The 57,671-nt window shown below is 67.9% G+C and carries 52 protein-coding genes, 1 tRNA gene and 1 pseudogene (1 of these 54 running past the window's edge); 8 read left to right on the forward strand and 46 right to left on the reverse strand.

Translation table 11 applies throughout. From position 1 onward, the window contains the following. Positions 1-1,267: calcium-binding protein (locus QZX62_RS01755; protein ID WP_294171690.1), on the forward strand; the 1,267-nt coding region annotated here is incomplete at its 5' end. Positions 1,268-1,364: 97 nt separating this feature from the next. Here QZX62_RS01755 and QZX62_RS01760 read toward each other — a convergent pair. The 33 genes and pseudogenes from QZX62_RS01760 to QZX62_RS01915 form a co-directional block, all read right to left on the reverse strand. Beyond that, positions 1,365-2,171 (reverse strand): outer membrane beta-barrel protein, encoded by an 807-nt coding sequence (locus QZX62_RS01760; RefSeq protein WP_294171691.1) that lies wholly within the window; start codon positions 2,169-2,171, stop codon positions 1,365-1,367. A gap of 194 nt (positions 2,172-2,365) precedes the next feature. Next, positions 2,366-3,151 carry a hypothetical protein gene (locus QZX62_RS01765; protein WP_294171693.1) on the reverse strand — a complete coding sequence of 262 codons (786 nt, stop codon included), beginning with the start codon at positions 3,149-3,151 and terminating at the stop codon, positions 2,366-2,368. Then, the gene (locus QZX62_RS01770; protein ID WP_294171694.1) at positions 3,144-4,292 is read right to left on the reverse strand and encodes a glycosyltransferase family 4 protein; all 1,149 of its coding nucleotides are present in this window, start codon (positions 4,290-4,292) and stop codon (positions 3,144-3,146) included. The genes QZX62_RS01765 and QZX62_RS01770 overlap by 8 nt, the downstream gene beginning before the upstream one ends. After that, a complete protein-coding gene (locus tag QZX62_RS01775; RefSeq protein WP_294171696.1) occupies positions 4,285-6,273 on the reverse strand; it encodes a tetratricopeptide repeat protein in 1,989 nt (662 codons plus the stop codon). The genes QZX62_RS01770 and QZX62_RS01775 overlap by 8 nt, the downstream gene beginning before the upstream one ends. Beyond that, positions 6,270-7,565, reverse strand: coding sequence for a hypothetical protein (locus QZX62_RS01780; protein WP_294171697.1), 1,296 nt, complete (start codon positions 7,563-7,565; stop codon positions 6,270-6,272). The genes QZX62_RS01775 and QZX62_RS01780 overlap by 4 nt, the downstream gene beginning before the upstream one ends. A 28-nt stretch (positions 7,566-7,593) precedes the next feature. Then, a complete protein-coding gene (locus tag QZX62_RS01785; protein WP_294171698.1) occupies positions 7,594-8,292 on the reverse strand; it encodes an ATP-binding cassette domain-containing protein in 699 nt (232 codons plus the stop codon). Position 8,293: 1 nt separating this feature from the next. Continuing rightward, positions 8,294-9,100 (reverse strand): ABC transporter permease, encoded by an 807-nt coding sequence (locus tag QZX62_RS01790; protein WP_294171699.1) that lies wholly within the window; start codon positions 9,098-9,100, stop codon positions 8,294-8,296. Beyond that, positions 9,097-10,152, reverse strand: coding sequence for a polysaccharide biosynthesis/export family protein (locus QZX62_RS01795; RefSeq protein WP_294171700.1), 1,056 nt, complete (start codon positions 10,150-10,152; stop codon positions 9,097-9,099). The genes QZX62_RS01790 and QZX62_RS01795 overlap by 4 nt, the downstream gene beginning before the upstream one ends. A 10-nt stretch (positions 10,153-10,162) precedes the next feature. Then, the gene (locus QZX62_RS01800; protein WP_294171701.1) at positions 10,163-12,079 is read right to left on the reverse strand and encodes a glycosyltransferase; all 1,917 of its coding nucleotides are present in this window, start codon (positions 12,077-12,079) and stop codon (positions 10,163-10,165) included. Between the two features lie 24 nt (positions 12,080-12,103). Then, on the reverse strand, positions 12,104-14,596 hold the full coding sequence (locus QZX62_RS01805; protein ID WP_294171702.1) for a hypothetical protein: 2,493 nt from the start codon (positions 14,594-14,596) through the stop codon (positions 12,104-12,106). A 34-nt stretch (positions 14,597-14,630) separates the two neighbouring features. Beyond that, on the reverse strand, positions 14,631-15,917 hold the full coding sequence (locus tag QZX62_RS01810) for a nucleotide sugar dehydrogenase (RefSeq protein ID WP_294171704.1): 1,287 nt from the start codon (positions 15,915-15,917) through the stop codon (positions 14,631-14,633). Positions 15,918-16,174: 257 nt separating this feature from the next. Then, a complete protein-coding gene (locus tag QZX62_RS01815; protein ID WP_294171706.1) occupies positions 16,175-16,867 on the reverse strand; it encodes a PIG-L family deacetylase in 693 nt (230 codons plus the stop codon). Then, the gene (locus tag QZX62_RS01820) at positions 16,864-18,072 is read right to left on the reverse strand and encodes a glycosyltransferase family 4 protein (RefSeq protein WP_294171708.1); all 1,209 of its coding nucleotides are present in this window, start codon (positions 18,070-18,072) and stop codon (positions 16,864-16,866) included. Before QZX62_RS01820 ends, QZX62_RS01815 begins: the two co-directional genes overlap by 4 nt. Further along, positions 18,069-18,899, reverse strand: coding sequence for a sugar phosphate isomerase/epimerase (locus QZX62_RS01825; RefSeq protein ID WP_294171709.1), 831 nt, complete (start codon positions 18,897-18,899; stop codon positions 18,069-18,071). Before QZX62_RS01825 ends, QZX62_RS01820 begins: the two co-directional genes overlap by 4 nt. Continuing rightward, positions 18,896-20,401 carry a YcaO-like family protein gene (locus QZX62_RS01830; protein WP_294171710.1) on the reverse strand — a complete coding sequence of 502 codons (1,506 nt, stop codon included), beginning with the start codon at positions 20,399-20,401 and terminating at the stop codon, positions 18,896-18,898. The genes QZX62_RS01825 and QZX62_RS01830 overlap by 4 nt, the downstream gene beginning before the upstream one ends. Then, entirely contained in the window at positions 20,398-21,228 is an 831-nt protein-coding gene (locus QZX62_RS01835) for a hypothetical protein (RefSeq protein WP_294171712.1), read from the reverse strand. The genes QZX62_RS01830 and QZX62_RS01835 overlap by 4 nt, the downstream gene beginning before the upstream one ends. Beyond that, complete coding sequence (locus QZX62_RS01840) at positions 21,219-22,220, reverse strand: Gfo/Idh/MocA family oxidoreductase (protein WP_294171756.1); 1,002 nt, start codon at positions 22,218-22,220, stop codon at positions 21,219-21,221. Before QZX62_RS01840 ends, QZX62_RS01835 begins: the two co-directional genes overlap by 10 nt. Then, complete coding sequence (locus QZX62_RS01845) at positions 22,220-23,329, reverse strand: methyltransferase domain-containing protein (protein ID WP_294171713.1); 1,110 nt, start codon at positions 23,327-23,329, stop codon at positions 22,220-22,222. The genes QZX62_RS01840 and QZX62_RS01845 overlap by 1 nt, the downstream gene beginning before the upstream one ends. Continuing rightward, a complete protein-coding gene (locus QZX62_RS01850) occupies positions 23,326-24,216 on the reverse strand; it encodes a hypothetical protein (protein ID WP_294171714.1) in 891 nt (296 codons plus the stop codon). Before QZX62_RS01850 ends, QZX62_RS01845 begins: the two co-directional genes overlap by 4 nt. Next, complete coding sequence (locus tag QZX62_RS01855) at positions 24,213-25,391, reverse strand: inositol-3-phosphate synthase (protein ID WP_294171715.1); 1,179 nt, start codon at positions 25,389-25,391, stop codon at positions 24,213-24,215. Before QZX62_RS01855 ends, QZX62_RS01850 begins: the two co-directional genes overlap by 4 nt. Before the next feature lie 143 nt (positions 25,392-25,534). Continuing rightward, positions 25,535-26,287 carry a Crp/Fnr family transcriptional regulator gene (locus QZX62_RS01860; RefSeq protein WP_294171716.1) on the reverse strand — a complete coding sequence of 251 codons (753 nt, stop codon included), beginning with the start codon at positions 26,285-26,287 and terminating at the stop codon, positions 25,535-25,537. Positions 26,288-26,416: 129 nt separating this feature from the next. Then, positions 26,417-27,808, reverse strand: a complete 1,392-nt coding sequence (locus QZX62_RS01865) for an efflux transporter outer membrane subunit (RefSeq protein WP_294171717.1) — start codon at positions 27,806-27,808, stop codon at positions 26,417-26,419. A 12-nt stretch (positions 27,809-27,820) separates the two neighbouring features. Then, a complete protein-coding gene (locus QZX62_RS01870; RefSeq protein WP_294171757.1) occupies positions 27,821-30,997 on the reverse strand; it encodes an efflux RND transporter permease subunit in 3,177 nt (1,058 codons plus the stop codon). A 48-nt stretch (positions 30,998-31,045) separates the two neighbouring features. Continuing rightward, on the reverse strand, positions 31,046-32,215 hold the full coding sequence (locus QZX62_RS01875) for an efflux RND transporter periplasmic adaptor subunit (protein WP_294171758.1): 1,170 nt from the start codon (positions 32,213-32,215) through the stop codon (positions 31,046-31,048). A 104-nt stretch (positions 32,216-32,319) separates the two neighbouring features. Further along, positions 32,320-32,676, reverse strand: coding sequence for a hypothetical protein (locus QZX62_RS01880; RefSeq protein WP_294171718.1), 357 nt, complete (start codon positions 32,674-32,676; stop codon positions 32,320-32,322). Positions 32,677-33,028: 352 nt separating this feature from the next. Next, positions 33,029-33,640, reverse strand: a complete 612-nt coding sequence (locus tag QZX62_RS01885; RefSeq protein WP_294171719.1) for a TetR/AcrR family transcriptional regulator — start codon at positions 33,638-33,640, stop codon at positions 33,029-33,031. A 279-nt stretch (positions 33,641-33,919) separates the two neighbouring features. Further along, positions 33,920-35,345, reverse strand: a pseudogene (locus QZX62_RS01890) (ATP-binding protein). After that, positions 35,330-35,824 (reverse strand): PAS domain-containing protein, encoded by a 495-nt coding sequence (locus tag QZX62_RS01895; protein WP_294171720.1) that lies wholly within the window; start codon positions 35,822-35,824, stop codon positions 35,330-35,332. The pseudogene QZX62_RS01890 and the gene QZX62_RS01895 overlap by 16 nt, the downstream one beginning before the upstream one ends. Before the next feature lie 268 nt (positions 35,825-36,092). Then, positions 36,093-36,356 carry a PAS domain-containing protein gene (locus QZX62_RS01900; protein ID WP_294171721.1) on the reverse strand — a complete coding sequence of 88 codons (264 nt, stop codon included), beginning with the start codon at positions 36,354-36,356 and terminating at the stop codon, positions 36,093-36,095. Then, the gene (locus tag QZX62_RS11820; protein ID WP_366926174.1) at positions 36,239-36,649 is read right to left on the reverse strand and encodes a PAS domain-containing protein; all 411 of its coding nucleotides are present in this window, start codon (positions 36,647-36,649) and stop codon (positions 36,239-36,241) included. Before QZX62_RS11820 ends, QZX62_RS01900 begins: the two co-directional genes overlap by 118 nt. Positions 36,650-36,696: 47 nt before the next feature. Continuing rightward, positions 36,697-38,682, reverse strand: coding sequence for a PAS domain-containing sensor histidine kinase (locus QZX62_RS01905; RefSeq protein WP_294171723.1), 1,986 nt, complete (start codon positions 38,680-38,682; stop codon positions 36,697-36,699). After that, positions 38,679-40,133, reverse strand: coding sequence for an ATPase domain-containing protein (locus tag QZX62_RS01910; RefSeq protein WP_294171759.1), 1,455 nt, complete (start codon positions 40,131-40,133; stop codon positions 38,679-38,681). Before QZX62_RS01910 ends, QZX62_RS01905 begins: the two co-directional genes overlap by 4 nt. A gap of 208 nt (positions 40,134-40,341) precedes the next feature. Further along, a tRNA-Ser gene (locus QZX62_RS01915) sits at positions 40,342-40,432 on the reverse strand. 142 nt (positions 40,433-40,574) lie between these two features. On the opposite strand from QZX62_RS01915, the gene QZX62_RS01920 reads away from it, so the two are divergent. The 3 genes from QZX62_RS01920 to QZX62_RS01930 are packed head-to-tail and all read left to right on the forward strand — an operon-like array spanning position 40,575 to position 42,177. Further along, positions 40,575-40,973: a metallopeptidase family protein gene (locus tag QZX62_RS01920; RefSeq protein ID WP_294171724.1), complete on the forward strand. Its 399-nt coding sequence runs from the start codon at positions 40,575-40,577 to the stop codon at positions 40,971-40,973. After that, complete coding sequence (gene ccmA / locus QZX62_RS01925; protein ID WP_294171725.1) at positions 40,970-41,542, forward strand: heme ABC exporter ATP-binding protein CcmA; 573 nt, start codon at positions 40,970-40,972, stop codon at positions 41,540-41,542. Before QZX62_RS01920 ends, ccmA begins: the two co-directional genes overlap by 4 nt. After that, positions 41,539-42,177, forward strand: a complete 639-nt coding sequence (locus QZX62_RS01930) for a heme exporter protein CcmB (protein WP_294171726.1) — start codon at positions 41,539-41,541, stop codon at positions 42,175-42,177. Before ccmA ends, QZX62_RS01930 begins: the two co-directional genes overlap by 4 nt. Here QZX62_RS01930 and QZX62_RS01935 read toward each other — a convergent pair. Genes QZX62_RS01935 through QZX62_RS01970 form a run of 8 tightly spaced genes read right to left on the reverse strand, consistent with a single transcriptional unit; the run spans position 42,174 to position 47,697 of the window. Beyond that, on the reverse strand, positions 42,174-43,034 hold the full coding sequence (locus QZX62_RS01935; protein WP_294171728.1) for a class I SAM-dependent methyltransferase: 861 nt from the start codon (positions 43,032-43,034) through the stop codon (positions 42,174-42,176). The two genes, QZX62_RS01930 and QZX62_RS01935, sit on opposite strands and share 4 nt — an antisense overlap. Next, positions 43,031-44,263, reverse strand: coding sequence for a pitrilysin family protein (locus QZX62_RS01940; protein ID WP_294171729.1), 1,233 nt, complete (start codon positions 44,261-44,263; stop codon positions 43,031-43,033). Before QZX62_RS01940 ends, QZX62_RS01935 begins: the two co-directional genes overlap by 4 nt. Continuing rightward, entirely contained in the window at positions 44,260-44,853 is a 594-nt protein-coding gene (locus QZX62_RS01945) for an SURF1 family protein (RefSeq protein WP_294171730.1), read from the reverse strand. Before QZX62_RS01945 ends, QZX62_RS01940 begins: the two co-directional genes overlap by 4 nt. Continuing rightward, positions 44,850-45,224, reverse strand: coding sequence for a DUF983 domain-containing protein (locus QZX62_RS01950; protein ID WP_294171731.1), 375 nt, complete (start codon positions 45,222-45,224; stop codon positions 44,850-44,852). Before QZX62_RS01950 ends, QZX62_RS01945 begins: the two co-directional genes overlap by 4 nt. After that, entirely contained in the window at positions 45,221-46,051 is an 831-nt protein-coding gene (locus QZX62_RS01955) for a cytochrome c oxidase subunit 3 (RefSeq protein ID WP_294171732.1), read from the reverse strand. The genes QZX62_RS01950 and QZX62_RS01955 overlap by 4 nt, the downstream gene beginning before the upstream one ends. Positions 46,052-46,084: 33 nt before the next feature. Then, positions 46,085-46,627, reverse strand: a complete 543-nt coding sequence (locus QZX62_RS01960) for a cytochrome c oxidase assembly protein (protein WP_294171733.1) — start codon at positions 46,625-46,627, stop codon at positions 46,085-46,087. Further along, entirely contained in the window at positions 46,624-46,764 is a 141-nt protein-coding gene (locus QZX62_RS01965) for a hypothetical protein (protein ID WP_294171734.1), read from the reverse strand. Before QZX62_RS01965 ends, QZX62_RS01960 begins: the two co-directional genes overlap by 4 nt. Before the next feature lie 6 nt (positions 46,765-46,770). Beyond that, a complete protein-coding gene (locus tag QZX62_RS01970; protein WP_294171735.1) occupies positions 46,771-47,697 on the reverse strand; it encodes a heme o synthase in 927 nt (308 codons plus the stop codon). Between the two features lie 153 nt (positions 47,698-47,850). Between QZX62_RS01970 and QZX62_RS01975 the strand changes: the two genes are divergently transcribed. Further along, positions 47,851-48,249 (forward strand): DUF2147 domain-containing protein, encoded by a 399-nt coding sequence (locus tag QZX62_RS01975; protein WP_294171736.1) that lies wholly within the window; start codon positions 47,851-47,853, stop codon positions 48,247-48,249. On the opposite strand, the gene hutH is transcribed toward QZX62_RS01975, so the two are convergent. Then, positions 48,242-49,747, reverse strand: coding sequence for a histidine ammonia-lyase (gene hutH / locus QZX62_RS01980; protein WP_294171737.1), 1,506 nt, complete (start codon positions 49,745-49,747; stop codon positions 48,242-48,244). The genes QZX62_RS01975 and hutH overlap by 8 nt on opposite strands. Positions 49,748-49,795: 48 nt before the next feature. Between hutH and QZX62_RS01985 the strand changes: the two genes are divergently transcribed. Next, on the forward strand, positions 49,796-50,413 hold the full coding sequence (locus QZX62_RS01985) for a hypothetical protein (protein WP_294171738.1): 618 nt from the start codon (positions 49,796-49,798) through the stop codon (positions 50,411-50,413). 213 nt (positions 50,414-50,626) lie between these two features. Here QZX62_RS01985 and hutU read toward each other — a convergent pair whose 3' ends face one another. Continuing rightward, the gene (gene hutU, locus QZX62_RS01990; protein ID WP_294171739.1) at positions 50,627-52,279 is read right to left on the reverse strand and encodes a urocanate hydratase; all 1,653 of its coding nucleotides are present in this window, start codon (positions 52,277-52,279) and stop codon (positions 50,627-50,629) included. A gap of 8 nt (positions 52,280-52,287) precedes the next feature. Further along, positions 52,288-53,493 carry an imidazolonepropionase gene (gene hutI / locus QZX62_RS01995; RefSeq protein WP_294171740.1) on the reverse strand — a complete coding sequence of 402 codons (1,206 nt, stop codon included), beginning with the start codon at positions 53,491-53,493 and terminating at the stop codon, positions 52,288-52,290. A 35-nt stretch (positions 53,494-53,528) separates the two neighbouring features. On the opposite strand from hutI, the gene QZX62_RS02000 reads away from it, so the two are divergent. After that, on the forward strand, positions 53,529-54,422 hold the full coding sequence (locus tag QZX62_RS02000) for an arginase family protein (protein WP_294171741.1): 894 nt from the start codon (positions 53,529-53,531) through the stop codon (positions 54,420-54,422). Here the strand turns inward: QZX62_RS02000 and QZX62_RS02005 are convergent. Together QZX62_RS02005 and xth are read right to left on the reverse strand one after the other, a co-directional pair. Then, positions 54,414-55,433, reverse strand: coding sequence for an ATP-dependent DNA ligase (locus tag QZX62_RS02005; RefSeq protein ID WP_294171742.1), 1,020 nt, complete (start codon positions 55,431-55,433; stop codon positions 54,414-54,416). The genes QZX62_RS02000 and QZX62_RS02005 overlap by 9 nt on opposite strands. After that, positions 55,430-56,203: an exodeoxyribonuclease III gene (gene xth / locus QZX62_RS02010; RefSeq protein ID WP_294171760.1), complete on the reverse strand. Its 774-nt coding sequence runs from the start codon at positions 56,201-56,203 to the stop codon at positions 55,430-55,432. Before xth ends, QZX62_RS02005 begins: the two co-directional genes overlap by 4 nt. Before the next feature lie 99 nt (positions 56,204-56,302). Here xth and QZX62_RS02015 point away from each other — a divergent pair, with 99 nt between their 5' ends. Further along, positions 56,303-57,671: the 5' portion of a TIM-barrel domain-containing protein gene (locus QZX62_RS02015; protein WP_294171744.1), read on the forward strand. Its footprint extends 1,085 nt past the window's final position; the window shows 1,369 of its 2,454 coding nt (coding positions 1-1,369); its start codon is at positions 56,303-56,305; the stop codon falls past the right edge of the window.

Below are 57,671 nucleotides of genomic sequence, written 5' to 3' on the forward strand. Positions count from 1 at the left end.
GGGCGAAGGCCGCGATCAGGTGCGCTCCTCCGTGTCCTTTGTGCTCGGCGGCAACCTCGAGGAGCTCCTGCTGACCGGGTCGGCGGCCGCGGCGGGCACCGGCAACGGTCTGGGCAATGTCCTGCGCGGCAACGCGGCCGCGAATGCCTTAGACGGGCTCGACGGGGCGGACGAGTTGCACGGCAACGACGGAAACGACTCGCTGGACGGCGGCACAGGGGACGATCGTCTGTTCGGCGGCGGGGGCAACGACACGCTGTTCGGCAACGCGGGCTACGACCGGATGTACGGCGGGACTGGCGACGATACCTACATGGTCACGGATGTGGACAATTATACTTATGAGAATGCGGGAGAAGGTCGCGACAAGGTCGTGGCTTTCATCGACCATCAGCTTCGTGCCGAGGTCGAAGACCTGGTCCTGAACGGAACCGCCAACCTCATCGGCAAGGGCAATCTTGCCGACAATGCCATCGTCGGCAACGATGGCGACAACCGGATGTACGGCTACGACGGCGCGGATACGCTGGAAGGCCGGGCCGGCAACGATTATGTAATGGGCGGCGCGGGCAACGATATGCTGTCCGGCGGCGCGGGGCACGACCGCATGTACGGCGGCATCGGCGACGACCGCTATCTGGTCGGCGACACGGCCGACTATGCCTATGAGAATGCCGGCGAAGGCACCGACCGGGTGATTGCCACCATCAACCATGTGCTGCGGGCCAACATCGAGCAGCTGGAACTCGGCGGCAGCGCGGACCTGCGCGGCTACGGCAATGCGCTCGACAATTTGGTGGCGGGCAATGGCGGCGGCAACCAATTGTACGGACGCGACGGCAACGACCAACTGCTGGGCAGCGGCGGAAACGACATCCTGTTCGGGGAGAACGGCAGCGACCGGCTGATCGGCGGCGCCGGACAGGACCGCGCTTACGGCGGAGCGGGCAGCGACGAGTTCATCTTCGGTGCCGGCGACCTGTCGGGAGCAAGCAATAGCTCGGCCGACCGGGTCCACGATTTCTCGCGCGATCAGGGCGACCGCATTCGCCTAGACGGGATCGACGCCGACATCATCCGGGGCGAGGATCAGAGCTTCGCCTTTATCGGCGAGAACGGCTTTTCGGGCACGGCAGGCGAGCTGCGTTACCAGCAGATCAGCGGCAATACTTTCGTCCAAGGCGATACGAACGGTGACGGAGCGGCGGATTTCTGGATCCGCCTCGACGGCCTGCACACGCTCGGCAGCGGCGACTTCTTCCTGTAGGCCGCGCTAGGCCGCGCTGCGCAGCGCGGCCCCTCACAAGAAAAAAGGGGCGGGCCGAGGCCCACCCCTTCCTTCAGTTCACGCAATGACCCGTGGATCAGCCACGCTCCGGAGCCGGCGGCGGCGGCGGCGGCGGCGGCGGCGGCGCCGGGCACACGTCGGTCGCCAGGATCACCGAACCGTCCGGGCACGTCTGCGTCGCCGGGGGCGGCGGAGGCGGCGGCGGCGGCGGAGGCGGAGGCGGCGGAGGCGCTGCCGGGGCGCCCAGGTTGAACGTCAGGCTGGCCAGCAGCGAGTGCGACCGCCACTTGCCGATCACCTCTTCGCTGTCCGACTCCTCGATGTTGTACTTGGAACGGAAGAAGCGATACTTGAGGCCAAGATCGAGGTTCTGAGTGATGGGCGCGCGAACGCCCGCCAACAGCTGCCACGCGAAGTTGTTGTCGGTACCGCCCAGCGAGATCGCATCGATGTCGTAGGTGGTGCGGGCAACGCCCGCGCCGCCACCAACAAAGCCGCTCAGCCCGTCGTCCGGACCGAAGTCGAGCAGCAGGTTGCCCATGGCGGACAGGGTCCGGGCCTTGCCGCCGTCACCGCGCAGGATGCCGAAGTTGGGCGCAACGGTGGTCTCGTCGATGCGGGCGCGCTTGAAGCCGAGCTCGGCTTCCGCCCGGACCACACCGAAATCGTAGCCGCCGAGCAGGGCAGCATCGATCCCGACCTTGTGATCAACGGTGACCGGACCATCGCGCGAGCCGAGCAGGCCCTGATAGTCGAGGTCGGCGTCCTCCAGGATCATGGCGCCGGCTTCAACGCCCACATAAGGCGCCCCATCCCGAGCCAGCGCCGGGGTCGCAACGGCACATGCCGCCGCAGCCACCAGCAGTTTCGTACGCAGCTTCATATATTCTCCCTTGTTTATGCTCTTCGTAGACAACGCGCTTCTTAAGCGAAGAGTTCTTTATTCTTCAATGCCCAAGCGCAACAGGTCGGCCGTTGTTGCATCCAAGTCACGCCCATAATCATCGTTAACCATTTAAGCGCAAGGATTGCCGCAGTTTTTCCATGGAAAATGCTTTCGGCGTTTGCTCCAGGCCGTTAGGAATAGCCGAAAACCCGCTGATATTCGGAACAATCCTTATCGATCAAGGCTGCCATTGCGAACTGCCTTGCGTCTAGGTCCCGGTCGCCAGGCATGCGCGACTTGGGACAAACCGACTGTCCGTGCCGCGTGGCCTCAAAGCCGCGGTCGAACTCCTCGAGGTTCCGGTCGGTCGCTCCGCCGCCACGCCAGCCAAGGAAGCCCGCGAGCTCCCGGCGAGGCGCGTCCGACCCGACGAAGCTTTCGTAACGGACCACGGCGTGCGGCAGCGGGCCGGCGGCCAGGAGACGGTGGAGCCCCACCAGCCCGGCAGCCTCCCGGCGGCAGTAATCGACGACCCATTGGTCACTGAAACGATGCAGATTGCCCTGCGCGCGGTGCTTTTCAAAGAAGCTAAGCGCAACATCGACGATGTTCCGCACCGAGATCAGGACGCGGCGGGGCACCAGCTGCTCGATGTACCGCCCGTGCTCCGAGCAGAGCACTTCCTTGACGCCCCAACGCTTGCCGGCCAGCCGCGGCGCCACCAACCGCCGGAAGCGGGCGCCGGCAGACCCGTCGTCCGCCGCCCATTCCTCCTCGGTCACGGGCATGCCGAAGTTGGCCAGCTGGATGCGCAGCAGGCGGGTGTTCGCGACTTCGGTGAACAGAGGTTCGCTAAACACCAGCTGGTCCGGCGGCGAGGTCAGCCAGTTGCAGATCATGGTGCTTCCGGACCGGCCCATCGCCGCCAGGTAGAAGTCGGGCCGATCCACCTCCGGCGGCAGGAAGGAGTCAGGCATCGGCCGCGGACCGCAACAGGGCGAGTTCCTGCGGAACGACCAGTGCGGCGGCGGTTTGACGCCGGATGCGAGCGGCGGCAGCGGCCGAGTGGGATTCGAACAACGCGGGGTCCTCCACCATGCGCCGGATGCCCGAAGCCAGCCTGCCGGCATCTTCCGGCGGAGCAAGCTCGCCGCACTCCCCGTCCACGAACTCGCGGACGGCGGGGATGGCGTTGGTGACCGGGACCAGCCCCGACGACATGGCTTCGTCGCGCGACACGCCCTGAGTATCGATGCGCGTCGGCACCAGGAAGACGCCATGCTCGCGGTGCAATGCGGCGATGCGCGCCTGGCTCACGAAACCGCGCTCGACGGCGACGTTCCCGAGGTGGCGGAGCGGCGCCAGCGTGCGGTCCATCAACGGTCCGTCGCCAACGACCGTGAAGCGCAGCCGGTCGGAGCCGGCCTCGTCCGAGAGCTGCAGGATGGCGCTGACCGCCAGATCGTTGCCGTACCCGCGTGAGTCGAACGGCCTGAGCATCAGCACACCGAAGCGCTGCGCCGCCGGCTTGGGTTGGTAGCGGAACAGGTCGGTATCGATCGGATTGGGAATGACGCTGGCCGCCCCAGGCACGTCGGGCAGGTCGTGCCGGAACAGGTCAACCGCGGCGTGCGAGACGAAGACGAGGCCGAAGCGGGCCGGCGGCGCGAGGAGGAACTCGCGCCAGAACCGGCGGCGGCGTTCGATCACCTCCAGCGCCGCGGCGCGTTCCTCGCCCGCGAGATCCCACTCGGCCTTGCGCCGCGCGAACTCCGGGATCTCCGAGCCGTGCAGCCAGGCGCGGATGGGGTAGCGTTCGGCGAGGGGCGCCAGGGCCGGCCACTGCGCTTCGCTGAACCCATGCGCCGCCACCACGTCCGGGCGCCATCCGTCTGCAAAGGCGGCAAGTGCCTCCGAGCTGCCGCTGCGGCAGGTCACTCCGTCGATTCGATGCTTGGACGGCGTCGGCTGGTTCGCGGGCCGGAACACCGCAACCTCGTGCCCGTAGCTAAGGTAAGCAAGGACGCGGCGATGCACGAACGGATATTGGTAGAGATCGCCCGGAGCCGGATAGGAGCGCGTTACGACCAGGATCCGCAGCGGCGGCCCGCTACTCATGGACCCGGCGTGGGCCCGTGCCCTCGGCCGGCCGCACGTAGCGCCACAACCCCCCGCTCAGGCGCAGGTTTTCGGGCGCGCCGCCGAGGAACTGGCGGAGGCAGCGGAGGTAGGCGGCCCGCCAGCGGTCAGCATAGTCGTCCGCGGACTCGCGCCGGCCGGCGTCGGGCAGACGCTCCAACATAAAGTAGATCTGCCCATTCTCCCAAAAAGGCGCAACGAACATTGAGGGGATGCCGAGTCGGTGCGCCATGCGGGCGGCGAAGCTCGAGTAGGTGATCTCCTGCCCTTCGAAGGCGACGCGCGGCGCGGCCAGGTTGATCGCCCCGTCGACCGCGATCACCACCGCGTTGCCGCCGCCGAGTGCACCCAGGACCTTGCGCGCGACGTCCGTGCCGCCCTGGTCGCTGGTCGAGATCAGCGAGCGGGCGTAGGAGGTGCGCGCCACGCTGGGGGTCGATGCGAGCCATTTGGACTTCACGCCGAGCAGCTCAAGGGCAAGCGGCCCCGCATACATCGCGCCGATGTGCGCCGAGGCGAGGATCAGCCCGCGACTTGGGTCGACTTGGGCGAACGCCTGCTCGACGGCCGTGAGGTCCGCCAGCCGCGACATGGCCTCATGGACCTGGTCGTCGCGGCATTCGAGCCAGTCGAGCAGGTAATGGTCGGCAAGATAGCCCCACTTGGCGGCGCGCTCCCAACCCTGGCGATCGGCGGTGCGGTCGCGCCGGAGCTGCCAGGCCCAGTCCAGCCTTGCCGCCGGGACATCGGCGGCGTCGGCCTTTGCCCAGAGCTGTTCGAGCCCTGCCTCGAAGGACGGGGGCAGCGCCCGTTCCCGCTCGGCGGTGAAGCGGTCAAACAGGTCGGCGGCCTCGGCGGTCTGGCCAGCCTGGCTCAGCGCGCCCGCGGCATAACGGTGCCAGCGATGCGAGCCCGGCTGTAACGCGATTAGCTGCCGGAACTCATGGGCGGCCTCGGCATGTTGCCCGTTCTGCTTGTAGGCGCGGGCCAGCAGCGCACGGGCGTTGGCCGAGTGGGTGATCTTCTTGCAGGCTTCCGCTAAGTGCGGCGCAGCCTCCCCGGGTTTGCCGGTCCGCAACAGCACCTCGCCCAGCAGCAGCGCGGTGTTCGCGTCCCCGGGCATGTGACGGAGCGCTTCGCCGAGGTGCTCGGCGGCGCGGGCATTACCATCTGACCGCATCGCTGAGCGATAGACATGACCCAGCAGCTGCCGGAGCCTGGGAGCATCGGGTGACACGGCGACGCACCGCTCGCCGGCGGCGATCGCTTCCTCCGTCCGGCCGGCGTCCCAGTAGGCGCGTGCCACCTCCGCGATGACCTCGGGCTCCGCCGGCCAGGCAGACTCGGCAGCCTCGGCAAGGCGGGCTGCGTTCTCCGTCAACCCGGCGCGACCGAGGCAGAGCAGCGCGATCCGCGCCAAGCGTGGGTTGCGGGCGGCCCTTGCCGCAAGCACCCGGGCGTAGGCGCCCGCGGCTTCAACCTGGCCGTCCTGCAGCAGCAGCTGGAGGTAGGCGGCCTGGCCGTCCAGGTCATCGGGCCGCAGCTCGATCAGCCGCAGCGCGTCAGCGAGCGCGGCCGGGAATTGCCTGGTCCGCCCGAACAGGCTGCCGCGGAGTCGTAGCTCCTCCACCGCTTCCGGTTGGACGTCGAGCAGACGTCCGAGCACCGCAACCGCCGCGTCGAACTGTTTCTCTCGGATGAGCCACGACAGCACGTGCCGCCGCAGCGTGACCCGCGCCTCCGGCAGGCTTGCGACCTCAGGGTCGAGCTGGTCGAGACCGCGATCGATCCGTCCGCTGCGGATCAACGCTACCGCATAGAGCAGCTTCTGCTCGGTATCGTCCTCCCGGCCCTGCCCCAGCGAGCGCTCGGCAAGCGCGCAGGCATCGGACCAGCGCCCGGCTTCAACGGCCTCCGTGAGTAGGCCGTCAGGACTGCGCAGCAGCGTCGCGGCGTTCACCTGGCAGCCGCCAAGGCCCGCGGGAGGCGCCGCCGGAGCGACGCCCGCAGCAGCCCGCGAAGCGCAAAGCCCAGCATGGCCGCCAAGCCGATCAGGAGCAGCAACGGCATCACAATCGACGGCAGGTCGCGCACTTGCGCGAAGGCTCCGGCGGACATGCCGACGATCAGCACGAAGTAGCGGCGCTGCTGGATCATGTTGAGATAGGCTTGCTGAAGCGTGTTCAGGGTCGACTGCCAGCGGGCCTGCGCGATCTCCTTGCGGTCGGTGGCATATTCGAACTCGCCAACCGTGCGCGACAGGGACCCGCCGCTCGGATTGACCAGCCGGCCGCGCTGCTCGCCGATCTGCGACCGCAGTTCGCGCACGCGCTGGTCGAGCCCGGGCAGCAGCGGGCTGTTGACCAGCCCCTCGCCGCGCAGCGCGTCGCGCTGCCGCTCGGCTTCAGACAGCTGCAGTTCGAGGCTGCTGATCAGCTGGTAGACCGCGGCGGCCGTCTGCTCCGGGTTGAGCTCGCCCCGTTCGGCCTGGACCGCGGCAAGCGAGCGGCGCGCGCTGGCGACCTGCCGTTCGGCCTGCTGCACGTCGCGGGTCAGCGCTTCGATCTGGTCGGCACCGATCTTGTCGGACGACGCGTTCACATGATGCTCGGCGGCAGCCAGGATGGCGTTGCCAAGGCGAACCGCGTCCTCCGGGGTGCGGGCTTCGACCTTGAGGCGCAGGATGCCTTCCTGAACGTCGACCATCACCGACACACGCTTCAGATAATAGCGGAACGGATCACGGTTGAGGCCGAGCGGTCCTTCGAAGCGGGCCAACGGGTCCATCTGCGAACCGCGGAAATGGTCCAGAAAGCCGTGCCGCCGCTCCATGTGCTCCATCATCGGCCGCGACAGGATGAACGCGCGCGCCTTGAAGGCGTCGGCGATGGTACTGTTGGAGGCGCCCATGGCGAACAGGCCCGCGGTCGGGGACGCAGCCGAGTTGGTGCTGGTCTGGACGGTGAACACGGCCTCGCCCTCGTACAGCTTGGTCGCGACGAAGCCGACGTACAGCAGCACGGCGAGCAGGGGCGCGGCGAGCAGCAGCATGGCGCGGCGCAGGCTGGTGCGCCAGCGCTGCTGACGGCGGCCGAGGATCTCGCGGCGGGCCTCCTCGAGCCGCGCCTCGGGCGAGAAGCCGCTCGCGCGGCCGACGAACTTGGGCGGTTCGGGCTCGCTTGGCGCCGGGTCCAGGTCGACCTCCACCAGCTTGCGCCGTTCCTGCCAGTTGCGGATGCGTTCGTCGTTCATGGGCGTGGACTCACTTGTCGCTTGCTGGTCATGCGAGATCGAAGACGGGAACTTCAGCGCTCTCGTCGGCGTCCGGGTCGTTGGTGCCGGCGAGCAGTTCGGTGGCATGGTCGAAACCGTCGCACGGCACGATCTCGCCCTCGCTCACCACGTAGAAGCGCTCGCAGACGTCCTTGGCTTGGCGCGGATTGCTGCCGACGAAGATCAGGCCGCAGCCTTCCGCAAGGCGCGCGGTCAGCACCTCGGTGGTCTTGCGGCGGAAGGCTTCGTCGCCGGTCGCGATCTTGTCGTCGGCGAGGTAGGTGCGCGCGGGAATGCCAAGGCTCGCCGCCATCGCCAGCCGGGCCTTCATGGTCGGCGAGTAGAGCTTCAGCGGCCGGTAGTACATCTCCCCGAGCTCGGCGAAGTCCTGGCAGAAGGCGGCGAGGTCGAGCGGATCGACGTCGGCGACCTGCGCCAGGCTGCGCACGTTCGCCTCGCCCGTCATGTCGGCCTGGAACCAGCCGGAGTAGCCCAGCGGCCAGCCGCCGGCGTCGCGCAGCACGGTGCCGCCGTCCGGGCGGTCGAGGCCGGCGAGCAGGCGGATGATGGTCGACTTGCCCTGCCCCGGCCGCACCAACAGCGCGACCTTCTCCCCCGTGTTGACGACCAGCGAGGCCTGGAACAGGACCACCGTCGGCCGGTCGCCGGTCATGTAGTAGCGGGTGCAGTCGACAAAGCCCCACATGTCAGTCGCGCCTCGTGAGGTTGAGCACGGCGCCGATCATCAGCATGGCGGCGATCCACAACAGGGCATAGCTGCCCGACGCGACCCGCGACTGGTAGTGCAGCAGCATGCCGTCGCGCGCGATCTCCACCGCGTGCAGCAACGGGTTCCAGCTCAGCACGTCGAGCAGATAGTCCGGCAGCTCGTTGGCGGTGAAGAAGACAGCCGACAGGAAGAAGCTCGGGCGCAGCAGGATCTGGCCGATCTGGTTGAACCGGTCGTTGAAGCGCGCCAGGCCGAGAAAGGCGTAGGCGTAGCTGACCCCCAGCGCCCAGCACAGCGCGGTGCCCCACAGGAAGGTGAGCGGGTCGTCCATCTCGCCGCGGCCGAACAGCAGGAAGTTGGCGGCGAACACCACGCCCAGCAGGATGGCGCTGTTGAGCACCTCGACCAGGGCGGCCGAAGCCACCGCATGCTCCTCGGTTACGGCCGGGTAGATCAGCAGTCCGCGGACGGTAGAGCGGGTCCGGCCGACCGCGGTCACGACATGGCGAAAGGTCGCGTAGGGGATCAGGCCGGAAATGATGAAAGTGACAACGTCGGTGTAGACCGGCGAGGTCCGGCCGAGCATGGCAAAGGCCAGGTAGGTCGCCGCGATCCACGCCAGCGGCGCCATAAAGGACATGGCAAAGCCGAAGCCGTTTTCGCCCAGGCGCGAGCGAACGTCCCGTTCGGCCAGGGCGAGCACCAGCTGCAACTGTACCCGCAGCCACTCGGAGAAGCTCTCCCCGGCGACCGGCCGGGAAACGGTGCCCGCCCCGGAGATCACGGCACCACCGTGATCGCGGAACGGGCGGTACCGAGCGTCTGGGTGAGCGCCGACAAGGCCTTGCGCGTTTGGGTAAACGGCGCGTTGGAGATCATCACCACATCGCCGTCGCGAACGATGAAGCGACTGGCCAGCGCCACCGTTTCCGGGCGCCGCATCTCGAACTGGTAGACCACGGGCGAGGCCTGCCCGGGCTCGGCCCGGACCAGGAAGATGGCGCGCGGGTCGGCGGCGTTCTCGTCCAGCCCGCGGGCCTGGCCGAGCACGTCCGTGACATTGTACGCCCGCTTGGCGATGCGCACCTGGCCCTGAGCACCCGCAGCACCGAGCACGGTGACATGCTGCACCACTTCGTTGAGGATGATGGAGTCGCCGGGCTGAAGAGCGATGTCGAGAGCGGGATCGCGCAGCACGTCCGCCATCCGGACGCTGGCGGCCTGTCCTCCCCGGCGGACGGTGACGTCGAGCATTTCCGGGTTCTTGAGTTCCGGCGCGACCTCACCCAGCAGCTCGCCCAGCCGGGTGCGCCCGCGCTCGATCGGATAGGTGCCGGCCTTGCCCGCGTTACCCTGGACGCTGACGAGCTTGCTCCGCGGACTGGCAGCGCGGAGGTCCACCTGCGGGTTACGGATGATGCTGCGCAGCCGGGCCGTGATCGCCTCCCGCGCCTGCGGGATCGTGCGTCCGGCGACGGCAACGGTGCCGGCGAACGGCACGTAGATCCGGCCCGCCTCGTCGACTGCGATCTCGCCCAGGTCGCCGCTGCCGGTTGTGAACACGGTCGGCGCGCCGCCCTCCCAAATGGTGAGCTTGAGCATGTCGCCCGGGCCGATCGCCTCATATGCGACCGGACCGGCGGCGGTGAACTCGGCCGGGAAGCCGGCGGTCGCCTGCGCGGCGGCGGGCAGGGTTGCGGCGGTCACCGGAACCAGCGTGATCCGCCCGGCCTCCGATGCCTTTTCCACCTCGCCAAGCGAGGACACCGAGCGCGGCATGACGCAGCCTGCCAATGCCGCGGTGGCAAGAACCAGGAAGAAGGGTCGCAGCCGCATCGTCAATTCCCTAAGCCGCTTGTTGAACTTCGGAGTAGTCGTCCCCGGCTCCGCTTGGCGCCGAGCAGGAGACGAAATTGGCCAGCATGTTGGGAACCGAGAAGTGTGCGTCGAGGAAGCGGCGGCCCAACCCGTCCTCGGCGAACAGGGCGCGATCCTCGCTGCGCATGGCGAGCTCGTGCGTCTGCGCGACCAGATTGTCGAGGCAGGGCTGCTCCGTGCATTCGAGAACATAGCCGGTGGTTCCATTGAGCAGGCACTCGGATGCGCCGCCCGCCGGGGTGGTGACGACCCGCACGCCCATATACTGCGCTTCGATGAGGACGTTGGGCAGCCCCTCGTAGCGCGACAACAGCAACAGCACGTCGAGCCGCGACATCCAGTAGCCGACCCGCGTCGAGCGATCGGTGAACAGGATCCTGTCGGCGATCCCGAGGTCGCTCGCCAGTTGCTGGGCGGAGGGGAGCAGCCGGCCCCCGCCGACCATCACGATCCGCGTGTCGGGATGCGCCTTGAGGTAGCGCGCAGCGAAGCGGATCCACAGGTTCGGCTGCTTGTCGGTGTCGAACCGGAACACGCTGCCGATGGTGCGGGTGGCGTCGGGCGTCGCGCGAACGAACGCTTCCCACATCTCCTCGCAAGCGGCCGAGCCCTGCACCGCCATCGGCTCCACCCCGTTGTAGACGATGGCGAACCGGCTCACGGGAATGTCGAGCCACTCGGCATAGGCCCTGGCGGACGCCTTGTTGTTGCTGAGAAAGGTGACGCCCGGGACCTGCGCCATCGCCCGGTACATCAGCTCATATTCCGGCCGGTACATGTGCTTGCGCAGCACGGGCGGGAGTCCCCGGATGGCGAGCTGGATGTGCGGCACGCCCGCGACCAGCGCGGCCAACCCCGCGAAAAGGCAGGCGCCGTCCTGCCAGGCGGAAGCGACGTCCGTGCCGGAGTCGATCAGGTGCTTGGACAAGCGCTTGACGCCATAGTTCACGCTGGGCGGAAGATAGTCGAGCAGCAACCGCAGCTGCGCATCCTCGACCCCCAGCGACCGCGGCGAGACCGGCTTGACCTCGTTCAGCTGGTGCAGCTCGACACCCGCTTCGCTGACCTCGCCGAGGTAGAAATCGTTCTGCTTCTCGGGCCCATGCGAACGAATCACGATTTCCACCGGCCGCGTGAGAGCGATGCCGCCGACCGGGAGCAGCGCCTTGCGCTTGCGTTCCAGCTCGATCGCCAGCCTGGTCAGCTGGCGCTCGGCCCCGCCCGGTCCGAGGCTGCCGGTGATCAGGCTCAGCCGGCCCAGCCCCGGCGCCTTGGGAGCGGCCACTTCGCGACCGGCGAACCACAGGATCGCGTGCTTCATGGCGAGCAGGCGGGCGTCCTCGTCCTCGGCGACCGGCCGGCCTTCCAGCTCTGCCAGCAGATCGAGGATCGCAGCCGTGTTGCCGCACAGCGCGTACGCTTTGCTGTCGTCGGGATAGCTCCCGTGCAGCGGCAGCAAAACTTGATGCGCTTTGGCGATGTAGCCGTCCCCAACCAGGCGCTTGGCGTAGTTGATGCGGTACTCGCGCCGCTCGGGGCAACTGGCGAACAGGGCGTCGAACAGCTCCGCGGAACGGTCAAAGGCACGCGCGGTGTAGAGGAGATCGGCCTTGACCAGCAGCGCGGCCGGATCGCTGTCGTCGCCGAGATTGCGGGCCTCGATCGCCTCCACCGCATCGGCCAGCGCCTTGCGCTTGATCAGCCGGCTGACCTTGCACAGCCAGAGCGGCTCGCTGCCCGGGTAGATCGCCTCGAACAGCGCATGCTGGCGGTCGAACTCCCCGTCGCATTCGATCACTTCCAGCAGCGCAACGGCGGCGCCTGGGCAGCCGACCACGCCTGCGCTGTCGTCAGCGACGAAGTCGCTCTTCAATCCATTGTACATTCTGCTGTCCCCCCGGACCTTGTTCTATGCAACCGGTTCCGGCCGCCGCGCGGCCGAGGCTTTCGCTTCGCGCGCCGCCAGCACCCGACAACGTTCGAGGTTGCGTGCGTTGCTTTCCACTTCGGGCGCCAACTGGTTCAGCCTGCCCCAATATTGCGCCGCCTGTTCGAACCGCATCTTGCGCATGGCCTCCAGGGCGGCGCGGCGCAGGATGGCGGCATCGTCGGGCTTAATCCGCAGCAGCAGGGATAGCACCTGCTCGCGGCCTTCCTCGTCCGCCGCACCGTTCTCGATCTCGCGCAGCTGCAGCCGCAACCTACGGTTGAGCCGTTCAAGCTCGCTCGTCAGCCCGGCACTTTCCCCGCTTTCCGTGTGCAACAGCTCGACCAGCTTGCCTGCAAGGCGGAATTCGCCGTTCAGGGTTGCGGTGCGCAGCTGGCGGAGCGCGCGGCGATCCGCCGTCTGGAAAAAGCGCGTGGCTTCCCCGGCGTATTTTGCGGCCGCGGGATGATCCGACTGGCGTAGCGCAGCGTACATCTGCAGGGCAATGTCGTAGCGGCCGAGCGCAGCGCCGATCCGCCCGGCCCAGCGCAGCACGCCGGGGTGCGACGGATCGCGCTGGTGAATTTGGGTCAGCAGGTCCAGTGCGGCACCATTGTCACCCAGCTTGTGGAGCGACAAGGCGACGGGCAGCGCCGCATCGGTGGCGGCCAGGATCACGTCGCCAGCCTTTTTCCATACGGCCACCACCGCGGGATAGTCCTGCTGCGCGTAAGCCTCGCGCACCGCGGAACGAAAGTGCGCCAAGGCTGCCCGTTCTGTCCGGGCCGGCAGCCCGCCGGGGCGGATGGCCGCCGCCGCAGCCGCCAGCTCGTGCGCCCACTGGAACTCGCCACTTGCCAGCAACTCGGCCGCGACCCGCCCGCTTTGCGCGGCGATTCGAACCGCAGAAGCGGGCGGCACGCTGTTGCCGCACCCGGCGAGCTGACGCAGGCAGTCGGTCGCGGTGTCCAGCATTCCCGCCGAGATCAGGCTGTCGATCAGGGTTTCGGCGCGGCTGACGTCCACCCGGCAGATGGCGCCGAACACCTTGGCGAACATCGGACCGTCCTGGTGGTCGAGCGCCCAGCGAGCGATCTCGAACGTACCGCCGACGCCCGATGCGCTATGTTCCAGCACCTCCTCGCGCCATGCCTGGTATGGGCTCGCATCGCCCAGCTGTGACAGGGAGGTGAGCACCTTCAGCGCGGCCGTGAAGTTGGTACGGTCGTGGCGGAACGACTGCTTCCATGCATTCAGGGCACGCTCGGGCTGTCCGGTCTGCTCATAGGCGGCCGCGGCACAGGCATAGATGATCCCGCTTTCATGTTCGTCGCCGAGCAGCAGTTCGGCGAGCGCCAAGGCTTCCGCCCATTGCTCGGTCGCAGTGTAGGCTTCCAGCAGGGCCACCTTGCCGTCGGGGGACAGCGAGGACGACTGGTTCAGCCCTTCTAGGGCGCGCAAGGCGCCCTCGAAGTCCCCGATTTGCGAGAGGATCTTCCCGCGCAGTTGAATCAAGGGCGGAGCATCAGGCTCCTTGCGTAGCGCGGCATACAGCCGACGACTTCCGGACAGGAAATCGTCGAACTTGATCAGGGCTTCGATGTTCTCGGCGAGCAGGTGCTGGCGCAGCGCTGCGTCCTGCCCTTCCGGCAGGTCCATCGCTTCCATCATCCGCCCGACATGCTCGCGGTGGATCTCGGCATAGACCCGGTCGGAGAAGCTCTGGGTGAAATGCGTCAGGTCAAGCCCTCCATGCTCAAGCGCCCGCTCCTGACCCATCGCCTCCATCGCTGCCGTGGGATCAAAGCAGGGCACCTGCAGCTGCCCTGCGGCGAGCTTGACCCAGTTGATCAGCCGCTCGCGCGCGGGGATGGTCGCACCGTCCGGCGTCCGAGCGTTGACGTGGGTCATGAAGATGACCGTGTCGCGGCCGAGGCGCTCGGCGATCTCGGCCATGTCCGCCTTGAGCGAAGCGAAATCCTGTTCTTCCATGCGCAGGCTGGCGAGCAGCGCCTGGTCGGCGGGACTCAGCAGCGCATAGGCCGGATCAGCGCCAAGGAACTCGGCGAGTTCGGCATGCTGTTCGCGCTTGATCAATGACCAGAAGCGCTGGGTCCGCTTGCCGTTGGAGAAGAACTCGGAGAAATGCCGGTACAGGTAGTTGATCTGGACCGAGTCGGCTCGGCAAGTGATCTTCTTGGCCGAGCTGATCTCCACCATATGAAGGTCCGACGGCGTCCAGTCCCCGTCCGAGCCGCCGGGCGCGGGGTCCGGCCGGAACAGGATGGGCCGGACCTGCTCGGCGAAGCTTTGCTCCCCTTGCAGATAGCGGACCTGTTGCAGCGCCTCCGCACTGGTGTGAGTGTATCCATAAACCCGGGCGGTATTGATGAGGATCGGGTACTTCGGCTGCGCCTGCCGGAGCGGATTGTTGATGCGACAGGTCCCGATGGGGGTAATGCTGAACTTCTGCACCAATCTTCCGTCCGTTACCTGTTGGGTGGGGCCTCTAGAGGCTCCAATAATGGATGTCGGGCCTCAGCGAGCCAGGTGGCACTGCCGACTTCACATCCACGAAGATCCCGTCGCTTGCGACCATTTGCCCAAAGTCGTTACCATCGAGTAAACCATAAGTGGAATGGGGAACTGCCAGGATCAGGGCATGCAGATCGCGAAACTCCTCAAGTGAGGACAATTCGACACTATATTCCTCGATCACCGAGTGCGGCGATGCCATGGGATCATGGACCAGCGGCTTCAGCCCGAACGACACCAGCTCCCGATGGATGTCGACCACCTTGGAGTTGCGGATGTCGGGAACATTCTCCTTGAAGGTGAAGCCGAGAATGCCGACCCGCAAGTTCTTGAGCGGCATGTCGTTGCGCGACAACAGCTTGATCAGGCGCTGGCCGATGTAGGCGCCCATGCTGTCGTTGATGCGGCGGCCCGACAGGATCACTTCGGGATGGTAGCCGAGTTCTTCCGCCTTGGCCGTGAGGTAGTAAGGATCGACCCCGATGCAGTGGCCGCCTACTAGGCCGGGGTGGAACTTCAGGAAATTCCACTTGGTGCCGGCCGCAGCGAGCACGTCGCGCGACCGAATGCCGACCAGGTCGCAAATCTTGGAGACCTCGTTCATCAGCGCTATGTTGACGTCGCGCTGGGTGTTCTCCAGCACCTTGGCCGCTTCCGCGACCTTGATGGACGGGGCCTGGTGGATGCCGGCCTCGATGATCGCGCCGTAGACGCCGCACAGGCGGTCGAGCGTTGCCTCGTCCTGCCCTGCGACCACCTTGACGATCTTCTCCAGCGGATGCTCCTTGTCGCCCGGATTGATCCGCTCCGGGCTGTAGCCGAGGGTGAAGTCGACACCGCACTTCAACCCCGAGGCCCGCTCCAGGGCGGGACCGCAGATCTCCTCGGTAACGCCGGGGTAGACAGTGCTTTCGAACACCACCGTGGCGCCGGGCGAGAGCACTGGCCCGACCACCTCGCAAGCCTTGAGCATGGCCCGGAAGTCCGGGCGGTTGGCGTCATCGATCGGGGTCGGCACGGTGACGATGTACAGGGTCTTGCCGACGAGCTCGGCGGGATCGGAGGTTATCTGCAGCCGATTGCTCGTCAATTCGCCGGGCGATACCTCATTGGTGCTGTCGACGCCGCGATTGAGATCGTCCACCCGCCGCAGGTTGGTGTCGAAGCCGGTGACGTCGGCCTGCCTGGACAAGGCGACCGCCAGCGGCAACCCGACATAACCCAGGCCGATAACACCGATCCTTTCTTCAATACCCGACAAACTACACCCCGCCCCGGGCCGCGTTAGGGTCGGCCGCCTACCCCTCACCTTGATGTGAATTGGCAATCATCGCGAGAACCTGTTGCCGCCCTGCCCCCCAAGGCCCAACAGAAACATCGCCAGCGATCACCGAGCATTAGCGGCATAGCTCCTTCGCCCCGGCTGACAAGCTGTTGCGAGATCCGGTTGGCTGCAACATCGCCAAGTGCAGCTTCGAAGCAACAGTAGCTAACGGGAAGATAACGATTAAATGCGAGCTAGCTGCTTGCCGGATGGTACCATTCACTGGCCTGCCGTTCCAAGCGTTCGGCCAGCGCCCCGGCGCCCCCGAACTGAAGGCCGAGCTGCGTTACGTAACTCGCGCAGACGCAGTATTTGACGGCTCGCGCCTCGGGCGAGACGGTCCATCGGCAAGCGGTATCGCGCCCCTGTGCGCCTGCCCGATCAAGATAAGGCCAGTCCTCCCACAGGCGCAACCTGGGTAGTGGTAGAAGCCGGATTGCGTCGCGGACGATCAGGTGATCGACGTGGCCGCCGATCCCCAGCGGGGCAAGGACCCGGCTTGGCTGGAGATCGGCCAACACTTGGGTCAGCGCGCGGGGCACTGCTGCCAGCGCAGCGTCATGGGGAAGCACATCGCCGAACAGCGCGGCCGCGTTCTCGTAGCCGCGATGGGGAGCTTCGAGCAGCGGCAGGTGGATCGGCTCGGCCCCGAGCGCCCGGCAGGCCTGGCGGTCCTCCTCGCGGCGCAGGGCCATATAGTCGACGTCGGCCGGCAGCCCCTTGTCCAGCTGGCAGGCCAGCGCGAAGCCCGACGGCTGCGCCACGTTGCCGGTGAACACGGTAGCGACGACCACCCGCCAGCCGCGCTGGGCCGCGGTCCACAGCAGGGCCCCGGCAGAGAAGGCGGCATCGTCGAGGTGGGGCGAGACGGCGAGCAGGGTCCTCACAACAGGTGCGGCTCCGCGCGGAAGTGGCAAGGCGTCAGCGGCAGGTCGGGGTCGAAGGCGGTGTCGGGCGTGGTGCCGGCGAGCTGCTCGTAGACGCCCATGATCTGTCGGCCGACCGCGTCCCAGCTGTAGGTGCGGCGGCATTCCTCCAGCGACGTGGCGGCGAGCCGGCGGCGGAGCTGCGCATCGTCCACCAAGCGGGTGAGCGCCTTGGCCAGCACCACGCGATCGCCCGGCTCGACCAGCAAGCCGTTCTCGCCGTCGCGCAGGCAGTCGACCACCCCGACCGAGCGGCAGGACAGCACGGCCAGCCCGCTCGCCAACGCCTCCAGGATGGTGTTGGAGAAGCCCTCGGCATAGGTGGGAGAGACGAAGATGTCGTGGCCTCGGTAGACCTCGGGCACCCGATAGTAGTCCGCATAGCCGGTGAAGGTCACCCGGTCGGTCAGGCCAAGCTCCTCCGCCAGCGCCTTCGCGGCGTCCAAGTCGGGGCCGATGCCGGAGATAGTGGCCGGCCACTCGCCGCCGGTAAGCTGGAGCGCGTGGAGGAAATCAAGCACGCCTTTCCGGCGATCCACCCGCCCGTGGTAGAGGATGCTCACGGCGCCCTCCGAACGGGCGGTAGCTGGCGTGAAGCGGTTGGTGTCGACGGCGCCCGGCACGACGGTGAAGCGCTCCAGCGACGTTCCCAGCCGATCGCGCACTTCCTCGGCGAAGCTCCACCCGCCGATCAGCAGCGCGCCGGCATGGTTCAACACCCGCACCATCACCAGCCGGTGCGTCTCGCAGCAGCTGCCCACCCAATGGCCGTCGCCGCCCTGGATCGAGACGAGGTTGGGCACGCCGGTCCGTTGCGACGCGAGCAGCGCCGCCCAGCCGGTCGGATAGCCGTACTGCGCGTGAAGGAGGTCGAACGGCTGCGCGCGGTGCTCGGCGACGATCGTTTCCACGAGCTCGGCGATGTCGCGCTCGAAGTCGCCGCCGTCCTGCTCGCCGCGCTGTTCGAGGCCGATGACCTTGACGCCCGGCACATTGGGAGGCGGGCCGCCGCCGTAGACCCGCGTGCCGAGCGGGTCGCCGCGATACTGGCTGACCATGGTGACGTCGTGCCCCGCCGCGACCAGCTGCTCCAGCAGGTTGAGCGCATAGACCGACATGCCGGAGATCGCCGGAAAGAAGCGCCGGCTGACGAAGCAGATCCTCAAGCGCCGGCTGTCCGCAGATAAGCGATCGCCTCGGGGATGGCGGCGTGCGCGCGGGGGCTTTCGCGGCTGTACTCGACGCAGACCAAGCGATCGAAGCCGATCTCGGTGAGCGCCGCCACCACCGCGCCCACGTCCATGTCGCCTTCGCCGAACGGCAGATGTGTGTGGTCGCCCACCTTCATGTCTTCAATCGACACGGTACCGAGCGCGTCCGCGTACTGGCGCACCGCCTTATCGGGGGCGATGTCCTGGGCGACCAGGCAATGGCCGGTGTCCAGCGCCAGCCGGAGGGCCGGGTGCCGCTGCGCCACTGCGTCATAGTCCGCCACGGTTTCGACCAGCATCCCGGGCTCGGGCTCCAGGCTGACTGCGACGCTGCGTGCTCCCGCATGGTCGCACACGGCGGCGATGCCTTCGTGGAGCCAGGTCATGGCCTGCTCGCGATCGACCTGCGGCTTGGGCACGCCCGCCCAGAAGGACACGGTCTCGCTGCCGAGCTTGGCGGCGATGTCGATTGCCCGGCACAGGAACTCGACCCGCCGGGCGCGGCCCTCTGGGCTCGGGTTGAGCAGGGTCGGCTCATGCTTTTCGCGCGAGTCGAGGAGGTAGCGGGCGCCGGTTTCGATCACCGTGCCGAGGTCGAGCCGGTTCAGCCGCTCCCGCAGCCGCTCCACCTGCCGCTGCCAATCGTAGGCGAACGGATCGAGGTGGTGGTGGTCGAGCGTCAGGGCCACCCCCTGGTAGCCGCAGTCGGCGATCAGCGCGACGGCATCGTCCAACCGGTGACTGGACGCGCCATTGGTATTGTAGGCGATCCGCAGGCTCATGCGGCCTCCGCCTCCAGGTGGACCAGCATCTGGTGCGCTCCCGGCTCGCGATAGAGCGGGTATAGCGCACCGACCTTGGCATCGACCGCGGCCGTGTCGAGCAGGGGCGTGCCGCCCAAGCGGTCGTAGGCCTCGGGCGAGAGCCGGACCGGGCGAACGGCGGCGGTCGGCGCGGCGTTCCAGCGGAGCAGCGGGCTGTCGCGGTCGCGCAGCTTGGCGGCGTTGCGCTCGCCGATCCGGTGATAGCTCATCGTCTCCACCTCCAGCCTGGGCACGATCACGCGCACCGCGTGCATCGCCGCACCCGGCTCGGTGAAGTCGAGAACGAGCGGATCGAGCCCGGCGGCAAGCAGCCGGAGCGCCGCTTCTTCGCCCTTGGCGACGGGGTCCGCGATGTCGCTGGCGGGCAGGCCGGTGAACGCCCGCTCGCTCCGCACGGTGAAGACCGGATCGGCCAGCAGCTCGCGCAGGCGCTCGCCGTCCAGGCTCAGCCAACGGCGGAAGGCCTCGACCTGGCGCGGTTCGGTGTCGCGGGCGGCGCGGTGGACGCGCGGCTCGACCCGCTCCCAGTAGCCCGGCGGCATGACGCCGCGGATGCGCTCAACCAGACCGAAGGTGAAGGCCTTGCGCGCCCGGGCGTGGGCATACTCCAGCACCGCCTTGCGCAGCGCCGCGACCCGGTCGAGGTCGCACGCTTCGCCGCCGCCGGTCATGGCGATCGGGACGGGCAGGCGCGAGGGGTCGCGGTCCGCGCCAACCACGAACAGGTTGGAAAAGCCGAATTCGTCGGTAGCGAACTTAGGCAGGAGGTCGATGCCGGCCGCTTCGACCCGGTCGATTGCCGCCTGCAACTCGGGCGGCAGCGGCTCATCGAAGGTCAGACGCACGCCCGCGTCCATCGCCCGAAACAGCAGACCGTTGCCGTCGCGCTGCAGGCATTCGAACAGGCCGTGCGCCGCCGCCCACTCCCGCGAAGGTCCGGCGCCCAGGCCGTTGGTGATCAGGGTGGTGAAGGGCCGGTAACCCGGCGGCAGGTGATCGGCCGTGAGCGCCGCGACGTCCACCGGAACCAGCACCGGCTCGTCTGAGAACCAGCGGCGCGCCTCCACCCAGCTGAGCGGCGTGTCCCGGTCCACGGGGGAGCCGGCCGGAAGGCAGAACTCGAGCGGGTCGGCCACGCCCTCCTGCCCCCGTCCCCTGACCAGCTGATTGTAGCTGCCTTCCACCTGCGGCTTGCGGGCGAAGCCGAGCCGCGCGCGCACCTCCTCCAGGCACTCGGCGGTGGCCGCGATCATCGCTTGCTCGGGCGTTGCGCCATAGCCCGTGCCCTGCTGCATCTCGCATCCGGCCGCCGCCGGATCGTGCGGGAACATCGCCGCCTTCCACGCGGGCACGCCCGTGACGTCGAGCGGGCTCATGTCGAACAGGAACCAGTCGCTCGGCGGCAGCGCCTCCGTGTAGGCGCGCACCACGGCCGGGACCGGATGGTCGGAGTGGATCATCCGAGACTCTCCAGCGGCAATCGCCTGACTCCCGGTGCGCGGGCAAGCCCCTCGTCCAGCGCTGCGAGCGCCTGCGCACGGCCGATCTCCCGCGCATATTCGAATGGGGTGAGCACCGCGTCAAACTCGAGCGGCGCGATCACTTCGCGGTAGCGGCGGAGCTCGGCGTGGGTCAGCGGGATGTCCTTGTGAAAGGCTTTGTGGCTGCTGATGCCGTGCGAGCGGCCGTCCGCGTCCTGATCCACCTTGAACATGTCGCCGCAGAACAGCCGCCCGTGCACGGCATCGTGCAGCGCCGCCTGCCCGGCGTAGTGGCCGCCGACATGGTGGAGCGTGTAGCCGGGGGCGAGCTCCAGCTGATCATCGTAGGGCGCGGTGACCTGGAAGGCCTTGGTCATCTGCAGGTCGTCGCGATGGATGGCCAGCAGCTCGGGCGCGAACTCGCGCTGCAGCTGGAACAGCGCGCCATAGCCATGGGCATGGCTGGCGGCGAGCAAGCGAATGCCGCCGAGCGCACGCAGCTGATCCAGCATGGCGGCCGAGTAGTAAGGCGCGGCCTCGAACGCGATATTGCCTTCGGGGCGGATGATGAGCCAACCCGTGCCGGCCAGGCCGAGGTTGGGCGTGGTGGTGAACGCCCACAGGTCGGGCGCGACTTCGCGAAAGGCGCCGGAGTGGGTCGCGGCGACCTCCTCCTCGGGCAGGAAGTGCCAGCCATCCTCCGGCAGGTCGTTGCGCACGTCGGTGCACACCGGGCAGTCCGGCGGGGTGGCGAAATGGAGCTGCCAGAAGCCGCAGTTGGCGCAGGCGTAATGGCTCAAAGGCATGCGATGGCCCGATCGTAGGCGCCGGCGAACAGGCGCATCAGCGTGAGGTCGCGGCTTAGCGAGAAGTCGTGCGGTCTGCCGTGCACGGCATCGGCGAAGGCGGCCGCCTGCGCGGCGAAAGGACTGAGCCCGGTATCGAAGGCGATCGGCCGCTGCTCGCCCCTTCGACCGCAGGTCAGCACGGCGGTCCCACCGGCGGACTGGCCCATGGTGTCGATGGCGACAATTGCGCCGCGGTCGCCGATGACCTCCAGCCGGCGGCGGGGCAAAGCCTCGGGACAGTTGTAGGCAACATGGCTGCCGAACAGGGCGCCGCTTGCGAACCGTCCGGACAGCATGCCGCCGTCGTCGACCGGATAGTCGTGCACCCGGCGCTGAAGCTCGATGTGCAGGCGGACCAGCGGCTCGCCGAGCAGCAGCTGCGCCAGGTCGAGGCCGTGCAGCGCAAGGTCGAAGACCGCGCCGCCGCCGGCCGCCTGCGGGTTCGCGCGCCAGTTCCCCTCTTCGTTCTCGGCACCGGGCGGCCGCCAGCGCGGGTCGACCCAGCAGGCATAGCCGATGCGCACGGCCGTCACCTGCCCGATCGCGCCGTCCGCGATCTCGCGGGCCGTCGCCCGATGCGCCGGATGGTGCCGCTGATCGAAGGCGGTGCCGTACAGCACTGGCTCGGCTGCCACGGCGATCTCCTCCGCCTGGCCGAGCGTCGCCGCCATCGGTTTCTCGCACAGCACGGGGATGCCGGCGCGGGCTGCTTCGGCCACTGGCGGCAGATGCAGGTGATTGGGTGTCGCAACGTAGATCGCGTCCGGGCGCCGCTCGAGCAGTTCGGCCGCACTGCCGAAGGCTTCAAGTCCGGCCGCTTCAGCCTTCGCCCGAGCGCCGGGCGACGGGTCCGCCACGCCGACCAGCTGCTGAGCGGCGGCGGCGATCGCGGGCGCCATATGGTCCCGCGCCACCCAGCCAAAGCCCACGATGCCCCAGCGGAACGGCATCACCAGCGCTCCGGCAGGTCGATGAGCTCGCGCCGCCGCGCCGCTTCCGCCCACTGCGGCGCCATGAGCGTTTCGGTGGGCAGGTCGACACGGCAGGAGTAGGTCACTCGCGGGCCGTATTCCTCCGCGTAGCGGGCGCTTGGCCAGCGGGGGCCCTCCGCCCCGCACAGCGGATTGCGGCGGAGCGTTCGGCCCGGCAGAGGCAGGTCGAAGGGCCCGCGGCCGGCAGCCGGTCCGGCGCCGATCACCAGGGCGAAAGCCTCGGTTTCGCGCGACGCGCCGGGCTCGGGCATGCTGCCGGTCGCGCCGGCGCGGGTCAGCACCTCGTCGTCGTAGAACACCGCGCCGGCGAACATCGCCTGTACCACTTCGCGGGTCATGCCATAGCCGCGCGAGAGGTTGGGATGCACGGCATTGTGGATGTGGGCCAGCGCCACCACGGGCGCCACCGATCGCAGCTCGCGCGCGACCGCCGGCTTGTTGGCGAAGAAGTAGAAGGCGTCATGGCAGAAGGCGAGGTCGGTCCGGACCTCCACCGGCCAGCGCCCGTCCGCGTCGAAGCACAGGAGCTCGGCTTGCGGTGCGATCCAGTGCCGCGCGACCCATAGCTTGGCGAACACCACGTCCGCGCCGACGACGTCCACACCCACCTGGCCGAGGGCGCGCAAGTAATGACCGATCCCGCAGGCCAGCTCGAACGCGGTCCGGGGCGCGCTCCAGTGCGCGTCGAGCAGGGTCAGGCCCGCGACAAAGGTCGGGTCGCTCCAGCGATGCGCGAAATAGTCGCCGACCCGCCCCCAGCCAAGCAGTCGCATCGCCTCGCGCAGGCTGATCTCGTCCTTGCCGTCGATCACCCGCCTGAGGTCCCCGGGGAGCGGCGGCGGCTCGGTCCACCAGCGATCATTCTCGGCCAGCAGCAGGACCAGCGCGCCAGCCCGGTCGCCCGCGTCCAGCCGCTCCAGTGCGGCCGCAGCCAGCGCTTCGGACCCCGCGCGGAGGTAGGTGATCCCGTCCACCACCGGCCAGCGCTCGCTTCGCCCGTCGGACAACGAGTGCGCGCTGTCGAACCGAAGCGGCCGGCCGCTGGCGGGGGAGCGATAGCGGATCAAAGCAGCCCGACCTCCTGCAAGGTTGAATCTTGGAAAGCTTTGACCGGTCCGGCGTGCACGAGCTCGTAGTCGCCGAGGACGGCATCCATGGTCGCGCCGGCGGCGGTCAGGTGCTGCTCGATCTCGAGCACGCGGTCGATCACATCCGCTGCGTGAAAGGCGCGCCCTTCCGGCGAGGCATCGTCCGCGATTAGCGCCAGCGCTGCCTCCATCCGGCTCCGCAAGGACGGGGGCAGTTCGGACAACGCCCGCTCCCGCCCGCGGGCGATCACAGGATCGAGCAGGTCGCCGAGCAGCACTTCGCCGGTGAAGCCGCTGTCCGGCATGTAGGCATTGTGGAAGTGGTGGCCGAGGCCCGCCAGGAACACGGCTGTCCGGTCAGCGCCGTAGCCGGGCGCAAGCAACACGCCATAGACGGCCACCGCCAGGCAATGCTCGGCGTGGTTCTCGGCCGGCTCCAGCATTAACCGCGGCTTGCCCGGGCAGGTCACGCCAGCCCGCGGCTGGTCGGCCAGGAGCAGCGCGAAGGCGGGCGGCGCACCGACCGGCAGCTCCTCCGCGAGAACAGCCTGGAGCTCGCTCGCTAGGGCGGGATCAATCGCGCCGTCGACCGTCTCGAACGCCGTTCGAAGCACTTGCTCCGCCTCGTCCCGCGACAAGCCCAACTCGAATAGCTTGGCGAGATCCAAATCGCCCAGCCGCGCCGCCGCCAGCGCCGCTCCAACCGTTCGCCGCCCGACCTCCCGCGGCTCCTCTCCCGCCATCAGCGCTCCCCACCCCGCCAAGAACATGCGGGTGGCGATCGATCCGTTCCGGCCCGCGGAGGTGATGCGCTTGAGGTTGCCCAGCTCGCGAAACAGGGGGATCAGCCCGGCGCGATCGCTCATCCCCGGCTCAGCCACTGGTCGAGGATCAGCTGCTGCTCGCCGAAGCCATGCTCCGGATCGCGTCCGTCGGCGGTTTGCGGCGCCTTGAAGAAGATGCCGAGCTGTTCCTGCACCCCGCCGTCCCCGCGCTGGTGAGCGAGGTCGAGCACCCGGGCGATCTCGATCACCAACGGGGCCGCCAGCACCGAGTCCTTGCACAAGAAGTTGAGCTTCAGCTGCATCTTCTGGCCGAGGAAACCAGTGATATCGATGTTGTCCCAGGCTTCCTTGTCGTCCCCGCGCGGGCGGTAATAATGGATCATCACGATGTGATCCTCGACCGGGTAGCCCATGATCTGGTCGAGCACGCTCTTTTTGGTGTCGAGCTTGGAGGCGAGGCTCCGGGGATCGTCCAGCGCCTTGCCGTCCGAGTTCCCGAGGATGTTGGTCGAGAACCAGCCGTCAACGTGCAGCGCTCGCTGGCGCAGGGCGGGTGCGATGACGGTCTTCATCATCGTCTGGCCGGTCTTGCCGTCCTTGCCCCCGACCGGCACGTTGCGCTTGGCGGCAAGTTCGGTGAGCGGCACGACGTCGGCGGCCACCGACGGGGTGAAGTTGGCATAGGGCGTATCGGCGCCGATCGCGGCGTAGGCGTAGAGCATGGCCGGACTGATCGCCGGGTCGTTGGCATCGAGCCCGCGCTCGAAGGCGTCCAGGCTCTTAAGACTCTCGGCTTCGGCGTCCGGCATCCGCTCGGTCGAGGCCAGGTTGATCATCACCATCCGGTCGAGATCCTGCTCCTGCCGGAATCGGTCCATGTCGGCGCGGATCAGCTCGACCGCCTTCCGGTGCCCGTCCGCCGCAACCTTGTTCCCACCGTCGATGTTGGCGCAGAAATCGGTGCTGCCCACCGCCGGCCAGGCGCGCATGCCCTTCAGTGACGAAGCGCCGTCGTTCAGCTCAGGCTCGCCAATTACTCCGTGGCGCAGGGCGCAGCTATCAAGCGTTTCTTCCGTCAAGTCCCAGCCGCCGAACACGATATCGCGATAGCCCGCCATGCCGTTCACGTTTCGGTCGGCGAGCGGCAGCCCGGCCAGGCTGTTGGAGCCGGCCTTGATCATCTCGATCCCGGCGATGGCGGTAGTTGCGACCGCTCCGCCCACGCCGACCACCGCGACACCCAACCGACCCGACATCCCGCTCTCCCTGTCCGCGCGAGCCAAGGCATCGACGCGCTGGTAAAGCTAATCGACGGAACGCCCCAAGGTTCAGCGTCGAGCGGTCTGCGACCTAGAAAAAAGCGGACGTCCGTTACATAGGTCTATGGCTGCAGCAGCCGTTAGTGACTTATGTCACTGCTATTGGCGGTGGGCGGCAGCCAGTCCACCGCGACATGCCCATGCCGGTCGTTGAAGTCCACCAGCTGCGACAATGCCCCGATGTCCATGATTCGGATGATCTTGCCGTCGCGCTCCAGCAGGCCGGTTGCTTCCAGCGCTTTCAGCGACCGGTTGACGTGCGCCTTGGTCAGACCGACCGCGTCGCCCAGGTCCTGCTGCGTCAGCGGCAGCTGGAAGGTCGTGCCGTTCAGCCCGTCGACCAGCCGCAGGCGCGAGTGGATATCGAGCAGCAGCGTCGCCACTCGGGTCATCCCGTCGGTTCGGCCGATGGAGGTCAGCCGGTCGGCCATCGCGACATGCTCCGACGCGCTGACGCCATAGAGCAGCGCGCCGAGCCGCGGGTGATCCTGGAACAAGCGGCCGAGCGCCGGGCGGGGCGTTTCGTACAGGGTACAAGGGCTGACCGCCGTCAGGGTCGCCGCGCTATACCCCCAGGCGATGCTGAAGGTGGTGGTGACGTCGCCCACGAAGTAGAAGCGCAGGATCTGCCGTCCGCCGTCCTTGAGTTGCACCGACCCGTGCAGCCAGCCGGACGCGACGATGTGGAGCTTGTCGGTCTCCTCGCCTTCGCGGACCACGGTCTCCCCTGCCTCGAACCTTTGCTCGCGCCGCTCCAGCCACTGCAGCGCATCGCGCTCGGCAAAGGTCAGCGGCAGGTGCTGCGACAGGCGAAGTTCGAGCGGGCTGGACATGGAAGACAGATTCCCCCGCCCCGCGCGCCGGGTCAAGCAGGTGGCGGTGGAGCAGCCGCCCAGATGGAAACGGGGTTCAGTCAGGGTCGGCGCGCTAAGTACGCAAGGTTCGGATGTGGAGCCATAACGTCAGCTGTTCCAGCCGCCGCCCAACGAGCGGAACAGGTCGATCTGCGCCTCGACGATCCGGGCATCGGCTTCGGCGAGCGCAGCCTGGGCGTCGGCTGCGGTGCGTTCGCTGTCGAGCAGCTCGAGCGAATTGATGTCGCCTTCACGCTGGCGAGCACGGGTAATCCGGGCCGCAGCTTCGGCCTCGTCGCGGGCGGATTGCAGTGCCGTGCGCCGCTGCAGTGCGTTGCGATAGGACGATAAGGCCGTTTCGGTCTCCTCCAGCGCCTGGAGCACGGTACCGTCAAAGGTCGCCAGCGCAGCCTGCGTGTTGGCCTGCGCGCCCGCCACCCGGGCCCGCGCCGCGCTGCGGTTGGCGGTCCAGTTGATCAGCGGTCCGACCAGCCAGCTCAACGGATTGAACAGGCTGCCTACACCCGCGCCGCTCGAGCCGGTGGAGCCACCCAGGGTGATTTGCGGGTAGAGCTCGGCGGTGGCGACCCCGATCCGCGCGGTGGCGGCGGCCAGGCGCCGTTCGGCGGCACGCACATCCGGGCGACGAGCAAGAAGGGTCGCGCCATCCCCCACCGGGATCGGCCGGTCGAGGCGGAGCGTGGCGGTCCGGGCGGCCGCCGACCCGGGCAGCTCGCGCGGGGTTCGGCCGGTCAGCGTGGCGAGCCGGAACAAGGCCGCCTGGCGCTGCGCGGCGAGCAACGGGATTTCGGCCTGCCGTTGATCGCGCAGGGCGGCAATCCGGGCGGTGTCCAGGCGGGTGCCGAGCCCGACCTCGACCCGGCGCTGGGTCAAGTTCAGCGACCGGCTCAGCAGAGCCACGATCCGTTCTGCGGTGGTGATGCGCTCGGCGAACGAGGCCGCATCGGCATAGGCGCGAGCCGTTTCCCCGACGATCGCCACCCGGACGGCGTCCGAGTCTGCTGCCGCCGCGCCGACGTCCCCGCGCGCCGCCTCGATGTCGCGCGAGATGCGGCCGAACAGGTCGGCTTCGTAGGCGACGTCCAGGCCGACATCGACCTGCAGGTCCGTGCGGTTCTGGCCCGGAATGGCCGGACCCGGAAGGCGGCCGTACTGGCTGCTGCCTCCAAGGCCGACCTGCGGCTCGCGCGCGCCCCGGCTTTCCCGCAGCAACGCCCGTGCCTGGACCAGCCGTGCCGCGCCGACACGGATGTCGGTGTTGGCGGCCAAGGCATCGGCGATCAGGCCGTCGAGCACCGGGTCCTGGTAGAGCCGCCACCAATCGTCAGCCGGCTGAGCGTCCGACACTGCTGCACCAGCAACCAAGACGAAGGGGCCGGACGCGGGGGCGGAGATCGACCCGGCGCGGTAGTCCGGTCCGCTTGCGCAGGAGGCCAGGGCAAGTGCCGACCCTGCAGCTGTCAATAATCGCTTGCGCATGAACTTTATCCCTTATTCGGCAGGCACGAGCGCAGGGGACGCGCTGTCCCCGCGTCGGCGCCTGGAGATGCGATCGGCCAGCGTGCGACACACTACGTAGAAGGTCGGCGTGAAAATGAGGCCGAAGGCGGTGACGCCGATCATCCCGAAGAACACGGCCGTGCCGAGGGCTTGCCGCAGTTCGGCGCCAGCCCCCGTCGCGATCAGCAGCGGCAGCGTTCCCAGGATAAATGCGAAGCTGGTCATCAGAATCGGCCGCAGCCGGTCGCGTGCGGCACGCACGGCAGCCTCGATCGGCGACATGCCCGCGTCCTCGTCCTGGCGGGCGAACTCGACGATCAGGATGGCGTTCTTGGCCGCCAGCGCGATCAGCACGATCAGTCCGATCTGCGTCAGCACATTGTTGTCCATGCCGCGCAGGTTCACGCCCATCATCGCGGCAAGCAGGCACATCGGCACGATAAGGATGATGGCCAGCGGCAGGACCAGGCTCTCGAACTGGGCGGCGAGCACCAGGAACACGAACAGCACGGCCAGGCCAAACACCAGCGCCGAGGTGTTGCCCGCGGCCTTCTGTTGATAGGCGATGCCGGTCCATTCCGTCCGGTAGCCGGCGGGCAGGCTTTCCGCCGCGAGCTTCTCCATCGCCTGGAGCGACTGGCCGGACGAGAAGCCGGGCGCGGTATCGCCATCGATCTCGACCGCCGGGAACCCGTTGTAACGCGATACGCGGTACGGTCCGGAGCGGTCTTCGAAGGTGGTGACCGACCCTACTGGCACCATCGCCCCGGAATTGGATCGAGCGCGAAGATTGGCGATGTCCGCTTCGGTCGCTCGGAACGGAGCGTCCGCCTGTGCGGTCACGCGATAGGTACGGCCGAGCAGGTTGAAGTCGTTGACGAAGGCCGAGCCGAGGTAGACCTGCAACGCCTCGAACACCCGCTCGGGCGGTACGCCCAGCATGTCCGCCTTGCTCCGGTCGATGTCGGCGAACACGCGAGGAGTCGAGATGTCGAACAGGGTATAGACCTGCTGCAGTCCCGGGGTCTGATTGGCCTTTCCGATCACCCCCCACGACAGGCCGGACAGTTCCTGGAAGCTACGGCCGCCGGTGTCCTGGACGACCATCCGGTAGCCGCCGGCCGAACCGATGCCTTGGATCAATGGTGGTGGGACGACCAGCAGCCGCGCTTCGTTGATATCGGCCGTGCGTTTCTGCGCTTCGGCCATGATGCCGGCGAAGGTCACCCCCAGCTTCTTGCGCTCCTCGAACGACTTCAGCGGGATGTAGGCGGCAGCGGCGTTGGGCGCCTGCGTCTGCGAGGCGCCATCGAAGCCGGCCAGCATGACCGCGCCCTCGACGCCTGGGATCGGCATTATCCGTTCGGCGACCTCCCGCAGGACCTCATCGGTCCGTTCCAAAGACGAGCCGGAGGGAAGCTGAACGACCGTCAGGAAATAACCCTGGTCCTGCGCCGGGATGAAGCCGGTGGGCGTAATCGAGAACAGCGCAACGGTGGCGCCGATCAGTGCGGCATAGGCTGCCATCATCCGCTTCGGCGCTTGCACCAGCCGACGGGTGAGCAAGGCATAGGCATCGCTGAACCGCTCGAACATGCGGTTGAAGCGATCGCCTGCGGCTCGGGCCAGCTCGGTTATGCGATTGCCGGGCTTCTCTTCACCGTGCGGCTTCAGCAGCAGCGCCGCTAATGCCGGCGACAGGGTCAGCGACAGCAGCAGCGATATCAGGGTTGCAGCCGAGATCGTGACGGCGAACTGATGGTAGAAGGCGCCGGACAGCCCACCCAGGAACAGGGTCGGCAGGAACACGGCGCAGAGCACAAGCACGATCGCCACCAGCGCCGCGCCGACCTCATCCATGGAGGTTCGCGCCGCCTCCAGCGCGGACAGCCCTCGGGCAAGGTTGCGCTCCACATTCTCGACCACGACAATCGCGTCGTCCACAACGATGCCGATCGCCAGCACCAACCCGAACAGCGATAGATTGTTGAGCGAGTAGCCGACCATCTGGAGCACGGCAAAGGTACCGATCAGCGAAACCGGGATGGCGATCACCGGGATCACCGCGGCACGCCAGCGCTGGAGAAACACAAGAATCACCAGCACCACCAGCGCGATCGCCTCCAGCAGCGTTATCAGCACCGCATCGATCGACTGCGAGATGAATTCGGTTGGGTTGTAGATGACCTTGTATTCGAGGCCCGCCGGAAACGATTTCGAGGCCGCCTCCATTTCTGCTTCGACGGCTTCAGCCGCCGCCAGCGCATTGGTGCCGGGGCGCTGGAAAACGCCAAGCCCGACGGAAGGCTGGCCGGACAGATAGGTGTTGTTGGCATAGTCGGCCGCCCCGAGCTCGACCCGCGCCACATCCGAGACGCGGACCTGCCGGCCGTCGGCATCGCTGCGGACCACGACGTTGGCGAACTGCTCGGCATCCGTCAGCCGGCCCTGCGTCTCGATATTGAGCTGAAAGGCATTGCCGTTGGCGTAGGGGGGCTGACCCAGGGTGCCGGCAGCCACCTGCACGTTCTGCGCGCGCAACGCGGCGACGATCTCGCCGGCGGTGAGGTTCAGGGCAGCGGCGCGTTCGGGATCGATCCACACCCGCATGGCATAGTCGCGAGCGCCGAACAGCCGCACGTCGCCGACCCCGTCCAGCCGGGCAATCCGGTCGCGCACTTGGCTCAGCGCGTAGTTCGACATGTAGCCACGGTCGAGGACGTTGCCGGGTGACACCAGGTTCACCACCATCAGGAAGTCGGGCGAGGTCTTGCGGGTGACGATACCCAGCCGCTGCACCTCCTGCGGCAGGCGCGGAGTGGCGATCGCGACCCGGTTCTGAACCAGCACCTGCGCGGCGTTGAGGTCCGTGCCCTGGGCAAAGGTCACGGTGATCGTCAGGTTGCCGTCGCCGGTCGATTGCGAGGACATGTAGAGCATGTCGTCGACCCCGTTGATCTCCTGCTCGATAGGTGCGGCGACGGTGGACGCCACGGTCTCCGCCGACGCGCCGGGATAATTGGCGTTCACGGTTACAGTTGGCGGCACGATGTCAGGATATTGCGAGACCGGGAGCCCGAAGTAGGCGATCCCGCCCATCACCGTGATCAGGATGGCGATAACCGCGGCAAAGATCGGCCGGGTGATGAAGAAACGGGACATGCGCATGGGAACGGTCTCCACGCCCGCGGGCGTTGAGGAAGGGAACGGAGCGATCTAGCGTCCGGCGAACGTCGCCTCGCCGGTTACGGCCGTGGGCCTTGGAGCGTCCGCCTGACTGACCTGCGGCTGGATAACTCCGCGGCGCACGTTGACCTTGGTCCCGGGCATGGCCAGCTGGCCTCCGCTGATCACCACGCGGTCGTTGGCGTCCAGCCCGGACCGCACCACGCGCAAGCCGTCGACTACCGGGCCGAGCACGACCGGCTTGGGCGTCACGCTACCGTCCTGTCCGATCACCGGCACGACCTTGCGCGCCTGGTCCGTCTGCACGGCGGCATCAGGAACCAGCAAGGCGGGCGCCGTTCCCCGGGAGGCTAGGCGCATGTTGCCGAACATGCCGGGAGTGAGAAACTGGCCGGTGTTACGAACGAGCGCGCGAAGGCGAATGGTACCCGAGCGCGTGTCAAGGCTGTTGTCGGTGAAGTCCAGCCGCCCGCGCCAGCGATAGTCAGGCTCGTCCTGCAGCCGAATCTCGACTGCCGAAGGTGCCGCGCCACTTTCCCGCGCGCGGCGCGCTTTGAGGAACAGCGCCTCCGATGCGTCGAAGCTGAAGTGAATCGGATCAAGCGCGTTGATTGTGGTGAGCAGGGTCGCTTCCCCGACAGCGCCGCCCTGGACGAGGTTGCCTGCGTCGATCCGCCGGTCGGAGATGCGGCCGCCGATCGGCGCGCGAACCTGCGTGAAGCCGACATCGAGAGCGCGGGACTGGATGCGGGCGTTGGTCGCGGCGAGCGATGCCTCGGCCGCTTGAACCCTGGCGCGCAGCCGATCGATGTCGCTGCGGGAAACCGCGCCGACATCGACCAGCCGGTTGGCCCGGTCGAGGTCGGCGCGAGCAAGCGCCAGATCGCTCCGTGAGCCTTGTGCCGTGGCGCGGGCCTCCGCAAGGGCGGCCGCGAACGGACGCCGGTCGATGGTGAACAGCAGCTGCCCCTGGCGAACGACCGAACCATCGGTGAAGTGTACGCCCACGATCGCGCCCGAGACTCGCGGGCGGACCTCAACGGTCCGGCTCGCCTCGAACCGACCGGAATATTCGTCCCATTCGGCGATCTGGCGGACGAGCGGGCTGGCCACGGTCACCGTTGGCGGTGGCGGAGCCGCGGCTTGCGGCGCACTGCTGGGCCAGCCGAGCGCCACCCCTGCTGCCAGCACGAGCGGCAATGCCGCAAGTCCGAGCTTCTGCGGGCGGGTCAGCCCCCGGGGACGAGTCTCGTTGTCGAGCGGGGCTGCGCTACTTTCGTCGGCGCGGACGTTGGCGGCGATGTTCACTTGGCTGCTCCCCGCCTGCGTGCGGTCGCGCGGCTCTTGTGAATGCTGGCCTGGATGAGTTCATATTGGTCGAGCGTGAAGCCGGCATCCAGGAAGGCCTCGAGTTCGGAGTTCGGCACGTTCCAGTGACTATGCCAAGCGTGCACCGCGACCCGCCGCAGCCCTTCCAGCCGGGGACTGGCGAGGCGGTTGGGGAAGGACAGGCCGAACAGGCTGCCAAGGGCTGCGGCAAACCGGCCGGGCTCGCGCAGGCTGGCAAGGCTGTCCCGCTCGGCCATGGCGACGATCGACCATTCAAGCGCGGACAGCCGTGCCGGCACTACGGCCGAAACCTCTGCCTGTGCTTGTCTCACTTCCCGTGCTTGGCTCGGCCATATGGCAAGAGGAACAGAGGCCATGACATTCTCCTGTTCGGTAGGCGCATCGCGCCGAGGCCCGCCAGTCGCCTGACGCAGCCGTTCAACTGAAACATGGATGCGGAACATCGACCGCCGCGACCGCTAAGCCCGCACGTCGACAACGCCCCTAACTATACTCTCGGAACTGGGCCGCGGTTACGCCGCGCTGACTCGCCCCTTTGGTTCGGTTGCCCCGACGTGCGCCTAATCTGCGCCACTGGAACATCTCTTTGTATACTGCATGGTATAGAAAGCCGAGGTGAGTTCGTCAATGCTTTTTCTACCGCTCGGTAGCAAATCGGTGAAATTACTTTCCGGGCCACATGGACAGGCTGGTTTCAACCAGCGTTTCGAGCTGCTGCTTGCTGGCGCCGCTTCCCGCTTGCACCGACATGCCCTGGAGGATCGCCACCAAGTAATTGCACAGCCCTTCCACGTCGGCGTCGGGCGGGAGATCGCCTTCCACCTTGGCGCGCTCCATGCGTTCGCAGATAGCTCGGTGGGAGGAAGCACGCCGCGCCAGCAGGTCGGCACGCACTGACTCGGCCTCTGCGCCGCAGGTAACCGAGCTGATCACGCGCAGGCAGCCTCTCGGCTGACACTCGCTGGTCTGCAGCTGGAGCGCACCGCGCAGCAGCCGTTCGGCAACCTGACGGGAGGTCGGAGCATTGAGCGCCTCCGAAACATAGGCGAGCTTCTCACGCTCATACAGATCGAGCGCCTTGCGAAACAGCTCCTCCTTGTTGCCGAAGGCGGCGTAAAGGCTGGGACGGGTGATCCCCATCGCGTCCGTAAGATCGGTCAGCGAGGTGCCCTCGTAGCCCTTGCTCCAGAACAGCTGCAACGCCGCCGCGAGCGCCTCGTCGACGTCGAATTCCCTGGGCCGGCCCTTGCAGACGCGCTTGATCGAGCATTCCATATCGCCCAGTACATATGTGCGAAGCCGGGGCAAGTCCACTGGCTTTTGCTGACGCGGCGGTAGTTCTGTTTGCGAGGCTCCTACGGTCGGCTGCAAGTAGGGACCTTGTCCGACCCGCGTGGCGGGGACCATGCCATAATAAAGATGGAGGTCCGAACCACACATGCAGCTCCTCGTGGCTGCCTTGGCCAGCATCGTGCAGCGGACCCCTCACGGCGGTGGCCTCTGGCGACTTATCAGGGCTGCCGGCAGTTTCCCGATCGCGATGGAAGCGGATGTTCACTTTTGTCCAAGGCTGTCACCCGCTTGAGACAACGCGGCAAGACTCTGGACGAGATCGGCCTGCCGGAACGGCTTGGTGAGCCGCGGCAGATCAGGGCTTATGCCGTCGTCCTCGGCGTAGCCGGAGATTAGGAGGACCTTCGGTGCCGGCCATCGCCGCTTCAGCCGACGCGCGAAATCCGTACCCGTCATCCCCGGGCATCAAGTGGTCGGTAACGATCACGTCAGGAGCCAGCCCGTTTTCCAACAGCTTCAGCGCCTCCTCCGCCGAGCCGGCCTCGACCACCGCATAGCCGAGGTCGGACAGCATGTCGGAGGTCGAAGCGCGTACAAGCTCCTCGTCGTCTACGAGGAGGGCGGTCCCCGAAGCGGCAACCTCGACCGCTCTGTCGAGCGTCTCGGACGAGGGAGCGCTTGCACTAGCGACCGGCAGCCACAGCTTGACGGTCGTTCCGATGCTGTGCCGGCTGTCGATCGTCATGGCGCCGCGGAGCTGGGCAGCCAGTTCGTGCACCATCGACAATCCAAGGCCGGTTCCCTTGCCGACGCCTTTGGTCGAGAAGAACGGCTCGATCGCGCGCCGCGCCGTTTCGGCGTCCATGCCCGCACCAGTGTCGGATACCGACAGACGAACGTAACTGCCCGGAGCCGGGTCCGACTGGTGGCCGACACCTACGACTTCCGCTCCAGCCGTGATCGTCAGCGCGCCCCCATCGGGCATCGCATCCCTTGAATTGAGGGCGAGGTTCAGGATCGCCATCTCAAGCTGGTTGGGGTCGGCGGTCACTGGCGGCAGATCGAGCGCTACGTCCACCACGACCTTCACTCGCGGCCCCGACGTACTGGCGACTAGGTCGGCCATGCCGTCTACAAGCTTGCCAAGTTCGACCGGCACCGGTTGCAGCGGCTAGCGACGCGCGAAGGCCAGGAGCCGTTGCACGAGAGTCTTCGCCCGTTCGGCCGACTGCACCGCGCCACCAATCAAGCGCTGCTCGCGCTCGCTGCCGATCCCACGCTGCTGCAGCATGTCGAGCGAGCCGATGATCGGAGTGAGCAGGTTGTTGAAGTCGTGGGCCACTCCGCCGGTGAGCTGGCCCATGCTTTCGAGCTTCTGGCTTTGACGCAGGACCTCCTCAGCCGTCACTTGACGAGTCACGTTCCGGCTGGACCCGATCAGGCGCGCAATGCGTCCGTCCGTGTCGCGGACCGGAACGATCGAAGTGTCCCAGTGCGTCGGACCCTCCGCAAGCTCGTAGGTCTCGCGATATTGAAAGATCTCGCCGGTCTCGAGAACGTGGCGGTAGGTCCCCAGCACTTGCCCAGCGAGTTCGGCGGGGAGGATCTCGTCCAGGCGCTTGCCGCGCACCTCGTCAAGCTTGAAGCCAAGGCCTGCCTCGTGGGCGGGGTTCACCTGTTCGACCACAAAGCTGCCTCGGCCTCGACCGCGATCACGAACAGCGCCTCGGGCGAATGCTCGAAGTAGGCTCGGTAGAGCGCATCCGAGGCCCGGCGCGCAGCTTCCGCTTCTTTGAGCTGGGCTTCCCTCCGCAGCCTGTCGGTAACATCCGTCACGAACAGGTAGGCGCCGATCTGCTCTCCTGCCTCATTCATCAACGGTCGGAACTTGACTTCGTAATAGGGTCTTTCGCGTTCCGCATCGCCGAAATCTTCGACGAAAGTGACGTGCTCGCCTCGAAGCCCCCGAGCCCATCCGGCCCGCACCTGCGCCTGTTGCTCGGGCTGTCCGGCGAGCAGTTCAAGCATGTTGTCTCCCGCATCGGGTCGCACGCCGAAGATGCGCTCGAATTCGGCAGCGTTCGCGGCGTTGATGGCGATGATGTTGTAGTCGAGATCGACCGCCATGATCAGGACGTCCGTGGTTTCCACGATCGTTGCCAGCATGTTCCGCTCAGCAGTTCGCTCGGCCACCCTTCCTTCAAGCGTGGCGTTCAGGTTTCGAAGTTCCTCTTCGGCGAGCTTCCGGTCGTGGATGTCGGTGGAGGAGCCGAACCAGCGGACGATGTTTCCCGTGGACGGATCGCGATATGGCTCGGCCCGGACCAGGAACCAACGATACTTGCCTTCCGCCGACCGGATCCGATGCTAAACGCCGAATGGAGTGCCCGTTGCCTTAGCCTCCTCGAACGCCGTGATCGTCCCGGCAGCATCGTCAGGATGGACATGACTCGGCCGCCACCTGTGCCGCGGTCGATGACTCGTACGGGACGCCAGTGTAGTTGGACCATTGCTTGTTGAAGAATTCGGTCCTGCCTTCTCCGTCCGTGGTCCAGACGATCTGCGGCACAGCATCGGCCATCAGCCTGAAGCGGGCCTCGCTCTCGCGCAGACTGTCATCGGCATTCTTCTTGTCGGAGATGTCGCGGAAGTAGACCGAGAGCCCGGACCCGTCGGTCGGGTAGATGCTGAGATCCACCCACCTCCCCAATATAGGGGACACGGCCTCCAGCCTGACAACCTCTCGTGTTTCCGCAGAGCGAAGATGCGCTTTGTAGGGCTCGGAACCGACAGCCTGAGGGAACTCCTCCCAATAGATCTTGCCGATAGGCTTTCGCGGGGTCGGCCCCACCATTCCTCCGCCCGGCGGTTGACGTAAGTGAAGCGCCAATCCTGATCGACGGCGTAAAAGGCATCCGAGATGCTTTCCAGTATCTCGGTGCTGCGTTGGCCGAGGATGCCTTCGGCGTCGGCCGCAATCCCGTTCGTCATAGCTATGTCCTAACTTGGACCAAGGCTTACTCGCAACCGAGCCGAGCTCAGTTCGCTGAGAAACCCAGTCCCGCGAGGCTTGCGGCGAGCTCGTGCTGGCGGAACGGTTTGGTCAAGCGAGGCAGGTCGGCCGCGATCTCGTCCACTTCGGCGAACCCCGAGATCAGAAGCACCGGAACGGCGGAGTGCAGCTTGCGGACGGCTCGGGCCAGTTCGGTTCCGGTCAAGCCGGGCATCAGGTGATCCGTTACGAGGACATTGGGTTGTAGGCCGTCCGACAGCAGGCGCAGCGCCTTCTCCGCGCTGTCCGTTTCCACCACCCGGTAGCCCAGCTCCTCCAGCATGTCGGCGGTGCTCATCCGGGCGAGTTCCTCGTCGTCGACCAAGAGGACCGTGCCCGTACTCGTGTGAGTCGGGTTCAGCTCACGCACTTCGCTGACCTCCACCCCGGTTGCCGCGATCGGCAGCCACAGCGTGACGGTGGTGCCCGCACCGGGCCGGCTCGAGATCGCAATGGCACCGCCGAGTTGCGCCGCAAGGCCGTGGACCATGGACAGGCCCAGGCCCGTTCCCTTGCCGACCCCCTTGGTCGAGAAGAACGGTTCGACGGCTCGGGCCAGAGTTTCCTCGTCCATCCCGACGCCCGTGTCGACGACGCACAGGCGCACGTATCGCCCGGGCGCCAGGTCGGACCGCCCAAGCGCGACCTGATCCACGTCCGCGGCGATCGTCAGCGTTCCGCCTTGCTCCATCGCGTCCCGGGCGTTCACCGCCAGATTGAGGATCGCCATTTCGAGTTGGTTGGGATCGGTCTGCACGGCGGGCAGGTCGGGGTCGATGTTCACTTCCACGCCGACCCGCGGTCCCGACGCCCGGGTCACCAGTTCGGCCATGCCTTCCACCAGCTCCGCCAAGTCGACGCCCGTCGCCCGCAACGGCTGCCTGCGGGCGAAGGCGAGCAGCCGCTGGACCAGGATCTTCGCCCGCTCGGCCGACTGGAGCGCGCCTTCGATCATCCGCTGCTCGCGGTCCGTACCGATGCCGCGTCGCTGCAGCAGGTCGAGGCTGCCGACGATCGGCGTCAGCAGATTGTTGAAGTCATGCGCGACGCCGCCCGTCAGCTGACCCATCGCCTCCATCTTCTGGCTTTGCCGGAGCGCTTCCTGCGCCTGGCCGAGTTCGGCGGTGCGAGCGGCGACCCGCGCTTCCAACGTCTCATTGAGCTCACGCACGGCAGCCTGGCTCTGGTGCTCGGCCGTGGCGTCACGGAAGATCTTGAGAAAGCCGCCCCCGTCCAGGCACATGCTCAGGCCAGAGCCCCAGAAACGCGTGCCGTCCTTGCGCTGGTGCCATCGCTCATTGACGGCCCGGCCGTCTTCCCGCGAACGATCAAGCTCTTCCTGCGGCTTGCCGACGGCGATATCCTCAGGTGTGAAGAAGAAGTCGCCGAACCGCCCCAGAGCGTCGTCCACGGCGAAACCGGTGATCCGCACGGCGCCGGAATTCCAGCTGGTGACCACCCCGGCGTCGTCGAGTTTGGCGATCGCGAAATCCTCTGCTCCTTCGACGATCTGGCGGTAGCGCTCCTCTCCTTCCTGCAGGGCCTGCAGCCGCGCCCGGGCTTCATACTGCCGGCGGCGGCCGCGAAGCGCAGCCTGGGCGAGGCTGACCAGCGTCGTCGGGTGAAAGGGGCGCTCCAGAAAGGTGACGTTGCCGAGCGTCTCGAGGTAGCGCGACGCCGAAGGATTGCGCTCCAGCCCGCCGCCCCGCGCGGTCAGCAGAACAAACGGGAAGTCGGACCATTCCGGCTGTGAAAGGATCCACTGGCGCAGCGGGCGAAGATCGGCACCGAGCAGCGCTTCCTCGGTGATGAGGGCAAAACCAGCGCCTTCCCCCAGGCAGCGCACCAGCTCTGCGATGCCGAGGCAGCTCGTGCTGCGGATGCCCGTTTCCTGAAGCATCGAGGCGGCGACGTGGGTGTCGCGTCCGGTCGGCGCCAGGATAAGCGCCTGTTCAGAGACGTCGGACTTCAAAGTTCCTTTTCTCCGAGAAGGCGAGCTTCGTGGCTGACCAAAGTCGGAACGCCGCGAAGCACGCCTTGAAATTCGACGAGCGGCTTGCCCAAAGTGAGGCCATTCGAATCCAGCCGGTACTCGCGGATCGTGTCCTCGTGCGCGCTGGTCCGCTTCTTGATGACTGAGATCGCCCGGCGAACCCGCCCGCGCGCCTCGAAGTAGCGCAGCAGAATGACCGTATCCGCGAGATAGGTCACGTCGACCGGTGCCTTCATGTCTCCGACCAGCCCATGTTGAGCGACCGTCAGAAACGTGGTGGCGCCCTGCCGGTTCAGGTATTGCAGCAGCTCGTGCATGTGCAGCACCAAGGCACTCTCTTCGGGCATCGCGGCTTGGTAGCCGTTCAGGCTATCGATGATGACGGTGCGGGCACCCTTCTCCTGAACGCAGCCACGGACGCGCTCGGTGAACTCGCCCGGCGTGAGCTCGGCCGCGTCGACCTGCTCGATCAGCAGCATACCCTGATCGATCAGCTGTTGAAGGTCGATGCCGAGACCTTTCGCTCGCTCTATCAGCAGCCCGAGCTCCTCGTCGAAGACGAACATCGCAGTGCGCTCGCCGCGGCTCGCCGCTCCAACTGCGAAGGTCAGCGTCAGCAGCGACTTGCCGGTGCCCGCCGGCCCCAGGATGAGCACGCTTGACCCCCGCTCGACCCCACCGCCGAGCAGCGCGTTGAGTTCGGCGGACTCGCTCGGCAGCGGCTCACGGCTGAAGGTCTTGCGGTGCTCGGCGGAGATCAGCCGGGGGAACACCCGGACGCCGCCGGTGTCGATGATGAAGTCATGAAAGCCGCCCCGGAAGCGCCGCCCACGATACTTCACGATCCGTAGCCGCCGACGCTCAGCACCGTAGTCCCGCGCGACCTCCTCGAGCGCGATGACGCCGTGAGCGACGCTGTGCACAGTCTTGTCGTTGAGGTCGGTGGTGAGGTCATCGAGCATCAGGACGGTCGTGTCCTGCTTGGCGAAATAATGCTTCAAGGCCAGGATCTGGCGCCGGTAACGGAGGGAGCTTTGGGCCAGGAGCCGGATTTCCGACAGGCTGTCCAGGACGACCCGGTTGGGCCGGACGCGCTCGAAAGCTTCGAAGATGCGCTTGGTCGTCTCGCCCAGCTCCAGGTCGGAGGAATAAAGCAGGCTTTGCTGCTGTTCCTCGTCGAGCAGGCTTTCAGGCGGGACCAGTTCGTAGATGGAAATGCCGTCGAGGGACCAGCCGTGCGACCGAGCGCTGGCGCGCAGTTCGTCCTCGGTCTCGGATAGGGTTATGTACAGCCCGCGCTCGCCAGCCGCCGCGCCCGCCTGCAGGAATTGGGTGGCGATGGTCGTCTTGCCGGTCCCCGGGCTTCCTTCAAGCAGGAAGACGCGCCCGCGAGCCAATCCGCCTACGAGAACCTGGTCGAGGCCTTGCACGCCCGTCTGGGCGCTATCGTTCCGGTGGGTGGTCACTAACGCAGTCCCGTACAGCCTTCCCGATACCGGGCGGGCAAAGCTCGCTTGCTGCTCGGTAGGGCGATGCGAGTAGGCCGAACTTCCTCGGCGGGCAACTTGAGCAGACACAGTCTCGTTTGCCCAAGCGGTCGGCCTATTTCGGACAACCCATTTTCGGGGCGACGATGGATGGCGGAGCGGGAGGGATTCGAACCCTCGATACGGTTTTGCCGTATACTCACTTTCCAGGCGAGCGCCTTCGACCACTCGGCCACCGCTCCGCACTGCACCTGATCGTCGATGCAACGCATCGGCGTGAATCAGGTGTTCAACCAAAACGCCTGGACGCGGCCGTTTAGTCGGGTCGTCGCGCCGGGGCAAGGAAGCTTGCTTGGGTCTGCGACGGTCCCCTATGCGCACGTGATGCGCCCCTTCGGCCCGCCCCCTTCCGCCGCCGAGATCGAGGCGCTGGCCCGCCGCGCGCTGGAGCGATTGCCGGAGCCGTTCGCGTCCAATCTGGGCGCGCTGGTGCTGCGGGTGGAGGAGTTCGCGGAGGCCGACGTGCTGGCCGAGCTGGGCCTGGAAGATCCGTTCGAACTGACCGGGCTCTACACGGGGCAGCCATTGACCGGGCGAAGCGTGGAAGACGTGGCCGCGCTGCCCGACACGGTGACCCTGTACCGCCGCCCAATCCTCGACGAATGGGCGGATGGCGGCGAGGAGCTTGAGCATCTGGTCGCCCATGTGCTGGTGCATGAGGTCGGGCATCATTTCGGGCTCAGCGACGGGGACATGCACGCGCTGGAAGCCGAGGCGCGTTGAGCGGGCTGCTCCGCTTCGAGGACGTGGCCTGCTGGCGCGGCGGACGCCTGTTGTTCGAAGGGTTGAGCCTCACCCTCCAGCCCGGCGAGGCGCTGTGGGTCCGCGGTCCCAACGGCGTCGGCAAGTCCAGCCTGTTGCGCCTGGCCGCGGGGCTGCTCGCGCCGGCGGCCGGCGCGGTGCAGGCGGCTCCGGCCGCGCTGGCCGACGATGCCCTGGCGCTCGATCGGGAGCTTCCGCTGGAGGCGGCGCTGGGTTTCTGGGCGGGGCTGGACGCGCGCAGCGAGGGCTTGCCCGATGCGATGGCGGCGGTGGGGTTGCAGCATCTCAACGCGGTGCCGGTGCGGATGCTTTCGACCGGCCAGCTGCGGCGCGCGAGGCTGGCGCGGGTGGTGGCCAGCCGCGCTCCCCTGTGGCTGTTGGACGAGCCGCTGAACGGACTCGACGAGGCTGGTGCCGAGCAGCTCGAAGCTGTTCTCGACCGCCACCGGCAGGATGGCCGAGCCGTTCTCGCCGCGTCGCACGCGCCCTTGCCGGGCACGGGCTGGCGCACCCTGGAGCTGGCCGGATGATCGGAGCCGTCATCGGCCGCGAGGTCCGGCGGGCGCTCGGCGGAGCGGCCTGGCTTCCGCCGGTGTTCTTCCTGCTGGTGGCGACGGTGGTGCCGTTCGCGGTCGGTCCCGACGAGCGGCTGCTGGAGCGGATCGGGGCGGGCGCACTGTGGGTTGCGGCGCTCACCGCGGCGCTGCTGCCGATCGAGCGGCTGGTCGAGCCGGACCGGGCTGACGGGGTGCTCGATCAGCTCAGCTTGCGCGGAATGCGCGCGGAAGAGATCGCGCTGGCCAAGATCGTCGGACATTGGCTGACCTTTGGGCCGCTGCTGCTGCTGGCTTCGCTGCTGGGCGCGGCGCTGCTCGGGCTCGATGGTCAAGCGCTCGGCCGCACCCTGCTGACGGTGGCCGTCGGGACGCCGGCCCTGGCGGCGCTGGCGGTGGCGGTTGCCAGCTTGACCGCGGGCCTGCGCGGGAGCGCCGCGCTGGGCGGGCTGCTGCTGCTGCCGCTGGCCGTGCCGTTGCTGATCTTCGGCGCGTCGGCGGCCGGCAGCGGGGAGCCGGGCGCGCTCAAGCTTGAGGCTGCAGTTGCCTTGTTCATCCTCCTAGGAGCGCCGTTCGTGTCAGGCGCGGCGCTCAGGGCTTTGCGCTCCTAACGACTCCAGCGCGCGAAGATGGCCGTGGGCAGCAGCAGGCTGCGGCGCTCCTCGCGTACCGCCATTTCGCCGCACTCCACCGTGCCGCCAAGGTCGCCGAGCGTCTGCCGCACCAGCTCGCCGATCGCCAGCGCCGACATCCGCACGGCATAGACGGTCAGCACCAGGAAGCGGCTGTTTTCATCCAGCAAGCGGCGGCAGTCGGCCAATAATGGCGCGAGGTGCTCCTCGAGCCGCCACACCTCGCCCGTGGGACCGCGGCCGAACTTGGGCGGGTCGAGCAGGATGCCGTCATAGCGCCGCCCGCGCCGCACCTCGCGCGCGGTGAACTTGGCGGCGTCCTCAACCAGCCAACGGATCGGGCGCTCGGACAGGCCGGAGAGCGCGGCATTGGCGCGGCCGCCTTCCACGCTCTTCTTGGAAGCGTCGACATGGACCATGCGGGCTCCGGCCTCGCTCAGCAGGAGGGTGCCGACCCCGGTGTAGCCGAATAGATTCATGATCTCGGCGCCGTCCGCCCGCGCGCGCATCCAGTCCCATTGCGGCGCCATGTCGGGGAAGAAGCCGAGGTGGCGGAAGGGCGTCAACGAGGCGTGGAAGCGGACGGCTCCGCGGGCGAGCGGCCAGCTGGCCGGCACGGGCCGGTGCTGGACCCAGCGGCCGCCGCCTTCCTCGTCGCTGCCGGGGAGGAACTCGGCATCTGCCGGCCAGTCGGGCGCGGCCGGGGACCACATCGCCTGGGGCTCGGGCCGGATGACCTGGACGGGGCCGTAGCGCTCGAGCTTGCGGCCGTCGCCGCTGTCGACCAGGCCCCAATCCTCCCACGGCTCGGCGACAAGGGTGAGGAGGTCGCTCACGCGGCCAGCGCGAGCGACCCGCCGCCGACCGACGCCAGCGCGGCCGGACTCGCCAGCAGCCGCTCGCCCGCGGCCCGCGCCGCTGCGAGGTCGACTGCGCGCAGCTCGGCCAGCGCTTCTTCCAGCGGTACGATCCGGCCGAATAGCTCGTAAGCGCGCGCATGATGGTCGGCGCGGCCCTGGACTCCTTCCAGGCTCATCCTGAGCTGCGCTTTCAGCTGGGCGCGAGCGCGGGCGAGTTCGGCTTCGTTCAGCGTTCCCGCTGCGTCCGCGACGATGCTGCGGGCGAGGCCAAGCGCTGCCGGGGCGTCCGCGCGATCGGTGGCAGCGCTGACCGCGAACACGCCCGTGTCCGCGAAGCCCTGCACCCAGCTGTAGACCGAGTAGCACAGGCCGCGCTCCTCGCGCAGCTGCTGGAACAGGCGCGACGACATGCCGCCGCCCACGGCCTGGGCGAACAGGCTGGTGGCCGGGGTGGCTGGGTCAGCGGCTGACGGGGCGGCCAGCGCGAAGCTCCAGTGCGCCTGCTCGGACGAGCGCCGGTCGATCCGCTCGCCGCCGATGAAGCGGGCGGGCGGGGCCGGCAGCGGTGGCCCGGCGCCCATGTCCCCGAACCGCGCTTCGACGAGGCTCAGCATTCGATCCTCGTCAACCGCGCCGGTAGCCACCAGCAGCAGGCGAGAGGCGATCAGCTGCTGCGTGGTCCAGGCGGTAAGGTCGGCACGCTCGAACCCGCGGATCGCGTCCTCCGTGCCGATCACCGGCCGGCCGAGTGGCTGCCCCGCGAACGCCGCTTCGAACAGCAGGTCGCCGGCAAGGTCCTCTGGCACGTCGCGGCACTCGCCGAGCTCGGACAGGATCACGCCCTTTTCGCGCTCCAGCTCGTCGGGGTCGAAGCGGGGCGCCTGGACGAGGTCGGCGATCAACTCAACCGCGAGCGGCACGTCGTCGGGCAGGGTGCGGGCATGAAAGGCGGTCTGGTCGCGGCTGGTCCAGGCGTTGAGCGAGCCGCCGACATCCTCGATCGCCTCGGCGATGGCGCGGGCGTCGCGGGAGCCGGCGCCCTTGAACACCATGTGCTCGACCATGTGCGCGAGGCCGCCCTTGCCGTCGGGCTCGGAGCGCGAGCCGACCGCGGCGTAGAGGCCGACCGCGGCCGACTGGGCGCCGGGCATGGGATCGACGATGATTGCCAGGCCGTTCGGCAGGTTGTGAAGCCGCGCCGTCACTCTGCCGCTCCCTGGAGTTTTCCCCGGACCGCCAGCAGGTAGATGACCAGCGCGGCGGCCGCGAACAGGAACCATTGCACGGCATAGGAGCGGTGGTTGTTGGGCACGTCCGCGACGTTCGGCTTGGCACTCGGCTCCAGTCCGCCCAGCCCCTCGGCGGAAACCAGCCGCATCCGCATCTCGCCGTCCGAGGCGACCACCCCGCTGACCGGGCCGCCGCGCCACGGCACGCCTGACTTCGGATCCCGCGACCAGCCGATATCGACCCGCATGCCCGGGCCCTCGGCGCCGGCGCGGCAGTCGACCAGATGGCTGAAGCCGCTGACGCCCTCGCGGTTGCGGCCGGCGATCAGCTTGGTTGCGACCGGCTCCAGGCACATGCCACTGGCCTGGCGGAAGAGCGGCAGCTGCTCTTCGCGGATCGGACCGGCGGGCCAGGCGACCGGGGGCAGGCCCTGCGCAGCGCCATACTGGGCGAGCAGCGCATCCTTTTGCCGCCCGCGGCCGAGCTGCCATACACCCAGCGCGATCATGGTCGCAACGGCGGCAAGCACGATCACCGTTGGCACAACCGGAAGCTTGCGGATCACCGGACGAGCCGTCCTTCGCGCGCGCGGTTGCGATACTCAGCACCGAGCAGCCAGCCCTTGGCGAGCCGCAGTCCGCCGAGCGTCAGGAATAGGCCGACTGGAAACCATATGAGGTGCATCCACCAGGGCGGCTCCGCTGCGGCGTCGAGCAGCAGGGCGCCGACGGTCAGCACGGCTCCCACGATCAGAATCAGAAAGGCGGCGGGACCATCGCCGACGTTGAACTGGCTGAAATCCAGTGCACACCCCGAGCACCGGTCGGCGAACTGCACCGGCCCGCGGAACAGCTTGCCCTCACCGCAGCGCGGACAGCTGCCCCGCAGCGCCTGGACGAGCGGCGGCGGGTGGGGCCCGGCCGGAGCCCCGGTCACCCGTGGACCGGCGCGCCCCAGCCGCCCCACACGTAAATGGAGATGAACAGGAACAGCCACACCACGTCGACAAAGTGCCAGTACCAGGCGGCCGCTTCAAACCCGAAGTGCTTCTGCTGCGTGAAGTCGCCCTTGGCCGATCGCAGGTAGCAGACGATCAGGAAGATGGTGCCGACCAGCACGTGAAAGCCGTGGAAGCCGGTGGCCATGAAGAAGCTCGAGCCATAAACGTTGCCGCCGTTCTCGATCGAGAAGGCGAACGGCGCGTGGAGATACTCGTAGCCCTGGATGAAGGTGAAGATGACGCCTAGCGCGATGGTCGCCAGCAGACCCTTCTTGAGGCCCGCACGGTCGCCGTTGATCAGCGCATGGTGCGCCCAGGTGACGGTGGTGCCCGAGCACAGCAGAATCAGCGTGTTGAGCAGCGGGAAGCCGAACGGGTTGATCGTCTCCAGCCCCTTGGGCGGCCATTGCGCCCCGACCGCGTCGACCGCGGACGGGAACAGCGCGAAATCGAAGAACGCCCAGAACCAGGCCAGGAAGAACATCACCTCCGAAGCGATGAACAGGATCATGCCGTAGCGCAGGTGCAGCTGCACGATCGGCGTATGGTCGCCGGCGCGGCTTTCATGCACCACGTCCCGCCACCAGGCGTACATGGTGAACAGCACCCCCGCGAGGCCGGCCAAACACACGAATTTGCCGTACGGATTGTCGTGCATCCACATGATGCCGCCGCCCGTCAGCGCCAGCGCGGAGAAGCTGCCCACGATCGGCCACAGGCTGGGCGGAAGAATGTGGTACGGGTGGTTCTTGGTCGCGGCCATTCGTGCAGCTTTCCTCTGTCTTCGCGCTGCGCTCTAGCTGGCGCCTTCAGGATTTTCCACCGGGTAAAATGTGTAGCTCAGCGTGATCTCGTCGATGTCGCGGGTGCTCTCGTCCTCGCGGATCTTGGGGTCGACGAAGAACACCACCGGCATGTCGACCTGCTGGCCGGGGCGGAGCGTCTGCTCGGTGAAGCAGAAGCATTCGATCTTGCTGAAATACTGCCCGGCCTTGGCCGGAGAGACGTTGAAGATGGCGCGGCCGGTGGTCGGGCGGGCGACGAGGTTCTTGGCGGTGTAATTGACCACAATCCGCTCGCCGGGCCGGACCGTGACCCGCTCCGCGGCCTTGAACTCCCACGGCAAGGCAGGATTGATGTTCGCATCGAAGCGCATGCCCACCTGGCCCGCCACCGCGCCCGGCGCCGCGTCCGCGCGCAGCGGGGTGCCGCCAAAGCCGGTGACCTGGCAGAAGATGCGGTAGAGCGGCACGGAGGCGAAGGCGAGCCCGGCCATGAACAGCACGAACAGCACCGCCTTGAATGCCGTTGCGCGGTTCTTCTGCGCGAGTGCCGTCACCGGTTGACCCAGATCTTGGCAATCGTGATCAGGAACACCAGGATGATAAAGGCCGCCAGCACCCAGGCCGTGGCGCGGGCGCCGCTGCGTTGCCGCCGGCGGATCAGCTCCTGCTCCGGGCGGGGCGGGTCAGCCATCGCTCATCACCCGAGCAAGGTCGGCGCATAGCGGTTAGCCAACCGGTCGCATGCGACCGCGCCGAACAGCAGGAAGAGGTACAGCACCGAGAAGGCGAACAACCGCTTCTCCGGCCCCATCGCCGCCGGCTCGGTCGCGCGATTGGCGAGCACTCCGAGCGAGAGAAAGACGAAGAACGCCGACAAGGCGACCGCAACGATGCCGTACAGGGCACCGGTCAGTCCGAGCAGCCACGGCGCAACGGCCACCGCCGCCATCGGCAGCGAGTAGAGCGCGATCTGCCGCCGCGTCGCCTCCGCCCCTGCCACCACCGGCAGCATGGGGATGCCCGCCGCGGCGTAGTCGGAGCGCACGAACAGGCTCAGCGCCCAGAAATGCGGCGGGGTCCACAGGAAGATCAGGAGGAACAGGAGAACGGGCAGCAGCGCCAGCTCGCCCGTCGCGGCGACCCAGCCGATCAGCGGCGGAAAGGCCCCGGCCGCGCCGCCGATCACGATGTTTTGCGGGGTCCGCCGCTTCAGCCAAACGGTGTAGACCACCGCATAGAAGAAGATGGAAAAGGCAAGGATCGCCGCCGCGAGGTGATTGGCCGCCAAGTCCATCAGCATCACGGAGGCGGCGGAAAGGCCGATGCCGAAGTGCAACGCCGTGTCCCGGCTCAGCCGGCCTGCGGGCAGCGGCCGGTCGGCGGTGCGCTTCATCTTGGCGTCGAGGTCGGCCTCATACCATTGGTTGAGCGCCGCCGCCCCACCCGCACCCAGCGCAATGCACAGCACCGAGGCGAAGGCCAGGACCGGGTTCATCGCCCCGTGCGCGGCGAGCAGGCCGCACAGGCCGGTGAACACGACCAGCGTCATTACCCGCGGCTTGGTCAGCGCGAACAGGTCCCGCCAGTCGGCGGGCAGATGCTGGGTGGCGGTGATTGCGGGCATGACTCGCGCGCCGTATAGAGCGGTTGCCCCGTGCGCGCTAGGCGTCGGCCGACCCGAGCGCTGCCTTATTTCGGTCATCGTTGATACACCCCCGTTTCAGCTTCGGCAGGTTAATGGCGACACCAAGCTACTGCCGAACAACGGGAAACCACGATGAACAAGCTTGTCCTTGCCGCCGCAGCACTGCTCGCGGCCGCCCCGGTCGGAGCCGCCGCCGCCTCCCCGCTGGAGGGCGTGTGGACCAACCCCAAGCGCAGCGTCACGGTGCGCATCGCGCCATGCGGCCAACAGCTGTGCGGGCGGGTGATCGCCGCTTCGGCCAAGGCCCGGACCGACGCGGCTCAGAGCGGCACGCGCAGCCTGGTCGGCACCACCATCCTCAGCGGGCTGTCGCCGGCCGGAGCCAACAAGTGGCGCGGCCGGGTGTTCATGCCGAAGGCCAACCGCCGGGCGACGGCCAACCTCAGCCTTACGGCACGCAACCGGCTGAACGTCGAGGGCTGCGTGCTGAGCGTCCTGTGCAAGAGCCAGACCTGGTCGCGGGTCAGCTGAAGCGGAAGTCCCCACCGAACTCGCCCCGCAGCACCGCCGCCTGCAGCGCGGCCATCTCATCCGCCCAATAGCGGTCGGTAGTAAGGTGCGGGCTGAGCGCGCGGACCTTGGCGTGGAGCGCCTGCAGCGGCTCCGAGGTCCGGAGCGGCGCGTGGTAGTCCACCCCCTGCGCAGCGGTGATCAGCTCGGTCCCGACCACCCCCGCGGCGTTGAGGGCGATCTGCGCGGCCTTGCGCGCGGAGATCGGCGCCATCGAAACATGGTCCTCCTGGCCGGCGCTGGTCGGGATAGAATCGACGCTGGCCGGGTAGGCCAGGCTCTTGTTCTCGCTGACCAGCGCGGCCTGGGTCACCTGGGTGATCATGAGGCCACTGTTGATGCCGCCGTCCGGAGTGAGGAAGGCGGGGAGGCCGCTCAGCTTGGGGTCGATCAGGATGGCGCTGCGGCGTTCGGACAGGCTGCCGACCTCGCACAGCGCCATGGCGATGGTGTCGGCGGCAAAGGCGACCGGCTGGGCGTGGAAGTTGCCGCCGGAGGTGGCTGAGTCTTCATCCGGGAAGATGAGCGGATTGTCGGTCACCGCGGCGGCTTCGATGGTGAGGGTGCGAGCGGCGTTCTCCAGCAGGTCGAGCGCGGCGCCCATCACCTGCGGCTGGCAGCGGAAGCTGTAGGGGTCCTGCACCCGCCCGCAGCGGCCGTGCGAGGCGACGATCTGCGAGCGGTCGAGCAGCCGAGCGATCTCGGCGGCGACGCGGATCTGGCCGGGCTGGCCGCGCAGGGCGTGGAGCCGCGGGTCGAATGGCTTGGCGCTGCCCTTCAACGCATCGACCGACAGTGCTCCGGCGGCAAGCGCGACGCCGAACACCCGCTCGGCGGCGAACAGCGCGTCCAGCGCGATGGCGGTCGAGAACTGGGTGCCGTTGATGAGGGCGAGGCCCTCCTTGGGACCGAGCACGAGCGGCACCATCCCCAGCCGCTGCAGCGCTTCGCCAGCTGCCAGCCGCTCGCCGGCAAGATCGATGGAGCCGAAGCCCATCAGCGCCGCGGTCATGTGCGCGAGGGGCGCGAGGTCGCCGGACGCGCCGACGCTGCCCTGCGCCGGAATCACCGGCATTGCGTCGCGGTCGAGCAGCGCCTGAAGCGCCGCGATGACCTCCGCCCGCACCCCGGAATAGCCGCGCCCAAGGCCGAGCAGCTTCAGCACGATCATCAGCCGCGTCACATGCCGCGGCAGCGCCTCTCCCAACCCGCAGCTATGCGACAGGATCAGGTTCCGCTGCAGCTCGGCAAGCCGGCCGGCCGGAATGCGCTCATTGGCGAGCAGGCCGAAGCCGGTGTTGATGCCGTAGACGGTCTCTCCACCCGCTACGATCCGCTCGACGGCGGCTGCGGAGGCGCGCACGCGGTCCATGCTCGCGGCGTCGAGGCGGGCGGCTGTGCCGGTCCAGAGCTGGCGCAAGGTAGCGAGTTCGATAGCTTCGGGGTTGAGGGTGAGCATGGTGGCGCGTGTAAGGCGTTTGCCGAACGATGCACAGGTCAGCAATCCTTGGCTCAGAGCGATCAACTTGCAGAAAACAGTCTAGGAGTTATCTCGAATGTAGCTCGGTATGGCTACAGCGGGGGAGCGTATGTCAGGGTCGGCGGAGTTCAAATTGAGCCGTGCATCGAGCGCGTGGACGGGACTGGGTCTGCTTCTGCTAACGGGCTGCATTTTCTTCGTCGCGCTATTCATGAACGAGGCAGAATTTCTGCATACCCGGGTGCGGCGAGGTGGCGGCATTGTGAGCTGATCGAGCAGACAATCGGCTGGGAGCTGTCTGCCGGCCTATTGGTACTCTTCGGCTTGTGGGCAGCCGTGTACGCAATTGCATCGCTTTGGAAGGCGTTGAATCCAGTTGCCGACGTAATTGCCTATGAGGACCGCTTAGAATTCCATCCTGCGGTTCGGAGAGCAGCCGCGAGCTATGATGAAATCTCTCATTGGTCGATCAAGGCCTCGGATGGGCATCCTGTCGTTTGGCTGCATTTCTTTGAACCGTATTGGTCCCTGCAAGGTCTCTTCGAGCGCAAGCCGGTGAAACTTGAAGGCGGCAAGGAAGACGTGGAGCCGTTAGTACAGTTCTTCGCTCGGGATCCGGTCATGCGCGAGAAATACGCCGGCTAACGCTTAGACAGCGTTATGCTAGCCAGCTCTTCCGTAACTCAGACAAACCTCTCCGTTGCGCAGCAATGGGGAGGAACCGCTCAGCCGGCAGGCTGAGGGGTGGAGGGGCGTGCGGTGGCTCGGGCGGTGGCTCGTGTGGGGAGAGGGCTGCCCCCCCACCATCGCCTTTGGCGGCGGTCCCCTCCCCATCCGGCTGCGTCGGACAGGGAGGTGTTATATCACAGGTAGATCAAGCCCCCACTGCCGCGCGCAGTCCACCGCTTCGTCATACCCCGCATCCGCGTGGCGCATCACGCCGGTGGCGGGGTCGTTCCAGAGCACCCGCTCCAGCCGGCGCGCCGCCTCGTCGGAGCCATCGGCGACGATGACCATGCCGGCGTGCTGCGAGTAGCCCATGCCGACTCCGCCCCCATGGTGGAGACTCACCCACGTCGCGCCGGATGCGGTGTTCAGCAGCGCATTCAATAACGGCCAGTCCGACACCGCGTCGCTGCCGTCCTTCATCGCCTCCGTCTCGCGGTTCGGTGACGCGACCGACCCGCTGTCGAGGTGGTCGCGGCCGATGACGATGGGAGCGCTGACCTCGCCGTTCCTCACCATTTCGTTGAAGGCCAGGCCGAGGCGGTGGCGCTGGCCCAGGCCCACCCAGCAGATGCGCGCGGGCAGGCCTTGGAAGGCGATCCGCTCCCGCGCCATGTCGAGCCAGCGGTGGAGGTGCGGGTCGTCGGGGATCAGCTCCTTTACCCGCTGGTCGGTGCGGTAGATGTCCTCGGGATCGCCGCTCAGCGCCACCCAGCGGAACGGGCCGATGCCGCGGCAGAACAGCGGGCGGACGTATGCGGGGACGAAGCCGGGGAAGTCGAAGGCGTGGGTGACGCCGGTGTCCTTGGCTTCCTGGCGGATGTTGTTGCCATAGTCGAAGACGGGCACGCCCATCTCGCGAAAGGACAGCATCGCCTCGACATGGCGGGCGATGGCGATGCGGGCGGCCTGAGCGACGGCGGCGGGATCGCGTTCGCGCATCTCCTGCCACTTGGCGACGGTCCAGCCGATCGGCAGGTAACCGTTGGCGGGGTCGTGGGCGCTGGTCTGGTCGGTCAGCGCATCGGGGCGGATGCCGCGGGCGAGCATCTCCGGGATGATCTCGGCGGCATTGCCGAGCAGGCCGACGCTGGTGGGCTCGGTCGCGGCGGCGATGATCTCCAGCGCTTCGTCGATGCTGGCGGCGCGGCGGTCGAGGTAGCGCGTCTCCAGCCGCTTCTCGATCCGGCTATCCTGGCATTCGATGGCGATGCAGTGCGCGCCCGCCATCACCGCCGCCAGCGGCTGCGCACCGCCCATGCCGCCGAGGCCGGCGGTGAGGATCCACTTGCCCCGGAGGTCGCCGCCATAATGCTGGCGGCCCATCTCGGCGAAGGTCTCAAAGGTGCCTTGAACGATGCCCTGCGTGCCGATGTAGATCCACGAGCCGGCGGTCATCTGGCCGTACATCATCAGGCCCGCGCGATCGAGCTGGTTGAAGTGCTCCCAGGTCGCCCACTTGGGCACGAGGTTGGAGTTGGCGATCAGCACCCGCGGGGCGCCGGGGTGGGTGCGGAACACGCCGACCGGCTTGCCCGACTGGACCAGCAGCGTCTGGTCGTCCTCCAGCCGCTCCAGCACTTCGACGATCTTGTCGAAGCAGGCCCAGTTGCGCGCCGCCCGGCCGATGCTGCCGTAGACGACCAGGCTCTGCGAGTCCTCCGCGACCTCCTCGTCGAGGTTGTTCTGGAGCATTCGGACGGCGGCTTCGGTGAGCCAGCTCCTCGCCTTGATTTCGCTTCCGCGGCGCGCACGGATGCGGCGGCTGTTGTCGCGTCTGTCCATGCGTCCCCTTAGGCGTCCTGGCCCGCGACCATCCGCCGCTCGGGCCCGGGCAGCCCGATCCAGTAGCCGAGCTCGGCCGGATGATCGATCCGCCAGGCGCACAGGTCGGCCTGCATACCGGGCGCGAGGGTGCCGATCTCGTCCTCGTAACCGAGCGCGCGAGCGGCGTTCACGGTCATGCCGGCGAGCGCTTCTTCCGGCGACAGGCCGAACAGGGTGCAAGCCATGTTCATCACCAGTTGCGGATTGAGCAGCGGCGAAGTGCCGGGGTTGCAGTCGCTCGCCACCGCGATCGGCACGCCATAGTCGCGCAGCAGCCGCACCGGGGGCGGCTGCGTTTCGCCCAGCGCGTAGAAGGCGCCGGGCAGCAGTACCGCCACCGTGCCCGCCTCGGCCATCGCCTCGACCCCGGGCTCGTCCAGATATTCGAGATGGTCGGCCGACAGCGCATTGTAGCGGGCCGCCAGCTTCGCCCCGCCGCGATTGCTGAGCTGTTCGGCATGGAGTTTGACCCGAAGCCCATGGTTCTCGGCGGCGTCGAACATCCGCTCGATCTCGTGCGGCAGGAAGCCGATACCCTCGCAAAAGCCGTCCACGGCGTCGGCCAGGGCCAGCCGCGCCACCGCGGGGATCATCTCTTCGACCACCATGTCGACGTAAGTCGTCCGGTTCGCGCCCTGCGGCAGCGCGTGCAGCGCCAGCAGCGTGGGCACGATCCGCGCCGGCTCGTGCTGGCTCAAGGCGCGCGCCGTGTTGAGCAGCCGGATCTCGCTGGCGGTGTCGAAGCCGTAGCCGGATTTCACCTCTACCGTGGTGCAGCCGCCCGCGATCAGCGCCCGGAGCCGCTGCCGGGCGCTGTCCAGCAGCTCGCCTGCCGAGGATGCGCGGGTCGCCGCGACCGTGGACGCGATGCCCCCGCCGGCCTGGGCAATTTCCTCATAGCTCGCGCCCGCCCGGCGCAGCGCATGTTCCTGCGCGCGGGTGCCGCCGAACACCAGGTGGGTGTGGCAATCGATCAGCCCGGGGGTGACCCAGGCGCCGTGCAGCGGGACCACCTCGCGCGGCTGGGTCCCGGCCAGCTCCGCCCGACGGCCGACGCGGACGATCTTGCCGTCCTGGATGCCGATCGCCGCATTCTCGATGATGCCCAGCGGGTCGCCGCGGGCCGGAACCATGGTCGCCACATGGCAGTCGGTGAGCAGCCGATCCCACATGGCGCCGCCTGTGCCACGCTGCTAGGGGCCGCGCAATGACGAGCGCCTGGCCCAATCTCCAAGACCTGCTGGTGCCGGCGACGGAGTCTGCTCCGATCGGGCTGGTCGGAGCGCCGCTGGCGGCGGGTTCGGTTACCCCCGGCCGCTGCGACCTGGCGCCGGGCGAGTTGCGGGAGGTGCTGCGGCGGGTTGGACGCTACGACATCGACACGGGCAACCTGCTAGACGCGCTGGTGGCCGATCATGGCGACCTGCCCCTGGAAGGGCTGAGCATTGAGGAGGCGACCGCGCCGATCCGCGAGGCGGTGGCGGCGAGCGTCGCGCAGCACCGGCTGACGCTGCTGATCGGCGGCAACAACGCCGTGACTCGGCCCGGGGTGCACGGCCTCGGGCTGCCGCTGGAGCGGGTCGGCCTGCTCACCCTCGACGCCCACTTCGACATGCGCGAAACGGACAACGGGCTGGGCAACGGCAATCCCGTGCGGGCGCTGATGGAGGACGGACTGCCCGGACGGAACATCGCGCAGGTCGGGCTGGCACCCTTTGCCAACAGCCGGGCCATGCACCAGGATGCACTCGCGGCGGGCAACCTGGTGATCTCCGCCAGCTACGTGCGCGAGCATGGGGTGGAACGACAGGTCGAGCGGGCGCTGCTCCACCTCGCCCATTGCGACGCGATCTATGTCGATTGCGACATCGACGTAATCGACCGGAGCCAGTTCCCAGGAGCGCCGGGCGCCCGGCCGGGCGGAATGGCGGTGGGCGATTTCTTCGCGGCCGTTCGCCTACTCGCCGCCGAGCCGCGGGTGCGGGCGATCGACCTCACCGAATGGGACCCGCCGCTCGACCCGACCGACCTTAGCGCGCTGACTGCGGGCCGCTGGCTAGCCGAGGCGATCGCCGGCTTCGAGGGCCGTGCCCTAGCTTAGCAGCTGCTTGAGCTCGGCCGGCGTCAGCGGGTGGCGCAGCTGCTCGGTGCGGCATTGCGTCGGCGCCTTGTCGGGGCGCCGCCGGAGCAGGCGCGTGCCGTGGCGGAAGCGGCCGGACGTGACCTGGTCGTAAAGCACCTCCAAGACGATCTCAGGTCGGAGCGGCTGCCACTCGCTGTCGCGGTCGCGGGCCCAGCGGCTCGGCTTGTCTGGTCTGGAGCCGGTGAAGCCGGGCGGCTCGATCAGCGCCTGCAGCTCCGGGGTCCAGCCGCGCTTCTCCGCGGCGGAGAAGGAGGAGCAGAAACCGACATGGTTGAGCTGGTCCCCCTCATCGTAGAGCCCGAGCAGCAGCGAGGCCATGTGCTTGCCGGCCTTGTCGTAGCGGAAGCCGCCGACCACGCAGTCGGCGGTGCGGTGCTGCTTCACCTTGACCATCGCCCGCTCGCCGCAATGGTAGGGCTCGCCGATCCGCTTGGCGATCACGCCGTCGAGCGCGCCGCCGCTGCGCTCCAGCCAGGACAGGGCGGCGGCGCGATCGGGAGTGGCCGGGGAGAGCAGAAGCGCGGGTTCATGCTGATCCGCGAACCATGTCTCGAGCGCCCCGCGGCGCTCAGCCAGTGCGCGACCGGTCAGGTCCTCGCCGCCGAGACGGAGGAGATCGAACAGCATCAGCTGCGCCGGCGTCTCGGCGGACAGCTTGCGAATGCGGCTCTCGGCCGGGTGCAGCCGCATGCTCAGCGCGTCGAAGCTGAGTCCGCCCGGTGTCTCGATGATCAGCTCGCCGTCGAGGGTGAAGCGTTCGGGCGCAAGCCGACCAAGCCTCGCGACCACTTCGGGGAAGTAGCGGCCGAGCGGCTTGCCCGACTTGGACCACATCTCGACCTCGCTGCCGTTGCGCACCGCGATGCAGCGGAAGCCGTCCCACTTGGGTTCGTACTGCCAGCCTGGTTCGTCGGGCAGCTGCTCCACCAGCAGCGCCTCCATCGGTTGGAGGGCGCGCGCTGAAGTCATGGGGCGAGCTCGATCCAGACGGGCGCATGGTCGCTGGTCTTGGGTAGCGCGCGGACACTGCGGTCCACCCCCGCCCGCCGCAGTCGTTTCGCCGCGGGCTTGTTCAGCAGCAGGTGGTCGATGCGCAGGCCGGCGTCCCGCGGAAAGGCGTTGCGGAAATAATCCCAGAAGGTGAACACCCGTTCGTCCGGGTGGAGTGTACGCAGCGCGTCGGTCCAGCCGGCATCGAGCAGCCGCTGATAGGCCGCCTTCGCCTCCGGAGCGAACAGCGCGTCGTTCACCCAGCGCTCGGGCTTGTAGACGTCCGCGTCGGTCGGGATGATGTTGTAGTCGCCGGCCAGCACCACCGGGCCGTCCAGACCGAACAGCTCGGCCGCGAGCGCCTCGAACCGATCGATCCAGGCCAGCTTATAGTCGAACTTGGGCCCCGGCTTGGGATTGCCGTTGGGCAGGTAGAGGCAGCCGACCAGCACGCCGTTCACCGCGGCCTCCAGGTAGCGCGATTGCGCCGGGTCAGGATCGTCGGGGAGGCCTCGGCGGGTCTCCACCGGGGTGCAGCCGCGGGCGAGGATGGCCACGCCATTCCAGCTCTTCTGCCCCTGCCAGATCGCGCCGTAGCCCGCCTCCTCGATGGCGGCGACCGGAAACTTATCGTCGCCCGCCTTGAGTTCCTGCAGGCAGGCAACGTCCGGCTGGGTGCTCGTGAGCCAATCAAACAGCACGGGCAGCCGGCCATTGACCCCGTTCACATTGTAGGTGGCGATCCGCATGCCTCCCGTGAACGGTTCGGCGGCGAAACTGTTCACCCGTCGCCAGCGATCGCTGCGCCGGCTGTTGCTCGTGACCGGGAGCGCTGTCATGCCATGGCCATGATCCACGCCGCCCTCGCACTTGCTTTCCTGTTTATTCTTACTGCCACGTCGCTCGCCGCAGCGCCGGCAGGGGCGCAGCAGTCGCCTGCGAACGAGGAGGCGGTCGGCATCGAAGCCGCGAACAGCGTCGGCCGCCTTCGGGTCATCGCGCTGACCCCTACCGTCCTGCGGGTCCGCTTCGCGCCCGGTGGCGAGTTCGCGGAAGATGCGAGTTGGGCTGTCCCCGCGAACGTTCGGGCGCAGCGGGCTGCGATTACCCGCAGGAGCAACGGCTTCAGCACCTCCGCGCTGCAGGTCGCAGTGGACCCGCGCACGCTGGCGCTGAGTGTCACCGACCGGCAGGGCAAGCTCATCCACGCCGACACGGGCGTCCCCATTACCCTGGAGGCAGGCGGCTTCACCCTGCGCAAGGCCATGCCGGCCGGCGAGCGCTACTTCGGCATGGGCGACAAGACGGGGCCGCACGATCGGCGCGGCGCGAGCTTCGTCAACTGGAACACAGATGCCTACGGCTATGGCGCGGCCACCGACCCCATCTACAAGTCCATTCCGTTCTTCGTCGCGGCGGGCGGCCAAGGCGGCGCCTACGGCCTGTTCCTCGATAACAGCCACCGCAGCTGGTTCGACTTCGGCCACCGCCAGGAGAACGTCCTGGCGCTCGGCAGCCCGGGCGGGCCGATCGACTATTATCTGATCGCCGGGCCGACCGTCGCCGAGGTGGTCCGCCGCTACACCGACCTCACCGGCAAGGCGCCGCTGCCGCCGCGCTGGGCGCTGGGCTTCCAGCAGTCGCGCTACAGCTACATGAGCGATGCGGAAGTGCGGGAGATCGCCGCGCGGTTGCGCTCGGACCGGGTGCCGACCGACGTGCTGTGGCTCGACATCGACTATCAGGACCGGAACCGGCCGTTCACGGTCAACCGCCAGACCTTCCCCGACATGCGCCGCCTGGCGCGGGACATGCGGGCGGACGGACTCAAGCTGGTGGCGATCACCGACCTGCATATCGCCCATGCGCCGGGCGAGGGCTACGCACCCTACGACAGCGGCCGCGCCGGCGATCACTTCCTCAAAAACCCGGACGGCAGCACCTATGTCGCGCCGGTCTGGCCCGGGCCATCAGTGTTCCCCGATTTCACCCGCGCCGTCACCCGCCGCTGGTGGGGCGACTTGTACAAGGGTTTGGTCGACGACGGCATCGCCGGTTTCTGGAACGACATGAACGAGCCGGCGATCTTCGAGACGCCGACCAAGACCATGCCGCTCGACACGGTGCACCGGATCGACGCCGACGACTTCCGCCCGCGCCCCGCGCCGCACGCCGAGCTGCACAATGTGTACGGCATGGAGAACAGCCGCGCGACGT

It is taken from the genome of uncultured Sphingomonas sp. (assembly GCF_902806265.1).
Taxonomy (GTDB): Bacteria; Pseudomonadota; Alphaproteobacteria; order Sphingomonadales; family Sphingomonadaceae; genus Sphingomicrobium.

Coding starts and splice junctions, on each gene's coding strand:
- QZX62_RS01760 (WP_294171691.1), bottom strand. CDS start 2,171: ATGAAGCTGCGTACGAAACTGCTGGTGGCTGCGGCGGCATGTGCCGTT.
- QZX62_RS01765 (WP_294171693.1), bottom strand. CDS start 3,151: ATGCCTGACTCCTTCCTGCCGCCGGAGGTGGATCGGCCCGACTTCTAC.
- QZX62_RS01770 (WP_294171694.1), bottom strand. CDS start 4,292: ATGAGTAGCGGGCCGCCGCTGCGGATCCTGGTCGTAACGCGCTCCTAT.
- QZX62_RS01780 (WP_294171697.1), bottom strand. CDS start 7,565: ATGAACGACGAACGCATCCGCAACTGGCAGGAACGGCGCAAGCTGGTG.
- QZX62_RS01785 (WP_294171698.1), bottom strand. CDS start 8,292: ATGTGGGGCTTTGTCGACTGCACCCGCTACTACATGACCGGCGACCGG.
- QZX62_RS01795 (WP_294171700.1), bottom strand. CDS start 10,152: ATGCGGCTGCGACCCTTCTTCCTGGTTCTTGCCACCGCGGCATTGGCA.
- QZX62_RS01800 (WP_294171701.1), bottom strand. CDS start 12,079: ATGTACAATGGATTGAAGAGCGACTTCGTCGCTGACGACAGCGCAGGC.
- QZX62_RS01825 (WP_294171709.1), bottom strand. CDS start 18,899: ATGAGCCTGCGGATCGCCTACAATACCAATGGCGCGTCCAGTCACCGG.
- QZX62_RS01830 (WP_294171710.1), bottom strand. CDS start 20,401: ATGATCCACTCCGACCATCCGGTCCCGGCCGTGGTGCGCGCCTACACG.
- QZX62_RS01835 (WP_294171712.1), bottom strand. CDS start 21,228: ATGCCTTTGAGCCATTACGCCTGCGCCAACTGCGGCTTCTGGCAGCTC.
- QZX62_RS01840 (WP_294171756.1), bottom strand. CDS start 22,220: ATGCCGTTCCGCTGGGGCATCGTGGGCTTTGGCTGGGTGGCGCGGGAC.
- QZX62_RS01850 (WP_294171714.1), bottom strand. CDS start 24,216: ATGAGCGATCGCGCCGGGCTGATCCCCCTGTTTCGCGAGCTGGGCAAC.
- QZX62_RS01855 (WP_294171715.1), bottom strand. CDS start 25,391: ATGTCGGGTCGGTTGGGTGTCGCGGTGGTCGGCGTGGGCGGAGCGGTC.
- QZX62_RS01860 (WP_294171716.1), bottom strand. CDS start 26,287: ATGTCCAGCCCGCTCGAACTTCGCCTGTCGCAGCACCTGCCGCTGACC.
- QZX62_RS01865 (WP_294171717.1), bottom strand. CDS start 27,808: ATGCGCAAGCGATTATTGACAGCTGCAGGGTCGGCACTTGCCCTGGCC.
- QZX62_RS01870 (WP_294171757.1), bottom strand. CDS start 30,997: ATGCGCATGTCCCGTTTCTTCATCACCCGGCCGATCTTTGCCGCGGTT.
- QZX62_RS01885 (WP_294171719.1), bottom strand. CDS start 33,640: ATGGAATGCTCGATCAAGCGCGTCTGCAAGGGCCGGCCCAGGGAATTC.
- QZX62_RS01895 (WP_294171720.1), bottom strand. CDS start 35,824: ATGCTGGCAACGATCGTGGAAACCACGGACGTCCTGATCATGGCGGTC.
- QZX62_RS11820 (WP_366926174.1), bottom strand. CDS start 36,649: ATGACGAACGGGATTGCGGCCGACGCCGAAGGCATCCTCGGCCAACGC.
- QZX62_RS01920 (WP_294171724.1), top strand. CDS start 40,575: ATGCGCCCCTTCGGCCCGCCCCCTTCCGCCGCCGAGATCGAGGCGCTG.
- QZX62_RS01930 (WP_294171726.1), top strand. CDS start 41,539: ATGATCGGAGCCGTCATCGGCCGCGAGGTCCGGCGGGCGCTCGGCGGA.
- QZX62_RS01955 (WP_294171732.1), bottom strand. CDS start 46,051: ATGGCCGCGACCAAGAACCACCCGTACCACATTCTTCCGCCCAGCCTG.
- QZX62_RS01965 (WP_294171734.1), bottom strand. CDS start 46,764: ATGGCTGACCCGCCCCGCCCGGAGCAGGAGCTGATCCGCCGGCGGCAA.
- QZX62_RS01970 (WP_294171735.1), bottom strand. CDS start 47,697: ATGCCCGCAATCACCGCCACCCAGCATCTGCCCGCCGACTGGCGGGAC.
- QZX62_RS01975 (WP_294171736.1), top strand. CDS start 47,851: ATGAACAAGCTTGTCCTTGCCGCCGCAGCACTGCTCGCGGCCGCCCCG.
- hutH (WP_294171737.1), bottom strand. CDS start 49,747: ATGCTCACCCTCAACCCCGAAGCTATCGAACTCGCTACCTTGCGCCAG.
- hutU (WP_294171739.1), bottom strand. CDS start 52,279: ATGGACAGACGCGACAACAGCCGCCGCATCCGTGCGCGCCGCGGAAGC.
- hutI (WP_294171740.1), bottom strand. CDS start 53,493: ATGTGGGATCGGCTGCTCACCGACTGCCATGTGGCGACCATGGTTCCG.
- QZX62_RS02000 (WP_294171741.1), top strand. CDS start 53,529: ATGACGAGCGCCTGGCCCAATCTCCAAGACCTGCTGGTGCCGGCGACG.
- QZX62_RS02005 (WP_294171742.1), bottom strand. CDS start 55,433: ATGACTTCAGCGCGCGCCCTCCAACCGATGGAGGCGCTGCTGGTGGAG.
- xth (WP_294171760.1), bottom strand. CDS start 56,203: ATGCGGATCGCCACCTACAATGTGAACGGGGTCAATGGCCGGCTGCCC.